The organism is Micromonospora sp. NPDC006431 (assembly GCF_042870725.1).
In the GTDB taxonomy this organism is placed as follows: Bacteria; Actinomycetota; Actinomycetes; order Mycobacteriales; family Micromonosporaceae; genus Micromonospora.
Map to the genome: position 1 here is coordinate 1 of NZ_JBIAHQ010000019.1, position 57,500 is coordinate 57,500.

General features: G+C 70.2%; 47 protein-coding genes and 1 pseudogene (1 of these 48 running past the window's edge). 24 read left to right on the forward strand and 24 right to left on the reverse strand.

The window, feature by feature from the left end; translation table 11 throughout:
• Positions 1-91: 91 nt before the first annotated feature.
• The 6 genes from ACFYM6_RS26665 to ACFYM6_RS26690 form a co-directional block, all read right to left on the reverse strand.
• Entirely contained in the window at positions 92-1,246 is a 1,155-nt protein-coding gene (locus tag ACFYM6_RS26665; protein ID WP_387279802.1) for a glycoside hydrolase family 26 protein, read from the reverse strand.
• 121 nt (positions 1,247-1,367) lie between these two features.
• Positions 1,368-2,573, reverse strand: coding sequence for a glycoside hydrolase family 26 protein (locus ACFYM6_RS26670; protein ID WP_387279803.1), 1,206 nt, complete (start codon positions 2,571-2,573; stop codon positions 1,368-1,370).
• Positions 2,574-2,686: 113 nt separating this feature from the next.
• Positions 2,687-3,844, reverse strand: coding sequence for a glycoside hydrolase family 26 protein (locus tag ACFYM6_RS26675; protein WP_387279805.1), 1,158 nt, complete (start codon positions 3,842-3,844; stop codon positions 2,687-2,689).
• Positions 3,841-5,736: a glycosyltransferase family 2 protein gene (locus tag ACFYM6_RS26680; RefSeq protein WP_387279808.1), complete on the reverse strand. Its 1,896-nt coding sequence runs from the start codon at positions 5,734-5,736 to the stop codon at positions 3,841-3,843. The genes ACFYM6_RS26675 and ACFYM6_RS26680 overlap by 4 nt, the downstream gene beginning before the upstream one ends.
• A 133-nt stretch (positions 5,737-5,869) precedes the next feature.
• Positions 5,870-7,393 (reverse strand): hypothetical protein, encoded by a 1,524-nt coding sequence (locus ACFYM6_RS26685; protein ID WP_387279810.1) that lies wholly within the window; start codon positions 7,391-7,393, stop codon positions 5,870-5,872.
• A gap of 364 nt (positions 7,394-7,757) precedes the next feature.
• Positions 7,758-8,654, reverse strand: a complete 897-nt coding sequence (locus ACFYM6_RS26690; RefSeq protein ID WP_387279812.1) for a sigma-70 family RNA polymerase sigma factor — start codon at positions 8,652-8,654, stop codon at positions 7,758-7,760.
• An 81-nt stretch (positions 8,655-8,735) separates the two neighbouring features.
• Here ACFYM6_RS26690 and ACFYM6_RS26695 point away from each other — a divergent pair, with 81 nt between their 5' ends.
• The gene (locus tag ACFYM6_RS26695; RefSeq protein ID WP_387279814.1) at positions 8,736-9,305 is read left to right on the forward strand and encodes a dihydrofolate reductase family protein; all 570 of its coding nucleotides are present in this window, start codon (positions 8,736-8,738) and stop codon (positions 9,303-9,305) included.
• A 47-nt stretch (positions 9,306-9,352) separates the two neighbouring features.
• Here ACFYM6_RS26695 and rfbB read toward each other — a convergent pair whose 3' ends face one another.
• Positions 9,353-10,342 carry a dTDP-glucose 4,6-dehydratase gene (rfbB, locus tag ACFYM6_RS26700; protein WP_387279816.1) on the reverse strand — a complete coding sequence of 330 codons (990 nt, stop codon included), beginning with the start codon at positions 10,340-10,342 and terminating at the stop codon, positions 9,353-9,355.
• A gap of 308 nt (positions 10,343-10,650) precedes the next feature.
• Positions 10,651-11,454 carry a helix-turn-helix domain-containing protein gene (locus ACFYM6_RS26705; RefSeq protein ID WP_387279818.1) on the reverse strand — a complete coding sequence of 268 codons (804 nt, stop codon included), beginning with the start codon at positions 11,452-11,454 and terminating at the stop codon, positions 10,651-10,653.
• Between the two features lie 881 nt (positions 11,455-12,335).
• Here ACFYM6_RS26705 and ACFYM6_RS26710 point away from each other — a divergent pair.
• The 3 genes and pseudogenes from ACFYM6_RS26710 to ACFYM6_RS26720 form a co-directional block, all read left to right on the forward strand.
• Positions 12,336-12,416, forward strand: a pseudogene (locus tag ACFYM6_RS26710) (short-chain dehydrogenase); the annotation flags it as partial.
• A 34-nt stretch (positions 12,417-12,450) separates the two neighbouring features.
• Positions 12,451-12,714 carry an SDR family NAD(P)-dependent oxidoreductase gene (locus ACFYM6_RS26715; protein ID WP_387279820.1) on the forward strand — a complete coding sequence of 88 codons (264 nt, stop codon included), beginning with the start codon at positions 12,451-12,453 and terminating at the stop codon, positions 12,712-12,714.
• Positions 12,715-12,741: 27 nt separating this feature from the next.
• Entirely contained in the window at positions 12,742-14,118 is a 1,377-nt protein-coding gene (locus ACFYM6_RS26720) for an FAD-dependent oxidoreductase (protein ID WP_387279822.1), read from the forward strand.
• A gap of 65 nt (positions 14,119-14,183) precedes the next feature.
• Here ACFYM6_RS26720 and ACFYM6_RS26725 read toward each other — a convergent pair whose 3' ends face one another.
• Entirely contained in the window at positions 14,184-15,131 is a 948-nt protein-coding gene (locus tag ACFYM6_RS26725) for a MerR family transcriptional regulator (RefSeq protein ID WP_387279824.1), read from the reverse strand.
• A 117-nt stretch (positions 15,132-15,248) separates the two neighbouring features.
• Between ACFYM6_RS26725 and ACFYM6_RS26730 the strand changes: the two genes are divergently transcribed.
• Entirely contained in the window at positions 15,249-15,947 is a 699-nt protein-coding gene (locus tag ACFYM6_RS26730) for a helix-turn-helix domain-containing protein (RefSeq protein WP_387279826.1), read from the forward strand.
• 121 nt (positions 15,948-16,068) lie between these two features.
• Here the strand turns inward: ACFYM6_RS26730 and ACFYM6_RS26735 are convergent, their stop codons facing one another.
• Complete coding sequence (locus tag ACFYM6_RS26735; protein ID WP_387280040.1) at positions 16,069-16,356, reverse strand: hypothetical protein; 288 nt, start codon at positions 16,354-16,356, stop codon at positions 16,069-16,071.
• On the opposite strand from ACFYM6_RS26735, the gene ACFYM6_RS26740 reads away from it, so the two are divergent.
• Positions 16,244-17,200, forward strand: a complete 957-nt coding sequence (locus tag ACFYM6_RS26740; protein WP_387280031.1) for a putative sugar O-methyltransferase — start codon at positions 16,244-16,246, stop codon at positions 17,198-17,200. The genes ACFYM6_RS26735 and ACFYM6_RS26740 overlap by 113 nt on opposite strands.
• A gap of 662 nt (positions 17,201-17,862) precedes the next feature.
• Here the strand turns inward: ACFYM6_RS26740 and ACFYM6_RS26745 are convergent.
• From ACFYM6_RS26745 to ACFYM6_RS26755, 3 genes are all read right to left on the reverse strand, one after another.
• Positions 17,863-19,044 (reverse strand): acyl-CoA dehydrogenase family protein, encoded by a 1,182-nt coding sequence (locus ACFYM6_RS26745; protein WP_387279828.1) that lies wholly within the window; start codon positions 19,042-19,044, stop codon positions 17,863-17,865.
• A 143-nt stretch (positions 19,045-19,187) separates the two neighbouring features.
• Positions 19,188-20,735 carry an AMP-binding protein gene (locus tag ACFYM6_RS26750; protein WP_387279829.1) on the reverse strand — a complete coding sequence of 516 codons (1,548 nt, stop codon included), beginning with the start codon at positions 20,733-20,735 and terminating at the stop codon, positions 19,188-19,190.
• A gap of 152 nt (positions 20,736-20,887) precedes the next feature.
• On the reverse strand, positions 20,888-22,447 hold the full coding sequence (locus tag ACFYM6_RS26755) for a 4-hydroxyphenylacetate 3-hydroxylase family protein (protein ID WP_387279831.1): 1,560 nt from the start codon (positions 22,445-22,447) through the stop codon (positions 20,888-20,890).
• On the opposite strand from ACFYM6_RS26755, the gene ACFYM6_RS26760 reads away from it, so the two are divergent.
• Positions 22,436-22,738, forward strand: coding sequence for a hypothetical protein (locus ACFYM6_RS26760; RefSeq protein ID WP_387279833.1), 303 nt, complete (start codon positions 22,436-22,438; stop codon positions 22,736-22,738). The two genes, ACFYM6_RS26755 and ACFYM6_RS26760, sit on opposite strands and share 12 nt — an antisense overlap.
• A 64-nt stretch (positions 22,739-22,802) precedes the next feature.
• Here ACFYM6_RS26760 and ACFYM6_RS26765 read toward each other — a convergent pair whose 3' ends face one another.
• From ACFYM6_RS26765 to cmdF, 3 genes are all read right to left on the reverse strand, one after another.
• Positions 22,803-24,245, reverse strand: coding sequence for a multicopper oxidase family protein (locus ACFYM6_RS26765; protein WP_387279834.1), 1,443 nt, complete (start codon positions 24,243-24,245; stop codon positions 22,803-22,805).
• A gap of 131 nt (positions 24,246-24,376) precedes the next feature.
• Entirely contained in the window at positions 24,377-26,557 is a 2,181-nt protein-coding gene (locus ACFYM6_RS26770) for a molybdopterin oxidoreductase family protein (protein ID WP_387279836.1), read from the reverse strand.
• A 54-nt stretch (positions 26,558-26,611) separates the two neighbouring features.
• Positions 26,612-28,231 carry a tyrosine 2,3-aminomutase gene (cmdF, locus tag ACFYM6_RS26775; protein ID WP_387279838.1) on the reverse strand — a complete coding sequence of 540 codons (1,620 nt, stop codon included), beginning with the start codon at positions 28,229-28,231 and terminating at the stop codon, positions 26,612-26,614.
• Positions 28,232-28,738: 507 nt separating this feature from the next.
• Here cmdF and ACFYM6_RS26780 point away from each other — a divergent pair.
• The 6 genes from ACFYM6_RS26780 to ACFYM6_RS26805 all read left to right on the forward strand — a co-directional run bounded on the left by ACFYM6_RS26780 (position 28,739) and on the right by ACFYM6_RS26805 (position 36,031).
• Positions 28,739-29,890, forward strand: a complete 1,152-nt coding sequence (locus ACFYM6_RS26780) for a DegT/DnrJ/EryC1/StrS family aminotransferase (RefSeq protein WP_387279840.1) — start codon at positions 28,739-28,741, stop codon at positions 29,888-29,890.
• A 95-nt stretch (positions 29,891-29,985) separates the two neighbouring features.
• A complete protein-coding gene (locus tag ACFYM6_RS26785) occupies positions 29,986-31,281 on the forward strand; it encodes an activator-dependent family glycosyltransferase (RefSeq protein WP_387279842.1) in 1,296 nt (431 codons plus the stop codon).
• A gap of 165 nt (positions 31,282-31,446) precedes the next feature.
• A complete protein-coding gene (locus tag ACFYM6_RS26790; RefSeq protein WP_387279843.1) occupies positions 31,447-32,049 on the forward strand; it encodes a dTDP-4-dehydrorhamnose 3,5-epimerase family protein in 603 nt (200 codons plus the stop codon).
• A gap of 265 nt (positions 32,050-32,314) precedes the next feature.
• The gene (locus tag ACFYM6_RS26795) at positions 32,315-33,571 is read left to right on the forward strand and encodes a class I SAM-dependent methyltransferase (protein ID WP_387279845.1); all 1,257 of its coding nucleotides are present in this window, start codon (positions 32,315-32,317) and stop codon (positions 33,569-33,571) included.
• Between the two features lie 39 nt (positions 33,572-33,610).
• Positions 33,611-34,993, forward strand: a complete 1,383-nt coding sequence (locus tag ACFYM6_RS26800) for an NDP-hexose 2,3-dehydratase family protein (protein WP_387279847.1) — start codon at positions 33,611-33,613, stop codon at positions 34,991-34,993.
• 57 nt (positions 34,994-35,050) lie between these two features.
• Entirely contained in the window at positions 35,051-36,031 is a 981-nt protein-coding gene (locus ACFYM6_RS26805; protein WP_387279849.1) for a Gfo/Idh/MocA family protein, read from the forward strand.
• A 410-nt stretch (positions 36,032-36,441) separates the two neighbouring features.
• On the opposite strand, the gene ACFYM6_RS26810 is transcribed toward ACFYM6_RS26805, so the two are convergent.
• Positions 36,442-37,173 (reverse strand): class I SAM-dependent methyltransferase, encoded by a 732-nt coding sequence (locus ACFYM6_RS26810; protein WP_387279851.1) that lies wholly within the window; start codon positions 37,171-37,173, stop codon positions 36,442-36,444.
• Positions 37,174-37,501: 328 nt separating this feature from the next.
• Between ACFYM6_RS26810 and ACFYM6_RS26815 the strand changes: the two genes are divergently transcribed.
• Entirely contained in the window at positions 37,502-37,918 is a 417-nt protein-coding gene (locus ACFYM6_RS26815; RefSeq protein WP_073836146.1) for an SgcJ/EcaC family oxidoreductase, read from the forward strand.
• A gap of 314 nt (positions 37,919-38,232) precedes the next feature.
• Complete coding sequence (locus ACFYM6_RS26820; RefSeq protein WP_387279853.1) at positions 38,233-39,297, forward strand: glucose-1-phosphate thymidylyltransferase; 1,065 nt, start codon at positions 38,233-38,235, stop codon at positions 39,295-39,297.
• A 227-nt stretch (positions 39,298-39,524) separates the two neighbouring features.
• On the opposite strand, the gene ACFYM6_RS26825 is transcribed toward ACFYM6_RS26820, so the two are convergent.
• On the reverse strand, positions 39,525-41,129 hold the full coding sequence (locus ACFYM6_RS26825; protein ID WP_387279855.1) for an MFS transporter: 1,605 nt from the start codon (positions 41,127-41,129) through the stop codon (positions 39,525-39,527).
• A 197-nt stretch (positions 41,130-41,326) separates the two neighbouring features.
• On the opposite strand from ACFYM6_RS26825, the gene ACFYM6_RS26830 reads away from it, so the two are divergent.
• The 5 genes from ACFYM6_RS26830 to ACFYM6_RS26850 are packed head-to-tail and all read left to right on the forward strand — an operon-like array spanning position 41,327 to position 45,877.
• Entirely contained in the window at positions 41,327-41,584 is a 258-nt protein-coding gene (locus ACFYM6_RS26830; protein WP_387279857.1) for a hypothetical protein, read from the forward strand.
• Between the two features lie 53 nt (positions 41,585-41,637).
• Complete coding sequence (locus tag ACFYM6_RS26835; RefSeq protein ID WP_387279859.1) at positions 41,638-42,357, forward strand: GntR family transcriptional regulator; 720 nt, start codon at positions 41,638-41,640, stop codon at positions 42,355-42,357.
• The gene (locus ACFYM6_RS26840) at positions 42,354-43,379 is read left to right on the forward strand and encodes an ADP-ribosylglycohydrolase family protein (RefSeq protein WP_387279861.1); all 1,026 of its coding nucleotides are present in this window, start codon (positions 42,354-42,356) and stop codon (positions 43,377-43,379) included. The genes ACFYM6_RS26835 and ACFYM6_RS26840 overlap by 4 nt, the downstream gene beginning before the upstream one ends.
• 30 nt (positions 43,380-43,409) lie before the next feature.
• On the forward strand, positions 43,410-44,942 hold the full coding sequence (locus tag ACFYM6_RS26845; RefSeq protein WP_387279862.1) for a purine-cytosine permease family protein: 1,533 nt from the start codon (positions 43,410-43,412) through the stop codon (positions 44,940-44,942).
• Positions 44,939-45,877, forward strand: a complete 939-nt coding sequence (locus tag ACFYM6_RS26850) for a PfkB family carbohydrate kinase (RefSeq protein ID WP_387279864.1) — start codon at positions 44,939-44,941, stop codon at positions 45,875-45,877. Before ACFYM6_RS26845 ends, ACFYM6_RS26850 begins: the two co-directional genes overlap by 4 nt.
• Positions 45,878-45,924: 47 nt before the next feature.
• Here ACFYM6_RS26850 and ACFYM6_RS26855 read toward each other — a convergent pair whose 3' ends face one another.
• The 5 genes from ACFYM6_RS26855 to ACFYM6_RS26875 form a co-directional block, all read right to left on the reverse strand.
• Positions 45,925-46,701 (reverse strand): alpha/beta fold hydrolase, encoded by a 777-nt coding sequence (locus tag ACFYM6_RS26855; RefSeq protein ID WP_387279866.1) that lies wholly within the window; start codon positions 46,699-46,701, stop codon positions 45,925-45,927.
• Between the two features lie 166 nt (positions 46,702-46,867).
• On the reverse strand, positions 46,868-47,329 hold the full coding sequence (locus tag ACFYM6_RS26860) for a GNAT family N-acetyltransferase (RefSeq protein ID WP_387279868.1): 462 nt from the start codon (positions 47,327-47,329) through the stop codon (positions 46,868-46,870).
• Positions 47,330-47,435: 106 nt separating this feature from the next.
• Complete coding sequence (locus ACFYM6_RS26865) at positions 47,436-48,632, reverse strand: NAD(P)/FAD-dependent oxidoreductase (RefSeq protein WP_387279870.1); 1,197 nt, start codon at positions 48,630-48,632, stop codon at positions 47,436-47,438.
• A gap of 93 nt (positions 48,633-48,725) precedes the next feature.
• Positions 48,726-49,670, reverse strand: a complete 945-nt coding sequence (locus tag ACFYM6_RS26870) for an RNA polymerase sigma-70 factor (protein WP_387279872.1) — start codon at positions 49,668-49,670, stop codon at positions 48,726-48,728.
• A gap of 137 nt (positions 49,671-49,807) precedes the next feature.
• Positions 49,808-50,464, reverse strand: coding sequence for an MFS transporter (locus tag ACFYM6_RS26875; RefSeq protein ID WP_387279874.1), 657 nt, complete (start codon positions 50,462-50,464; stop codon positions 49,808-49,810).
• A gap of 116 nt (positions 50,465-50,580) precedes the next feature.
• Here ACFYM6_RS26875 and ACFYM6_RS26880 point away from each other — a divergent pair, with 116 nt between their 5' ends.
• From ACFYM6_RS26880 to ACFYM6_RS26890, 3 genes are all read left to right on the forward strand, one after another.
• Entirely contained in the window at positions 50,581-51,591 is a 1,011-nt protein-coding gene (locus tag ACFYM6_RS26880) for a serine hydrolase domain-containing protein (protein ID WP_387279876.1), read from the forward strand.
• A gap of 40 nt (positions 51,592-51,631) precedes the next feature.
• On the forward strand, positions 51,632-52,384 hold the full coding sequence (locus ACFYM6_RS26885) for a class I SAM-dependent DNA methyltransferase (protein ID WP_387279878.1): 753 nt from the start codon (positions 51,632-51,634) through the stop codon (positions 52,382-52,384).
• A gap of 180 nt (positions 52,385-52,564) precedes the next feature.
• Complete coding sequence (locus ACFYM6_RS26890; RefSeq protein ID WP_387279880.1) at positions 52,565-53,536, forward strand: hypothetical protein; 972 nt, start codon at positions 52,565-52,567, stop codon at positions 53,534-53,536.
• A gap of 209 nt (positions 53,537-53,745) precedes the next feature.
• On the opposite strand, the gene ACFYM6_RS26895 is transcribed toward ACFYM6_RS26890, so the two are convergent.
• Complete coding sequence (locus tag ACFYM6_RS26895; protein ID WP_387279882.1) at positions 53,746-56,751, reverse strand: family 16 glycoside hydrolase; 3,006 nt, start codon at positions 56,749-56,751, stop codon at positions 53,746-53,748.
• A gap of 307 nt (positions 56,752-57,058) precedes the next feature.
• Here ACFYM6_RS26895 and ACFYM6_RS26900 point away from each other — a divergent pair, with 307 nt between their 5' ends.
• Positions 57,059-57,500, forward strand: partial view of a D-glucuronyl C5-epimerase family protein gene (locus tag ACFYM6_RS26900; protein ID WP_387279884.1) — the start only. 1,223 nt of this gene lie beyond the right edge of the window; only the first 442 of its 1,665 coding nucleotides appear in the window; it begins with the start codon at positions 57,059-57,061; the stop codon falls past the right edge of the window.

The following is a 57,500-nucleotide window of genomic DNA, read 5'->3' on the forward strand; positions in this document are numbered from 1 at the left end:
ACAAACCTTGATACCGGAACCCCGCTTCTCACTCCCCGATCAACACGCCCCTTGACCAGCCACGCCCACGCCTAACTGAACGGCGTTGGGACTAGTCGTCCAGCGCGGTACGCGAGGCCATGTCGGGCGACCAGGTGAACTGGTAGCGCGGGCCGGCGACCGACTGGGCGAACGCCTTCGCCGCGGCCGAGGAGCTCACGATGCGCCAGTCCAGCTCCTTGTTCACCTCGAACCAGATGAGGCCGATGATGTCCTTGTGTCCGGGCAGCGCCCGGAACGCCTCCTTGATCCATTCGGCTTTGCGCTTGTGGCCGTCGGAGGCACCGGTCTCGGTGATGACCATCGGTTTGCTGCTGAACGTGCGGATCTCCTTGATGGTGGGGTTGAAGATCGAGTCGAAGGACCGGTACCTGGAGAACGCCCCCGTGCCGTAGTAGCCGGTGGCGCCCACCCAGTCGACGTAGTCGTCGCCCGGATAGAGGGCGGAGAGCTTCGGCGTCGACCTGCTCCATCGGGCGTTCGGGCTCCAGACCCAGCTGACGTTGGTGGCCCCGGCCGTTTGGAACAGATCATGTACGTGGCGCCACGCCTTGACGTAGTCACCCTTTCGGTTGCCGTTGACCGACTCGCACCACGGGTACCAGAAGCCGTTCATCTCGTGTGCGAACCGGATCGCCACCGGGTAGCCGAGCGACTTGATCCCTTCGGCCCAGGACCGCAGGTAGCTGTCGAAGTCCCCCCGCGCGATCCGGGACAACCGGTAGGCAGGCTGGTTGGAGCGGAGCTTGTCGATCTCACGGGCGGGCAACCGCTTCTTGCGGGCCGCTTCGTCCAGCCGGTAGTCCCAGGGTTCCCAGCCCAGCATCGGCAGCATGCCCCGGTCCTTGATCCGGTCGAAGGGCGTCCGGTCGAACTGGTCGGCCGCCCACCCGGCGCTGAACAGCATCACCTGCGGCTGGTGCTTGGCGGCCGCCGTGAACGTGTCCAGCGCGGTGAAGTCGTACGGGCCCTTCTGGGTGAAGGCCCCGATGAACGTCTTCCCCGCGGGCGGGAAGAGTTGCCGCTCGGGTGGTGGTGACAGGATCGGGTCGGGCGGCGCGAGCCCGTTGGCTTCGGCCGTCACCACCGAGTCCTGTTGCTCGGCCGGCGCAGGCCGGTGGGACGCGGGTTCCTCCCGGAGCCGGGACGTGGTGACCGGCGCGACGGCGAAGGCGTACGCCAGCAGCAGCACGCCGACCGACACCATCGCGACCCGTGGAACAGTAAGCCTTACCAAGACACTCCCCCGTTTCGCCGCCGCCCGCGACAGCTGCGGGCGGCGTTCCTTCCTGCCGGCCCGGACCGGCCGGCTCGTCTCCTCGTGCTGCTCACGCCGGGCCACGGGACGCCTGGTTGTCGGGCGCGGTGCGCGGAAGTGAGCCCGGCGACCAGGTGAACTGGTAGCGAGGGTCGGCGACCCCCTCGGCGAACGCCTTCGCCACTGCCGGGGAGCTGGCGACCCGCCAGTCCAGCTCCTTGTTCACCTCGAACCAGATGAGGCCGATGATGTCCTGGTATCGGGGCAGCACCTGGAACGCGTCTTTGATCCACTCCGCCTTGCGCCCGGTGGCGTCCGAGGCACCGGTCTCGGTGATGACCATCGGCTTCCTGCTGAACGTGCGGATCTCGGTGATGGTGGGGCCGAAGATCGCCTCGAAGGAGCGGTAGTCCGTGAAGACCCCCGTGCCGTAGTAGCCCGTGGCGCCCACCCAGTCGACGTAGTCGTCGCCGGGGTAGAACTCGGACATGTTCCCGGTGGACTTGTCCCAGCGGGCATTCGGGCTCCACACCCAGATGACGTTCGTGGCCCCGGCCGCCCGGAACAGATCATGTACGTGGCGCCACGCCTTGACGTACTCGCCCGGCCGGTTGCCGTTGGTCGCCTCGGACCACGGATACCAGTCACCGTTCATCTCGTGCGCGAACCGGATGGCCACCGGATAGCCGAGCGACCTGATCCCGTCGGCCCAGGAGCGCAGGTAGGGATCGAAGTCCCCACCCGTGATGCGGGACAACTGGTAGGCGGGCTGGTTGGAGCGGAGCTTGTCGATCTCCCGGGCCTGCAGATTCTTCTCGCGGGCCGCCTGGTCCACCAGGTAGTCCCAGGGTTCCCAGCCCAGCATCGGCAGCATGCCCCGGTCCTTGATCCGGTCGAACAGCGTCCGGTCGAACCGGTCGGCCGCCCAGCCCGAGCTGAACAGCATCACCTGCGGCTCGTGCTTGGCGGCCGCCGCGAACATGTTCGTCGCGGTGAAGTCGTGCGGGCCCTTCTCGGTCATCAGGCCGATGAACGCCTTGCCGGCCGGCGGGAAGAGTTCCGCAGCCGGTCGGGGTGGCGCGGCCGGTGCGGCCGGTGCGGCCGTCGCCAGCGCCTCGCCCGTCCTCACCGCGCCCGGCTCGGCCCGCGCAACCCGGCCGGACGGGCCGACCTCCCGGCCCCCGGACATGGTGATCGGCGCGATGGCGAACGCGTAGGTCAGCAGCAGCGCGCCGACCAGCACGACCAGGACCCGCGGAACGCTCAACCTCAACATTGCAGAATCCCTTCGGCCGCCACCCGCGACGTCGGCGGGCGGTCCTCGCTGTCGGCGCGAGCGACCAGCTCGGCCGTGTCGCCATCCGCGGGCAGGTATTGGGGCTCGGGCATCTAATCGGCCAGCTTCGTGCGCGGGAGCATGTCCGGCGACCAGGTGAACTGGTAGCGAGGATCGGCGACCGCCTTGGCGAAGGCCTTTGCCACGGCCGGTGAGCTGACGATGCGCCAGTCCAGTTCCTTCTGCTTGTCCACCTCGAACCAGATGACGCCGATGATGTCCCGGTAGCGCGGCAGCATCCGGAATGCCTCGGTGATCCACTCGGCCTTGCGCCCGTTGGCGTCGGAGGCACCGGTCTCGGTGATGACCAGCGGTTTGCTGGTGAAGGCCCGGATCTCCTGGATGGATTGGCTGAAGATCGTGTCGAAGGACCGGTAGTCCGAGGTGAACACCGTGCTGTAGTAGCCCGAGATGCCCACCCAGTCGACGTAGTCATCCCCGGGATAGAACGTGGCAAGTTTCGGCGTCGAGTCGTCCCACCTGTTGTTCGGGCTCCACACCCAGGTGACGTTGGTGGCTCCGGCGGCCCGGAACAGGTCATGGATGTGCCGCCACGCCTTGACGTAGTCACCCGGTTGGTTGCCGTTGACCGACTCGCACCACGGGTACCAGTAGCCGTTCATCTCGTGCCCGAACCGGATGGCCACCGGATAGCCGAGCGACTTGATGCCGTCGGCCCAGGACCGCAGGTAGCTGTCGAAGTCCCCACGCGCGATGTGGGACAACCGGTACTGGGGTTGCTCGTTCCGTGCCTTGTCGATCTCCGGGGTCGGGAGCCCCTTCCTGACGGCTGTTTCACCCAACCGGTAGTCCCACGGCTCCCAGCCCAGCATCGGCAGCATGCCCCGGTCCTTGATCCGGTCGAACAGCGTCCGGTCGAAGGCGTCGACCGCCCACCCGGAGCTGAAGAGCATGACCTGCGGCTGGTGTTCCGCCGCCGCGGTGAACATGTTCATCGCGGTGAAGTCGTGCGGGCCCGTCTCGGTCATCACCCCGATGAACGTCTTTCCCGCCGGCGGGAAGAGTTGCTGAGCCGGTCGGAGCGCGGCGCCGGGCTGGGCGAGCGCCTCCGCGTCGGCCTTCGCCACCCGGCCGGACCGGGAATCCCCCGGGCCCCGGGAGGCGGTGACGGCCGGCAGGGCGAAGGCGTAGACCACCAGCAGCGCGCCGATCAGCAGCATCACGACCCGCGGCACGGTGAGCCTCGTCATCGCGCGACCCCTTCAGCCGGCACCCGTGACTTCGGCGGGTGCCGTTCCGCGCTGTCGGCGCCGGCGGCGGGCTCGGCCGCGTCGTCGTGCTGCTCACGGCGGGCCCGGATGTTCGAGACGAGCGCGATCAGCGGCGGAACGAGCCCGGTCAGGAGGGTCAGGACCGGCCACACCCGCAGCATGGTGAAGCCGTGGTCCAGCACGAAACTCGCCCCGAGCAGGCCGGCGGCGAAGGCGGCCCAGCAGAAGTGCAGCCGGAAGGTGCCGAGCGACTCGATGGTGCGCAACTTCCCCTTGGCTGTCACCACGAACCCGAGCTTCCGCCGCAGCAGCGCACCGACCGCGGCGGCCACGTAGACCGGCCCGGCGAACAACGCGAGTGCCATGCCGACCAGCCCGATCTCTTCCCGTTCGTGCGGCGCGATGTTGAAGCGGCGCAGCCAGAGCCACAGCAGGAACCAGGTGCCCATGCTCGAGCCCCACAGCACCGACCACACGGTGAGGTCGAGCTGCGCCGAGCTCACCCCGGTGAGCAGGTACAGGGCCGTGGCGAAGTTCCCCAGCAACAGGCTGACCGCCACGCTCGGGTAGTAGAACTGGAGCAGGCGGTACTGCCAGCGCCGTCGCGCGGGCAGCTCGCGCGGCGCGCGCAGCTCGGGGCGTACCAGGATCTCGCAGATGCCGGCCGCCCAGCGCTTCTGCTGGTTGAAGTAGTCCGCCCACGACGTCGGGCCCTCCCCGAGGGCGACCACGTCCGGGGTGTAGACGCCCTTCCACTGGTTGCCCGTCTCGGGGTTGACGGCGGCGTGGATCCGGATGCTGGTCAGGTGGTCCTCGATGATCGAGTCCTGGTAGCCGCCGATGGTCCGCCACGCCGACGGCCGGTAGAGATGGCCGGTGCCGGTGAGCAGCGGCGCGTCCAGGCCGTTCCCGCCGCGGGCGATCAGACCGTTGTAGAGGTACTGCTGGACCGAGGCGCCGTGGGCTACGAAGTTCTGGTGCATGTTGCCGTAGACCTGCGGCGTGACCACGAAGGCGACGTCCGGGTCGCGGAAGTAGCCGAGGGTCCGTTCCAGGAAGTTCGGCAGCGGCACGTGGTCCGGATCGACGTTGGCGACCACGTCGTACCGGTCCTCGTGTTCGGCCCGCCAGGCGTTGTGGTTGCCCGACTTCGTCCGGGCGCGGAACTCACCGCTCGGCTGGTTGTACTCGGGGCGGCCCTTGCGGCTGAAGTGGTGCACGCCGATCCGGGCCGCCATCTCCCGCACCGCCGGATCGTCCCCCTCGTCGAGGATCCAGACGTCCACCTGGCCGCAGTAGACGATCTGCCGCAGCCGCCGCAGGGTCCGCTCGGCGACGTCGATCGGCTCCTTGCTGGGCACGATCGTGGTGAGCAGCGCCACCCGCAGGCCGACCGGAGGATCGACCGGCACCGGGTCCTTGGCGTGGTACGCGAACACCCAGACGACCACGTTCTGCGCGAGGCGGATCAGCTCGACCCCGACGACCACGCAGAAGCCGAGCCGGGCCGCCGCCGTCTGCCAGCCGCCGAGCCCGAGCACGCCCGAGCCGGGCACGTGCGCGGGCAGCAGCAGCCACCCGACGAGCAACAACCCGGCCGCGCTGTTGACGAGGACGAGCAGGGTCAGCATCAGCCGGGCCGCGGGCGAGGCGACATGGCGGAACTCGACCGGCGCCTGCGGGTCCCGCGGCGCGACCAGCGGTCCGGCGATCGCACCGCACTTCGCGTACGCGAGGCGGGCCTTGATGTTCAGTTGCCGACGGTCGGGGCGCCGGCCGGATGGCGGCTGCGCCGAGGTGACCGTCGGACGCCTGCCGGGGGTTCCCTCCCCCGCGGATTCAGACCGGCGCGTATCGACGGCGACGCCCACGTTTCCCCCAAGGGTTCGACTTGCTCGCCACGAACTCGGCGCGGGCCGATCGTGAGCGGCTGATACGGATGGACACTGCGGATTGCGCGATGACGATCGACGGGCCCGGCGCTCGCCGCCGGCGCGCCACCGGTCAGAGATCGCTCCGCTCGTTCACCAGCAGGGCCAGCGTCAGCCCCGTGAGTCTCCAGACCTGCGCCACCTGATACCTCGTGCGGAGCAGCCGCTCCTTCGCCCCGCCGATGCCCTGCACCGGGTCGGCGCGCTCCCCGAGCCGGATCACCCACAGTCTGCGGGTGTCCCGCAGGCACCCGGCCACGTCGGCGCACTCGGCGACCGGCCCCCGGCCGTCGGCGCGCTGCGGGCCGGTGGCGAGGACGTCTCGCGGCCGGCGGTCGGCGGGCAGGTAGTGCGCCACCAGGTCCCGGCCGACCCGTCCGTCGCCCGCGTCCGACGAGCCGTAGACGGCGCCGTCGTTGGGTTGCAGGCGGCGTTCGACGACCTCCGCGAGCCGGCGGCTGGCCTGCTGGTGTCCGTCCGGTTCCCGCAGGTCGGCCTGGGCCGGGGCACCGATCACCGCGATCGCCGCCAGCACACCCGCGGCCCAGCCGAGCCGGGCGCGGGACAGCGCGGCCGCGCCGAGCATCGCCCACGCCGGAAGGGTGAAGAGCAGGTACTGCGGCAGCCAGACAGGCGTCACCTGGGCGACCAGCAACAGCGCGAGCGGCGGCACCACCGCCCAGGCGGTGCACACGGCGGCGGAGTACCGCAGCGGGAGGCTGAACAACGCCAGCGCGAGCAGCACGGCGCCCAGTGCGGCGACGCCGAACAGCTCCCGGGGGGTCGCGGCCAGCGCCGACAGGCTCGGGTGCGCGTTCCGCGCGAGCGATACGCCGTGCGGCGCGGCGAGCCAGAGCAACGCGGCCGCGGGCAGCGCGCCCGCCAGCGCTGCGGCCAGCCACCGGAGCGCCTTGTCGCGCCGGAAGGCGAACACCGCCCAGCCGTGCCCGACCAGCAGCAGGAGCGCGACGACGTTGCCTAGGCCCAGCAGCGCCACGGCACCGGCGTAGCGGGCGAAGCGCCAGAACCACGGCCGGTCGATCGCCGGCACCAGGAGCGACGTGGCGAACACCGCGGCGAGCAGGGTCAACGCGTACGGCTGGGCCTCCTGCGCGTACCGCGTCGAGGTCGGCAGCAACGCGAAGAGCAACCCGGCCAGGACCCCGGTGGCCGGCGCGAACATCCGGGCCGCCAGTACGCCGACCAGCGCTGCCGCCGCGGTCATGGCCAGCATGGAGGGCGCGCGCAGGGCGAGGTCAGAGCTGCCGAAGACCTCCGCCCACGCGCGCATCAGCAGGTGATAGGGCGCTTCGGTGGCGTCGCTCGAGTGGAGGAGGGACCAGTTGTCCCGCCAGGACGAGTTGGCCCTGGCCCAGGTCGCGAGTTCCTCCGTGCGGAGTCCGGGTGCGCCGGCCCCGACGACGCTCAGCGCGCCCATCAGCAGCGCCGGGACCAGCCAGGCGGCGGTACGCCACCGCGGGGCGTCGGTCGCCGGGCGACCGGGGGCGGGGACGCCGTGCCCTTCTCCCCAGGGGTCCTCGACGCTGGCCTCGGCCGACCCGAGCCGGGGCAGGACCATGGTGTCCGAGTCCTTCATCGTGTCTCACGCATCTCCGTGGGATTCCGGCGGTCGTGGCCCAGGCCGCCCCGAGGGACGTCAGGCAGGGTGTCCGCGTGGTGCGCGGATGGCGCAGCACGACCCGCGCCGGAGGGGCCTGGGCCGGTGCCGCAACTCGCTTCGGAGCTTATTGAGCAAACCTCAGCAGAGGACGCCGAACGCCCGCAAAAGCGGCGAAAGTGGCAGCTCAGGACAGATACGGCAAAAGATGCAATGATCGCAGCATCAGGACGGCGCAGCCCACCGTCGGACGGCGGAGCTGCCAAGATCTCCCGGTACGACCGTACGGCTGAACCAAGATCGACATCGCCGCGTACGGCGCGCCGAACTCAGCCTCGGGGCACTATCGGTCCAGGCTCGCCGGGAGGCCGAACGTGGCGAACAGGCCGGGTGCCTTGACCACGTCCATCGCGCGGAGGAGGCCCGCCTCCACGCGTAGCACGATCAGCGCGAACGGGCGGAACGTGGCGTCGCCGGCACCGCGGACGTAGGCGGCCACGGCCGGCTGACGGTCGGCGGCCATGGCCAGCATCCGCCACTGGCCGGGGGTGTTCATGTCCCGGCGCAGCGCGTCGGCGACGGCAAGCTTGCCGGACCACTCGCCGACGTCCGGCTCGATGGTCAACCGGACGTCCTCGCGGAGCAGGTCCACCAGGGCCTCGGGGTCGGCCCGTTCGTGCGCGGCGATGTACCGCCGCAGCAGCTCACGCTGCGCCGGATCCGGTGCACCGGTGGGCGACCACTCCAGTCGACCACCCGGCCACCGGTCGCGGAGCGTCGCCCGAGCGCGCTGCAGGGCACTGTTGACCGCCGGCACGGTCGTGTCGAGCAGGGCGGCCACCTCACTCGCCGACCAGGACAGCACGTCCCGCAGCACGAGCACGGCCCGCTGGCGGGGCGGCAACAGCTGGATCGCGGCGAGGAACGCCAGACCGAACGTCTCGCGGCCGATGGCCACCGCGTCGGGACCCGGGTGCTCGTCGAGCAGTTCATCCGGGTACGGCTGCAGCTGCGGGCGGGTGCGCCGTAGCGTGTCCAAGCAGGCGTTGGTGGCGATGCGGTACAGCCAGGTTCGAACGCTGGAACGCTCCTCGAACGCGTCCCTGGACCGCCACGCCCGCAGGAAGACCTCCTGCACGTGGTCCTCCGCCGCATCGAATGAGCCGAGCATCCGGTAGCAGTGGACCTGCAGTTCGCGGTGGTACCGGCGGGTCAGCTCCGCGAAACTCGTGGCGTCCACAGCACCGTTCATACCCGTACCGACGAGAAAAAGTTGGCCGGCTCATCGGACACTTCACGGCCCCGCTGCGTCTACCCGGGCATGGCAGTTGTTGAAGCGGACATCTCGATGTCGCTGGACGGGTTCGTCACCGGGCCCGATCTGGAGCGGTGGCCCGGGTTCGGCAAGGGTGGCGAACGCTTGCACGCGTGGCTCGACCACGAGGAGGGGCGGCGGCTGAGCAGGGCGACGTTCGCCGCGTCCGGCGCCGTCGTGACGAGCCGGCGGGTATACGACGACACCGATGGCTGGGCGGCCGAAGGCGGCTTCTTCCGCATGCCGGTCTTCGTGGTGACCCACCGGCCACACGGCGTCGTACGCAAGGGCGACACCACGTTCACGTTCGTGACCGGCGGAGTGGCCGCCGCGATCGAAGCGGCCAGGGCCACCGCCGGCGACCAACGGGTCCACATCATGGGCGGCGCGTCGGTCATCCAGCAGGCGCTGCGGACCGGACTTGTCGATCACCTGCGGCTGCACGTCGTACCGCTCCTGCTGGGGTCCGGCACCGCGCTGTTCGACGGCGCCGGTCCGGAACTGGACCACCTGGAGACTGTCGACACCCCGGAGGCCACCCACGTGACGTACCGGGTGGGGCGAGTCGGGACCTGACCCGCGACGGCCGCGGCTCCGTGGCGACTCGCACGGAATGGCAACTGCTAACGCAGCACCTCGGCACGGTCCCGTAGCGGCTCCCACCAGTCCCGGCGCGACCGGTACCACTGCACGGTGGCAGCCAGGCCCTGGTCGAACGGGATGCGGGGCGTGAAGCCGAGCTGGGTCCGGATCTTCCTGGTGTCCACGGAGTACCTGCGGTCGTGGCCCTTGCGGTCATCGACGTAGCAGATCCGTTCCGGGCCGGCACCGCATGCGGTCAGCAGCCGTTCGGCCAGTTGCCGGTTCGTCAGTTCCATGCCGCCGCCGATGTTGTAGACCTCGCCCGGCCGCCCTCCGCTGAGGACCGCCGCGACCGCGCGGCAGTGGTCGTCGACGTGCAGCCAGTCCCGGACGTGCTGGCCGTCGCCGTAGAGCGGCACGCTGCCGCCCTCCATCAGCCGGGTGATGAACAGCGGGATGATCTTCTCGGGGAACTGGTAGGGCCCGTAGTTGTTGGAGCACCGGGTGACCAGCGTCGGCACGTTGTGCGTGCGGTGGTAGGAGCGGACCAGGAGCTCCGCAGCGGCCTTGGTGGCGGCGTACGGCGAATTGGGCTCCAGCGGGCAGTTCTCGTCCCAGGAGCCGTGGGCTATCGACCCGTAGACCTCGTCGGTCGACACGTGCACGAACCTGCGCGGCCGGTGCCGTACGGCCGCGTCCAGCAGCACCTGGGTGCCCTGCACGTTGGTGCGCACGAACGCCGCGGCCTGATTGATGGACCGGTCCACGTGCGTTTCGGCGGCGAAGTGCACCACGGCATCGTGCCCGCTCATCAACTCGTCGACCAGATCCTCGTCGCAGATGTCGCCGAGGATGAAGCGCAGCCGCGGGTCGTCGCCGACGGGGTCGAGATTGGCCATCACGCCGGAATAGGTGAGTTTGTCGAGCACCGTGACGCGGACGCCGTCCAGCGCCGGATAGGCGCCGCCGAGGATCCGGCGCACGAAATTCGAGCCGATGAAGCCGGCACCACCGGTCACCAGAAGCCTCATCACGCCGGTCCCTTCAGCCGAGCACCGTGGGCGGCGTGACCCTCCGTGCCGAGTAGGTCGATGGCGACCGGGCTGCAAAGCTCCACGAAAACCTCCGAGAAGAGGAGCCGATGCGATGATTCGGAGCGTACGCCGCGCTCCCGTGCACTCTTTCTCTGGAATTGCTGGAACAGCGGGACAAGTGACGGTAATTCCGCGCCCGCGATTTCGGTGGCGAGCTGGGCGGGGCTGTTCGCCAGTGCGGAGATCCGCGGGCGCCGCGCGAGTCGGGCGACAATTGCGCCGACGCGCCCGCGCGGGGTGGCCGCTCAGGCGGCGTCCGCCAGCTCCGCCTCGGGCATGGTCCGCGCATCGACCAGCCGGCTGAGGGCGTGCGTGCGGGCGTCGAGCAACGCGAGCAGGACCGGCGGGTCGAGGGCCCGGGCAGGCCGCAGGACCAGCTCGGTGGAGACGAGCGTGTCGGGCCGGATGGTGATCGGCCCGGCGGTCGCGACCGCCACTGGTCGGTCGGCGCGGTCGTGGGCCAGGCGGGCCGGACCTCGATCGACCGAGACCGACTGGGCGAGCAGGTACCAACTGCCCGGCGGGGGGTTGTCGAACAAGATCCGGTTGGCGTGCCGCAACACGCCGCAGCGGACCGGACTACCTTCGGGAAGTCGGTCGGCGAACAGGCCGACGAAGATCAGCGCGTTCTCGTCCGGGCAGGCCAACCGCACGTCGCAGGAGAGGGCCGCGTTACCGAAGCCGGAGCCGTCGGCGCCGGCCCGGATCTCCGTGGCGTATCCGGCGCGGCGCCGGTAGATGGTGGGCGACATCCCGACGCTGCGGCTGAATCGGGAACTGAACGTGCCGACGCTGTTGTATCCGACGCTGACGCTGATGTCGGCCACCTTCATCCGTGTCGAGACCAGCAGCTCCTTGGCCCGCTGCAGGCGCAGGGCGGAGAGGAACCGACCGGGCGACACACCCGTGACCCGCTGGAACATGCGGGTGAAATGGAATTTGCTGAACATCGCCGCACGGGCCATGTCATCCACCGTGAGTTGCTCACCCAGGCGTTCCTGCATCGCATTGATGGCTCGTAGAACCGCCGTTTCGGAAGTGTGCTCCATCACGTCTCCCCCTAGCAAGACCTCTCGAAAGGAATACCGCGGACACCCATTATTCGAAGGGCGGTCCCATGAATTGAAAGGCTCGACCGAATCAGATACAGGCCAGCATCATCAATTCCGCGATTTCCTTCGCCAGGCTAACTGGCCTCCCTCGTCCCGGGCAACCCTCGGCTGGGATCGGCGCCGCCAACCGCAATCGCGAAGTAAAAATGGATACCGGCGATATTCGATATCGTGCGCACCGGGCGAGAGCTTCCCGCACTCCATTGAAACGGCTGCACTCCACCGGCGAAAACGAGAAACAACCCGAAGGACACGGGCCTGCGCACCGGAGATGACCGAGCGCCGAACGCCGGCGGCGGCCGGGGCGGCTCAGGGACGTCCGTCAACGTCGGTCGTCGATACCGGCGGCCCGGAACTCGGCGGGGTCGGCCCGAGCGGCCCCGGCGGTCCACGGCGCCGGCCTGGCGGCCAACCGGTCAGTGCTCACCCAGATGGCGGGCCAGCCAGTCGCCGCTGGCGACAGATGGTGGCCACGGCCTCGGGGGCCGCGCCCGGGGGCACCGGGGCGCCCGGCGGACGGGCGGCAACAATGACGGCACGGCACAGTCCCTTCGCACGACGCTCACCGGTCGACACCATCGTCCGGGCGGCGCCGCCCGACCACATCTTCCGCATTGCGCAGCGCCGCGAATCGGTACCGGTCCCGGTGGGGCCGCACGCCTCGCCGTTTGCAGTGGACGGTCGCCGGCAGCTGTGGACAGCGGCGACAGGTCGGCGGCATCGACATTCATCGCTGGCCGTCCGGGTGTCGTGCGGCGGTCTCAGAACGGCAAGCCGGGAGATGTCCACTCACCCGGGTGACTGCCACGCTCATCCTCATGACCGAATTCGAGGGCAGGAAGGTACCTGTCACCGGCGGCGGCATCGGCATCGGACTGGCTACCGCGCAGCGCCTGGCCGAGGCCGGCGCACACGTCGTCATCGCGGGTCGCGATGCGGCGCGGGGGCATCCGGGTCAACTCGATCACCCCGGGGCACATCGGCACCGACATGTTCGCCGGTCTCACCGGCGGCTCGGAGCAGGTGGCCGAGACGTTCCGGAGCCAGGTGGCACTGGGCCGGATCGGCGATCCCGCCGAGGTGTCCGAGGCGGTGCTGTTCCTGCTGTCCCGCCGGTCGTCGTACGTGACCGGGCAGGAGCTCGTGGTGGACGGCGGGCTGCTCGGTTCCGTCCCGCTCGCCCCCATGCCCAGTTGAGCATTGCGCGAGGAAGGTCGACCTACGATGGGTGAGAAAGCACGCCGGGCGCTGGTCCTCGGCGGCAGCTACGGCGGATTGTTCGCCGCTCGGGTGTTGTCCGAGCAGTACGACGAGGTCGTGATCGTGGATCGGGACCGGCTGGTGGGCACGACCGGGCCGCGGCGCGGCCGGCCCCAGGGCCGGCACATCAACGCCATGCACGTACGCGGGTTGCAGGTGGCCGAGGAGCTCTTCCCCGGATTCATCCAGGAGCTCGTCGCGGACGGCTGCCCCACCGGCGACTACGCGGGCTCGGTCCGCTGGTTCTTCAACGGCAAGCCGCTACGGCGTGAGGACATCGGCTACACCGCGGTGCCGGCGACCGCTCCGCTGATGGAACGGCACGTCCGGGAGCGGGTCGAGCAGTTGCCGGCCGTCCGGTTCGTCGAGCGGTGCGACATCGTCGACCTCGTGGCGAGCGCCGATCGCAGCCGGATCACCGGCGCCCGGGTACGCCACCTGGAAGGCGACGGCGGCGAGGAGGTCATCGAGGCCGATCTGGTGGTCGACGCCACCGGGCGGGGTTCCCGGACCCCCGCGATGCTGACCAAGTTCGGCTATCCCCGGGTGCCCGAGGACCGCATCAAGATCGACCTCGGCTACGTCACCCAGCACTACGAGCTGGACGACGATCCCTGGGCGGGCGACCTCGCCATCATCCCGGTGGCCTACCCGGATTCCCCGCGCGGCGCGATCTTCACGCAGACGGACCACGGCAAGGTGGAGCTGACCGTCTACGGGCTGCTCGGCGACCACCCGCCGACCGATCAGGAGGGCTTCTACGCGTTCGTCAAGTCGTTGTGCGTGCCGGACATCCACGAGGCACTGCGCAGCGCCCGGCCGATCGACGAGCCCGTCCCCTTCCACTACCCGGTCACCCTGCGCCGCCGGTACGAGCGGATGTCCCGCTTCCCGGCGGGTCTCGTGATCACCGGCGACGCGGTCACCAGCTTCAACCCGGTGTACGCCCAGGGCATGACCGTCGCCGCGCTGTCGGCCCTGACGTTGCGCAGGCACCTCCGGCGGGACAGCGCGCCGGATCCGGCGGCGTACTTCCAGGACCTCGCCAGCAGCGTCATCGACGCGGCCTGGGAGATGACGACCACCGTCGACCTCGGCTTCCCCGGCGTGCCGGGCGACCGCTCGATGAAGGTCCGCTTCCTCCAGCGCTTCCTCTCGCTGGTGCAGGCGGCGGCGACCCGGGACCCGAAGGTGACCACCGCGTACATGCGCGCGGCCGGGATGGTCGACCCCCCGCAGGCACTGATGCGGCCGGCGACACTGCTGCGGGTGCTCGTCGGCGCGCTCAAGCGCTCCACCGGCAGCCAGGCGCGGCAACCCGCGCTCACCCGCCCGGGCTGATCAGCCGGCCCACCGACGCGGGCCCGTCGCCGGTCTCCAGCGGACCGCGCGACGGGCCCGGCGTCTCAGTCGTCCCGCCCCGCCGCGTGATCGGTGTCTGCGGCGTGCCGCAGCAGAGCGTGGTGCTGGTGGGCCATGCGGTGCAGGACCGTGAACGCGACATTGAGGAGAACGGTCTGCGCCACCGCCGCGCCCCGGTCGATGACGGCGTCCTTGTGGGCCAGCAGGTCCAGCTCGGCGACGGCCAGTTGCTCCGCGAGGGCCGCCAGGCCGTCGAAGGCGGTCAGTTCGGCGTCGCAGCCGAGTTCGCGGAGCGCGACGATCACCTCGGCGAGCACCTGGGAGCCGGAACGCCCTCGCTGGTGGTCCCAGTAGAGCCCGTCCACATAGCGCGCCGCCTCGTCGGCGTGCTCGCCGGGGGGCGGGGCCGTCCCCCGGCCCGCCCCCGGGCAGAGCGCCCGGTTGACGGCGCCGACGACCTCGGTCAGCGGAACGCGCGTGTCGTCCACCGCGGCGAGCAGCTCGCGCACCGACGAAAGCTCCAGCCCGCCGATCCCGGCAAGCGCGCGAATCAGTCGTACGCGGCGAAGATGCTTTTCACCGTAGACGGCCTGATTTCGTGCGGTGGGAGTGCCCGGCATGAGCAACCGTTCTCGGAGATAAAACTTGATGGTCGGGACCGGCGCACCGCTGCGCCGGCTCAGATCCGATATGCGCATCGCTCCCCCAGGACATGATGGCCATCTATATCTTACCTCGCGGGACGCCCTGGTAAACATGGCGATCGGGGCCGGCCGCCGGGGAGAACCTCGGCTGCCGGCCACGGATCCGGCCAGGTGCCGCCACCGTGCCCGGCTTACCCGGTCGGATAGTCGCTCCACGGCTAGTGTTGGCCATCGAGACAGCGGTCTGTCCCTACATTTCCTGTAGGCAATTTCGGCTGACCGCACGCCGCGCCCCGACCGACGCACGGCGCGTTGACCATCGGCCACCGCGTGGTTACCCTTCATCATGCCTATGGCGCCGGGACCGTCCAACGCCGACCCGGCCGCCCCGGCGCTCGACCAACTCCGGGGGGAGAATCGTTGCACTCGGGCGTGCAGAGAGCCGTGGAAAGAGTCATCGACCGAATGCTCATGAATCCGTCCGAGGAATTGACCGTCGGAGAAATGGCGCGTATTGCGCGATTCAGCAAATTTCACTTCACCCGGGTGTTCCAGCGGGTCACCGGAATATCGCCCGGGCGATTCCTCTCGGCCATCCGGCTCCAGGAGGCGAAACAGCTGCTGACCACCACGGATCTCACGGTCGCCGACATCAGCATCCGCGTCGGCTACAACAGCGTGGGCACCTTCAGCACCCGATTCACCAAGAGTGTCGGGCTCTCCCCGACGACCTACCGCCGGCTCGGCGGCTTCGCCCCGGCGGTCTGCACCCGCCCCCGCCCGGCGCGGGCCAACACCATCACCGGCACGCTCAGCGGGATACACCGCGGACTGATCTACATGGGTGTCTTCCCTAACCGGATCCCCGAAGGCGCCCCGATGAACTGCGCCGTCCTCGACGAGCCCGGCACCTTCCACTTCAGCGGCATCCCCGACGGCACCTGGTACGTCCTGTGCCAGTCCGTGTCCGGCTCCCCGCTTGACCTGACGCCCGACGACGTGACGGTGGCCACCGCCGGCCCGATCACGGTGTCCGGCAACCGCGATTTCCATCTCGACGCGCAGCTGCTGCCGGTGTCCAAGCTCGACCCGCCGGTCCTGCTCGCGCTGCTCGACAGCCGCAAGGAGTCGCTCCGCCGCCGCGAGGCGGCCCTGGCGCACTGATCCGAGCCCCGCGCCCCGGCCAGGCCCCCAACTCCGCGCGGCCCGGCCCGACGTCGCCCCACACCGCCGGCCGGCGGGCCCGCCGCATCCGGGACGGGTACCCGCCCGGCGCAGCCCGCGGTCACCCCGGCTGGAGCACCCGTTCACGCCGCCGCAGCCCGCCGGCCGACCGCTCGATTGCCCCGGCGTCGGCCCGCCGTTCGGGCGCATGCACAGAGATGATTTCGGCCACAAACTGCGCGCAATATGTGTTCAGCCGGGCGAGGTCCTCGCCCTCTGAATCGATAGGAAAGCAGATGCGCGAAAAGTACGGTCCAAGCCTGCTGCGGGCGCGCCACGACAAGTTCCACGTCACCGAGGAGGCAGCGACGGAAATCGCATCGTTCAAATCCAAGCCGATCAACTTCAAGATCGGCTATTGGGATCCGAGAGTGAACGGAGTTCGGTATCTGAAATCATTGATGCACATTCTCGCCGCCGGGCTGAGCGACGAGAACTGGAAGCGGCTGCGGAGCATCCGCAACCGCACCGTGGGGGAGCCGATCACCATCACCTTCGACGGTGAGCCGGTGTGCATGGACTACCTGCAGTCGGTGCTCGAACTGGACTTCATCGCCGACAATGTCGAGCTCGAAGACACTCGGGTCCTGGAGATCGGCGCCGGGTACGGGCGTACCTGCCACACCATCCTGTCCAACCACGACGTACGCGAGTACCACATCATCGACCTGCCGAACTCCCTGACCCTGTCCACCCGATACCTGCGCTCCGTGCTCGACGACGAGCAGTTCGCCAAAGTCCGGTTCACCTCGATCGGTGATGTGGACGAGCAGTACACCGCCACCGACTTCGACCTCACGATCAACATCAGTTCGTTCTCCGAGATGACCGTGGAAACCGTCGACGACTATCTGGCGATGATCGATGCGCGAAGCCGCTACTTCTACATCCGGGACGCGGTCGGAAAGTATCTCGACAGCAGCCTCAACGACAATTCTGACGGGTATGAGGTCGTCAAGCTGGCACTGAGCACCGGCAAGCTACGCGACGTGATCGACATCCATGACAACCGCGCCGTCGAGGCGCACGTCGGGGCCTTCGTCGAGGCGTACCGCCCCGGACCGCGGTGGACCTGCATGGCCAACGCGTGGGCCCGGCCATGGGGCCACTACTGGCAGGCCGTCTACGGCAAGGACCAGATCCAGCGCCCGGTCGACAAGCACTTCGGGCTGGGCAGCCAGATCTGGCCCTGATCCCGCGGTCGCCCGTAGCGACGTCGGGCCGGGGCAGGCACCGGTACGCAGCCGGGCGCGCCGACACCACCCGGCGTAGCCCCGCCGGCACGGCCCCGTGGCGGATGACGGCCACGGCGGCCAGGTCGAGACCCGCACGTCACCGGTTCCGGGACGGCGCCGTTCACCTCGGACGGCGCCGTCTCGGCCGTGGCCCAGCCGGCAGACGCCACCCGGCCGGACGTCACCCGGTGGGACGTCACCCGGCCCGGGACGCCACTGTGCTGGACGTATCCGGATCGGGCTGCCTGCGGCTGGGCGTCGCGGCACGCCGACCGCTACCCGGCCCCATCGGCGGCTCGACCGACACACCCGGCGCCGGGCTGCCGGACCTACGCCGACCGACCGCCCGGGCACCGACCGTCGCCGCGCCGACCACCATGGGGAAGTGCCCTCCGTGATGGGCCGGACAAGACCGTGGACGGGTCTCGTCCTCCCAGCTCGGAGGGCATCTTCCAACTCCTGGGTCCCTCGGGCAGGGCCAGCACGGTCTCCCGGGGCACGGCGAGGCACTGGTTCTCCTCCTGCCGCAGGTTGCCCAGGTCAAGCGAGACGGCGCCGGGTGATCCCCGCCGTGCTGGGAGCCGGCTGCTGCTGGGTGCTCAGTTCTCCTCCAGGCGAGGTCAGATGTACTGGGTGTTCGGCGGCAGGCCACAGGCCAGCCGTCCGTAGAGCTCGAAGTTGGTGTCGGGGTGCATGATCGCGTGCAGGTTGAGCGCCTTGATGTCGCGTTCGATGCGCTGGATCGGCACGTCGGTGTGCAGCGAGGAGCCGCCGCTGGCGTCGGCCAGCACGTCGGCGGTCTCCTTGGCCCGCAGGCAGACGGCGCCGAGGTCCAGCCGGGCCCGGGCACGCTCCTCGAGCGTCCACGCATCGCCGGCGGCCGCCTTCGCGTCGATCATGTCGGCCGCACGGAAGATGTGGAATCCGGCCTCGTCCACCCGTACGGTCGCGCCGGCCACCTGCAGGTGGGTCAACGGCGCCGCGCTCTGCTCCGCGTAGTCGGTGTAGGTGATCTTGCGGCCCGGCAGCCGCTCCAGGAACGCATCCCTGGCGGCGACCGCCAGACCGTACGCGACCGCTCCGACGGTGGTGCAGGCGATCGGCATGAACGGTGCCCGCCACATCAGCGCGGACGGGTCCTGCTGCAGCGGGTGCGCACCGACGATGACCGGGCCCATCGACACCACTCGTTCGGCGGGCACGAAGACGTTCTCGGCCACCGTCGTGACACTGCCGGAGCCGCGCATCCCGACGGTGTGCCAGTCGTCGATCACCTGCAGGTCACTCATCGGGATCAGCACCATGATCGGCTCGTACTGCCCGTCCGGGGTGGGCCGGACCGCGGCGTTCACGTTCCAGTCGCTGTGCTGGGCGCCGGTGTTGAACGACCACTTGCCGTTGACCTGGTAGCCACCGTCGACCGGCACGGCCACGGCGCTCGGGCTGAGGATCCCGGCGATCCGCACGTCCGGATCGGCGAACACCTCCTCGCGCACGGCGTCCGGGAACAGGCCGGTCATCCAGCTGCTGATCAGCCAGACCGCGGCGGTCCAGCCGGTGGAACCGTCGCCGCGCGCTAGCTCGGCCACCACCTCGGCGACGGTACGCATGTCCGACTCGTAGCCCCCGTAGCGCTGGGGCACCCGCATGCGCAGCAGGCCCGAGCCGGAGAGCGCGGCGAGCGTCTCGTCGGTGAGCCGCCGCTGCTGCTCCGCCGCCAGCGCGTTGGCCCGCAGCAGCTTGCCGAGCTCGGCCGCGCGGCCCACCAGCTCGGTGCGCGACGGTGTGGTGACTGTCTCCATCGATCCTCCTCGAAACAAAGCAGCAGAGAACCCGCAACCCGGCCGGGCCACCGCTCTGGTGCAGGGGATGCTGGCCGATCACACCGGCCTGCCCTCGACTCTGGCAGCCGGCCCGGCGGCGACGCATCTTCCGGCATGCCCTCTCAGCCGCGGCCCCGGTGCGCCACCGGTTGGCCCAGCTCAGCCAGCCGGCGGCTGTCCACCTTGCCGGTCTCGTTGCGGGGCAGCGCATCCGGGACGACCCGGAAGGTCATCGGCAGCAGCACCTCGCCGAACCGCTGCCGCACGTGCGCGCGCCACTGCGCCGGAGCGGGCTCCGCACGGGGCACGACGTACGCGACCAGCCCGGTGACGATGCCGTCGGCACCGGACACCGGCAGCACGGCGCACTCGGCGACCGAGGCGTGCCCGAGCAGTACGGCCTCCACCTCGGCCAACTCGATCCGGTGCCCCTGGATCTTCACCTGCTGGTCACGGCGGCCACGAAACTCCAGCAGCCCGTCCGGACGGCGCAGGCCGAGGTCCCCGGTGCGGTACCAGGGCCCCGGACCACGGCCCGGCACGCCCCGGAAAGCCGGATGGCCACGATCGCCGTCGCCGGAACGGCCGAGGTAGCCCGGGGTCACGTAGGGGCTGCGGACGACCAACTCGCCGACCGTGCCGGGGGGGCAGTCCCGGTCGAGCTCGTCGAGAACCAGCACCTCTCGGCCCGGAATCGGCCATCCGATGGGGACCGGTCCCTGGCTGGTCCGCGGAATCCGGTGCCAGGTCGCCGCCACCGTCTCGGTCGGTCCGTAGAGATTGACCAGCTCCATCCCCGGGGCCGCCACGTGCAGGCCTTGGACCAGATCGTCCGGGACCGCCTCGCCCATCAGGAGCAACCGCCGCAGCGCCAGCCGGGCCCGTGCCCCGCCGAGGCTCTCCCGCAGCAGCTCACGGGCGAAGCTGGGCACGGTCTGCAGGACGTCGATCCGCTCCGCGGCCAGCCAGTCGAGCAGCCGACCGGGGTGCACGCGGACCGCCTCCGGCACCGGGCACAGCTGCGCCCCGGCCACCAGCGTCGCGAACGTCTCGCACAGCGCCGGGTCGTGCTCCGGGGCCACCCACTGCGCCACCCGCACGCCCGGGCCGAGCCCGAACTCACCGGCGAACCAGGTGCTGAACTGGGCCAGCGCGGCATGCGTCTGCGGCACCCCCTTGGGCTGCCCGGTGGAGCCGGACGTGTGCGCGATGTAGGCCCAGGCCTCCGGGGGGACGTTGTGCTCGGCCGGCTCGGCGTCTGGCAGGGCGGTCACGTCCAGCAGCGGGACGCCGGCGCGTTCGGCGTACCAGGCGGCGAGATCGTCGTCGGTGCCTCCGGTCAGCACCGCCGCCGGGCGTACGCTGTCGAGGATCATGCGGCCGCGGTCGCCGCCCGCGCCGGTGCCGGACCAGACCAGATGAGCGCCGGCGCGCAGCACGCCGAGCAGCGCCGCGTAGCGGTCGGGGCCGGCGGGCACCCGTACGGCGACCGGCCAGCCGGCGAGGCCGGGCAGGGCCGCGGCGATCCGGGCGGCCCGCCGGTCGAGGTCTCGGGCGGTGACCGGGCCGGTGCTCCAGGACACGGCGGTGGCCTCCGGAGCGGCCTGGGCGCGGTGCCGGACGAGCAGATGCACGGCGGCGCCGGGCGGTGCCGGGCTGGCGGCGGTCATGGCGGGGACACCTCCAGTTCGGGGCGGGCTCCGGGAAAAGTCTGGTCACGTGCGCCGGACGAGTCCTCTTCGCGCGTGCCGGCCTGGCGAAGAAAGCCGTTGAGCGTTGTCGGTCAGAAGCCGGTCAGATCACGGCCGCGGTCAGCCCCGGATCAGCGTGGCCAGGCCGCCGCGCGGTCCGGGGACCACAGGTCCGGGACCGTCCAGCCGTCCAGGTCGTACTCGCCGAGACACCGCTCTGCGAAGGCCTTGTAGGCGTCGATCTGCCCGGACGCGGTCTGGGCGTGCAGCAGCTCGACCCGGGTGTTCTCGTGGTTGCCGGCGTAGTTGCGTTCGTAGAGCTCGTGCCGCCCGCCGAACTCGGTACCGGTGGCGTCCCACAGCAGCTTCATCACCTTGACCCGCTGCTCAGCGGTCGAGCCGTCCGAGCCGCGCAGGAACCGGTCGAGGTAGGGCCGGATGTCGGGGTTGTGGAAGTCCTCGGCGCCGGAGTTCACGTAGATCAGCCCGCTGGCCACATCCTGTTGGATGATCTCCTTCACCCGCGGGTAGCCGACCTGCATGAACCACCGGTAGGCCATGCCGTACTGCGGGTTGGGCAGCAACGCGCCGTTCTTCCAGGCCACCGGGTTGCGGGCGGCGGCGTCCGACAGGCCCCAGAAGAGGTTGCGCCAGGCGAGCACCTCGCCCACCCGGCTCTGCACCCCGCGGAAGTCCTTGGTACCGGTCAGCTCGAGGGCCTTGACCAGCAGCCCGGCGATGAATTCGAGCTTGACCGCCAGCCGGGTGCAGCCGTGGAAGGTGAAGCGCTCGGCGAAGCCGGACTGCCCGGCGAACATCTGCACCTTGCCGAGATCGCCGTAGACGAACACGTTCTCCCACGGCACCAGCACCTTGTCGAGGATCAGGATGGTGTCGTTCTCGTCCAGCCGCGACGACAGCGGATAGTCGAACGGGCTGCCCATCGCTGCGGCGGTCGCGCCGTAGGACGGCCGGCAGACCAGCTTCACCCCGCTGGCGCCCATCGGCACGGTCGCGATCAGCGCGAATTCCTTCTTGCGGATCGGCAGTCCGAAGTGGGCGATGAAGTTGTAGTGGCTCAGCGCCGACCCGGTGGCCACCACCTTGGCCCCGCTGACGATCAGCCCGGCGTCGGTCTCGCGTTCCACCCGGATGTAGACGTCGGCGACCTGGTCCGGCGCCCGGTTACGGTCGACCGGCGGGTGCACGATGGCGTGGTTCCAGAAGAGCACCTTCTCCTGTGACTCGCGGTACCAGCGCTCGGCGTTGTCGCTGTACGGCGCGTAGAAGCCGGCGTTGGCCCCGAGCGTACCCAGGAACGACGCCTTGTAGTCGGGGCTGCGGCCCATCCAGCCGTAGCTCATCCGGGCCCAGGCCGCGATCGCCCGCTGGTCGGCGACCATGTCGTCGACGGTGTGCGGGGTCCGGTAGAACGGATGCGTGAACCCGCCTGAGCCGGTGTCGGTGGGCGCGGTCAGCACGTCGCGGTTCGCCGGGTCGTGCAGCGCGTCGTAGAGCCGGGCGGTCATCCGGACGGGATTGCGGAAGGCCGGGTGCGTGGTGACGTCCTTGACCCGCTCGCCGTAGAGGAAGATCTCCCGGTCGTCGCGCAGGCTCTCGACGTACTCGTCGCCGGTCAGCGGGCGGGTCACCTGATCTCGTCGCCGAGCCGCACCTGGGTGAACAGTCATGGCGTCAGCCTCACACCGCCGCCGACGGCGCCGCATCTCTGTCGATGCGCTCCGCGGCGGTACGACGCCGACCTGTGCGCGTGGGCGGCCGCCTCCGGCTACCGCCGTACCGATGAGGCCGTCCGCCTGGCGGATCCGCGGCGGCTGCTGGCGGCCCAGCTGGCCGAGTGCGCCGCGCCCACGTTCATCAGGGTGGCGCTGACCGAGCCGGACGGCGAGGTGCCGGGCCGGGTCGACCCTGACCTGGAGGCGCACGCCCAGCGCTTCCAGCAACACGTGCTGCTCACCTGACGCCGACGGCGACGGGTCCGGCTTACGATCCGCTTCCCGGGCCCGTCGCCGTGCCGCCGGCGCCTCAGGGGACGATCTCCATCTGCGCCATCATGCCGATGCTGGAGTGCTCCAGGAAGTGGCAGTGGTAGGCGTAGCGGCCCAGATAGCCGTCGAAGGTGGCCTGCACCCGCACCGAGGTCCCGGCCGGGACGACCACCGTGTCCTTGTCGCCGGCGTCGTCCGGGCTCATCGGCGCGCCGGTGCGGCTCAGCACCCGGAACTGGGCCAGATGCATGTGGAAGGTGTGCAGTAAGCCGAACTCGGTGTCGTCGTTGTAGATGGTCCAGATCTCGGTGCTGCCCCGCTTGATAGTGAAGTCGACGCGGTTCGGGTCGTACGCCTTGTCGTTGATCAGGCCGACCGGGTCCCCGGTGAAGTCGAACCTCATCCGCACGTCACGCTCGACGGTCGCCTGCGGCAGTATCGGCAGCGCACGCAACCGGGCCGGCACCCGGCTGGTGTCGGGAGCCGTCCACCCCACGTCGAAACGCAGCACCGGGCCCTTGTCCGCGTCGCGCAGGATCACCGACGAGCCCGACGGCAGGCCGGTGAAGTCGATCACCACGTCCACCCGCTCCGCGGAGCCGAAGGTCACCGCGGGTCGCGCCACCGGCGCGGGCAGCAGGCCGCCGTCGGTGCCGATCTGCCAGAGCTTGCCCTTGTCGATGCTCAGCGTGTAGACGCCCTCGTTGCTCGCGTTGAGCAGCCGGAAGCGGTACTTGCGCGCGCTGACCGGGAAGAACGGCGTCGGCTTGCCGTTGGCGAGCACCGTGGTGCGCTCGGCGGGGTTGTCGTAGACCAGCGCCCCGGTGTCGTCGAGCTTCACGTCCTTGAGCATGATCGGCACGTCGTAGTTGCCGGTCGGCAGCCGCAGTTGCTGCTCGGCCGGGTCATCGATCAGATAGAAGCCGTGCAGGCCGTAGTAGACGTGCTCGGCTTCCAGCCCGTGGGCGTGGTCGTGGTACCACAGCGTCGTGCCACGCTGGCCGTTCGGGTAGTGGTAGACGCGTGCGGCGCCCGGCTGGATCAGGTCCATCGGGTGCCCGTCGTCGGCCGCCGCCACGTGTCCACCGTGGAGGTGCACGTTGGTGGGCACGTCGAGCGAGTTGCGGAAGGTCACCTTGACCGGGCGCCCGGTGCGGCCGCGGATCGTCGGACCCACGAGACCGCCGCCATAGGTGAGCACGTCGGTGGTCAGCCCGGGCACCACCTCGACCTGGGCCCGCCGGACCTCTACCTCGTACTCGTCGCCGATCGTGCTCTGGCGCACCGGCGCGGCGATCGGCGGGATCGGCATCCGCACCTGGAACGGCGCGACGGTCAACGGCGCGACGCCGGCGCGGGCCGGCACCGGCCCGGCGTGCTGGTGCGCGAACCGGCCGGCGGCGGTGGGGGCGGTGGCGGACGTTTCGTTCGCCACGGCGCGCTGGGCGACGAACAACCCGCCGGCCACCGTTCCCCCCATGACCAGTAAGCCTCGTCGATTCACAGCACGGCTCCCATCAGCTGATGTCACCGGTACGCGCACGGCTCCGGCGGGGGACGGGCCGAGGTTATCGATGAGTGCCGCGCCGATCTTCTTCCAGGTTGCTCACCTCAATCCGCGACCGGCGTGACACTGACAGGTACGCCGTTGAAGACCGCGTTGCCCGACGGCACGTCCAGGGCTCCGCCACCGGTCAACTCGTTGACGTTGACCCCGGCGTGCGCGGCGGCCACCTTCTGCGCCGTGCCCCCGTGGCCCCAGCCGTGCGGCAGGCTCACCACGCCAGGCATAATCGTGTCGGTCGGCTCCAGCTCGACCTCCAGCTCACCGGAGGCGGAGCTGACGCGGGCCCGGTCACCGAGACCCAGTCGGGCCACGTCGTCGGGGTGGATCTGCAGGGTGCACCGGTTGCTGCCACCGACCAGCCGCGGCACGTTGTGCATCCAACTGTTGTTGGAGCGCAGGTGGCGACGCCCGATCAGCACCATCGGCGCCCGCGGGCGGCGCAACGCGTCGCGTAGCCGGGCGGTGTCCTCCACCAGCGGCTCCGGGGCCAGTTCGACCAGCCCGGACGGGGTACGCAGGATGTCGGCCAGCCGCGGCTCGAGCGGACCCAGGTCGATGCCGTGCGGCCGGTCCAGCAGGGCGTCCCGGTCGAGCCCGTACGGGCCCAGCTTCAACATCGCGTCGAGCAACAGGTCCGGACCGTCGTCGCCCTTCAGGGCGGCCCGCAGGGCGGCCGGGTCGGCGCCGGTCAGCGGCGTACCGGGGATGGTGACCGCCGCGCCGAGGATCGCGCTGAGCATCTGCTCGGGCAGACCGGCCGGGTCGGCGTCGGCCCCCAGGCCCAGGGCGATCATCGTGAGCCGTTCCAGGATCTCGGCCTCGGAACGCTGCCCGGGCGCCAGCGGCAGCACCGCCGGGGAGTAGCGGGCGTAGTTGCGCACCTGGATGGTCGAGATGAGGAAGTCGTAGTGGGGCATCTGTAGGATCCGCGGTGGCGGCAGGATCACGTCGGCGTGCCGGGTGGTCTCGTTGCAGTAGGGATCCACGGCGACCATGAAGTCGAGCCCGGCCAGCGCCCGGTCGAGGCGGGCGCCGTCCGGAGTGGACAGCACCGGGTTGCCCGCGACGACGACCAGGCCCTTGATCTGGCCGGCGCCCGGTTGCTCGATCTCGTCCACCATGGTGGCGGCCGGGAACTCGCCCAGCGTCTCGGGCAGCCCGCGCACCCGGCTGTGCCAGCGCCCGGAGACGTACGGCTCGGGGCTCTTGTGCACCTCGGCCGTGGCGGGCCGGGCGAACATCACCCCACCCGCCCGGTCGAAGTTGCCGGTCAGCACGTTCAGCACGTCGACCAGCCACTGCGCGAGCGTGCCGAACTCCGCGGTGCACGTGCCGATCCGGGCGTAGACGGCCGCCGCCGGGGCGGCGGCCAACTGCCGGGCGAGCCGGCGGATCACCGCCGCGTCGACCCCGCAGAACGGGGCCACCGCCTCGGGGGTGAACGAGGCCGCCAGCTCCCGCAGCCGGTCCAGGCCGGCGACCGGCACGTCGATCGCGGTGAGCTGCTCCTGCAGCAGGGTGTGCACCATCGCGAACAACAGCGCCGGGTCGGTGCCGGGCCGGACGAAGACGTGCTCGTCGGCGAGTTCCGCCGTACGGGTGCGGCGCGGGTCGATGACGACGACCCGGCCGCCGCGACGGCGCAGCTTCGTGAGCCGGCCGGCGAAGTCGGGTGCCACGCACAGCGACCCGTTGGACACGGCCGGGTTGGCGCCGATGATCAGCAGGTGCTCGGTCCGGTCGAGGTCGGGCACCGCCACCGCCCACGGGTCGCCCAGCATCAGACCGCCCGAGACGTGCTTGGGCATCTGGTCGACCGTGCTCGCGGAGAAGATGTTGCGGGTGCCCAGCGCGGCGCCCAGCGGTCCCCGGTAGAGGATTCCGGCCATCGTGTGGAAGGTCGGGTTGCCGAAGTAGAGCGCGAGCGCCTCGCGCCCGTGCTCGGCGACGACCCCGTCGATCCCCCGGGCCACGGCGGCGAAGGCCTCGTCCCAGTCGACCGGACGCCAGGACGATCCCTCGCGGATCATCGGGCCGGTGAGCCGGTCCGGATCCTCGTCCAGGCGGCCCAGACTGGCGCCCTTGGGGCACAGATAGCCCCGCGAGAACGGGTCGTCGGCGTCGCCGGTGACCGAGGTGACCCGGTCGTCGTCGTCGAGGGTCAGGCGCAGCGCGCACGAGGTCTCGCACAGCGGGCAGGTGCGGTACGCGGTGCGCTCGCCCATCACGGCTTCCCGATCGGCTGAACTGCCGAGAAGACGATCATGGCGAGTCCCTCCCTAGTTGAGGCTGATGCCGGCGTCGCGCAGAGCGTCGAGCAGCGTGCCGCGTTCCAGCGCGGCGGCCATCAGCTCCAGGTCGTCGGCCATGTAGCGGTCGTCGTCGAGGCTGGGCACCAGCGAACGCACGGTGTCGTAGACGACGCGGGCACCCGGGCTGAGCCCGTCGAGACGCCCGGAGACGTCCACCGCCTGCGCGGCGGCGAGGAACTCCAGCGCGAGGATGATGTTGTTGTTGCGCAGCACTCGCCGCGCGTTGCGGGTGGCGATCAGACCCATGCTGACGACATCCTGGTTGTCGCCGTTGGAGGGCACGCTCTGGGTGCTGGCCGGGGCGATCGTCCGGTGCTCGGCGACCAGTGCGGTGGCCGGATACTGCGCGCCGGCGAAGCCGCTGTGCAAGCCCGGCTCACCCTTGATCAGGAACTCCGGCAGGCCGTAGCTCAGGTGCCGGTTCAGCAGCCGGTTGCTGCGCCGCTCGGAGAGCACCCCGAGCTGGGTGAGCGCGATCGTCAGGAAGTCCATCACGAAGGCGACCGGCTGGCCGTGGAAGTTCGCGCCGTGGAAGATCTCCCGGCCGGTGAAGAACAACGGGTTGTCGTTGGCGGAGTTGAGCTCGATCTCGAGCTTGAGCTGGGCGTGGCTGAGGGTGTCGCGGACCGCGCCGATCACCTGCGGGATCGCCCGCAGCGAGTAGGCCTTCTGGAGGTAGACGTCGGAGCGGTGCACCCCGGAGCCGTTGCCGTTGGCCTTCTCCTTGCTGGCGGCCACCTGCCGGCGCAGGTCGGCATGCTCGACGGTCAGCCGGCTGCCGTGCATCAGCGCGCGCATGTTGGCGGCGCTGGCGATCTGCCCGGCGTGCGGACGGGCGATGTCGTGGCCCTCCGGCTGGAACGGGCTCATCGAGCCCTGCAGCGCCTCGATGACCAGCGCCGCGGCGATCTCGGCGTGCCGGGCCTGGGCGAGGGCGTGCGAGGCCACCAGGGCGCCGACGCCGGTCATCGCCGAGGTGCCGTTGATCAGTGCCAGGCCCTCCTTGAAGCGCAGCCGCAGCGGCTCGATGCCCAGCGCGCGCAGCACCGGCCCGGTCGGCACCTTCTGGCCGTCGCGCAGCAGGTAGCCCTCGCCGATCAGCGAGCTGGCGATGTGGGCCAGCGGGGCAAGGTCACCGCTGGCTCCCAGCGAGCCGATCTCGGGCACGGCCGGGGTGAGACCCTCGTTGAGGTAGAGGGCGAGCCGTTCCAGGACCAGCGGGCGAACGGCCGAGTGGCCCTTGGCCAGTGCGTTCAGCCGGGCGGCGACCACCGCCCGGGCTTCCGACTCGGAGAACAGGGGGCCGACGCCGGCGCTGTGGCTGCGTACCAGGTTGGTCTGCAGCTCGGTCTCCTTGGCCGTGTCGACGAGCATGTAGATCATTTCGCCGTAGCCGGTGGTCACCCCGTAGACCGGAATGTTCTGCCGTACGGTCTCCTCGAACTGCGCCCGGCTCGACGCGGCGCGTTCCAGCACCTGCGGGCCGAGCGCGACCCGCGCGTTGTCCTCGGCGATGCGGCGCACATCCGGCACGCCGAGCGTCTCGCCATCGACATCGACGCGGACACCGGTTCCGACCATGGTCATTTCCGCTCCCAGGTGGGTGTGACGAACAAAGGCCGCTGCCGTGCGGCTGGTTGCGAATCGATTCTCATCACCGCCGGACCGGCCGCTGCACCTTCGTGATTGCCCATCGCCGGAGGGCGCGGACGATCGCGCACGGCCAGAGATGACCAGCTGGGCGGGGCCATCGACATTGGACGCACGAGCGCGGATCCGGCCGGTGCCCCGACCGAGCCGGGGCCGGCTTTCCTGGGCGGGACGTCGATCGGGTCGCCGGCGGCCGGTTCCGCGAGCCGACACCGACATGCACATGGTCTTCGCGACCCGGCAGGACCGACCCGGCACCGTTCCGGCCTCAGGTCGGCACTCGTGGAGATGCGACCGCCGACGGGGCCACCCGAGCATGAATTCCGACGTAGCGCCCAGTGCCGACCGGAAATGGCGAGGCTGATGCGGGGAGCACCCGAAAGCTCACGATCACCCATCGGCGCGGCCCGACAGCACCCCAGACCGCCTGTTGAGAGGACGCACATGATCCACATGTTTCAGCCGAGCGTCGGCGCCGAGGAGCTCGAGGCCGTCGGCAAGGTGTTCGACAGCAACTGGCTGGGATACGGGCAACAGACCAAGGCGTTCGAGAAGGACTTCGCCGACCACCTCGGCGTACCGCCCGAGACGCTGCTCTTCGTCAATTCCGCCACCTCCGGTCTGGGCCTCGCGATGGAACTGCTGAATCTCGGCCCCGGTGACGACGTCGTCCTGCCCGCGGTGAGCTTCGTGTCCAACGCCAGCACCGTCGCCGCCACCGGTGCCCGTCCCGTCTTCTGCGACGTCGACTCCCACACCCTGAACCCTTCGGTCGCCGACATCGCTGCTGTCCTGACACCGCAGACCAAGGCGGTGACGGTGTTGCACTACGGCGGCCTGCCGGGCGACGTCATCGCCATCGCCGCACTGTGCCGGGAGCGCGGGATCACGTTGATCGAGGATGCCGCCTGCTCGGTGGCCTCGACCGTGAACGGCAGGGCCTGTGGGACCTTCGGTGACATCGGCATCTGGAGCTTCGACTCCCGCAAGATCATCACCACTGGGGACGGCGGCATGATCTACGTACGGGACGCCGAGCTGGCCCGTAGGGCACACCGGCTCGCCTACCACGGCATGGAGGACCGCGGCGCCTTCGCCGCCGCGGCGAAAGAGCCACGCCGCTGGTGGGACCAGCAGATCCACGAGATCGGCCGGCGGCTGATCGGCAACGACGTCACCGCCGCCATGGGCCGCGTCCAGCTTCGCCGGCTGCCCGACTTCGTCAAGCGGCGCGGAGCCGTCATGGCCGAGTATGACTGGTTGCTGGCTGACGCCACGGACATCCAGCGCCCCCCGCGGCCGCCCGCCGGCCACGTCTCCACCAACTACTTCTACTGGGTGCAGCTGGACCCGGAGATCCGCGACGAGGTGGCGGAAGACCTGCTGCGGCGGGGCATCTACACCACGTTCCGCTATCCGCCGCTGCACCGCGTTCCGCTCTACGGATCGGAGGCCGACCTGCCGGGTACCGACGCGGCCGCGGCCAGCACCCTGCTGCTCCCCCTGCACCAGGCGCTCACCGACGCTGAGGTGCAGCGAGTGGCCCGCGAACTCCTCGCCGCCGTCGACGCGCGCACGCGCCGGCGGGCCGCCTGAGCACGCCGTCCTGCCACAGCCCGCTCGTGAACCGGGACGGTCACGCCCGCGACGCGGAGGCTTCGGACGCGGCACCCGCTACCTAGGAGGCTCCCATGCGAATCCTCTTCCTGACCTGTGCGAGCAGGACCCATCTGTACGCGATGGCGCCGTTGGCCTGGGCGCTGCAGACGGCCGGACATCACGTACGGGTCGCCAGTCAACCCGACCCGTCGGGACTGACCGTCGAGGACGTCGCCCACACCGGCCTCACCGCCGTCTCCATCGGCGACGAGATCGACGTGAGTGCGATGATGGCCGACGCGGTGGCCGCGACGACCCCGCAGGCGGCGATCGACAGCCCGTACGAGCAGCAGCGCAAATCGGTGCAGGACGACTACGTCGCAGCGGATCCGCACCACGAACTCGACCTGCTGGCCCGCTACCATTTCACCGGCTTCAACCCGGACTCGGTGATCGACGGCGCGGTGCGCTTCGCGCGCACCTGGAAGCCGGATCTGGTGATCTGGGACGGAATGACCATGGCCTTCTCCGGTCCGGTGGCCGCACAGGCCAGCGGCGCCGCGCACGCCCGTCTCCTGATCAGTACGGATGCGCTGGTGCAACTGCGTACGGCGGCCCGGGAGAAGAACCCCGACCGCGATCCGATCCGGGATTCCCTGCAGCCGATACTCGACCGGTTCAGCCTCGACTTCGACGAGGAGATGGTGCTGGGCCAGTGGACCATCAACGCCATGCCGCCGTGGACCTGGCAACCGCCCGGCATGGACTACCTCATGATGCGCCCGATTCCGTTCAACGGCCCCTCGGTGGTGCCGGAGTGGCTGCAGGAGGAGCCTGAGCGTAGGCGAGTCTGCCTGACCCTCGGCCTGTCGTTCCGGGAGCTGAGCGCCGGTGCGTCGATCACTGAACTGATCGAGGCGGTCGCCGGGCTGGACGTCGAGGTGGTGCTCACCCTCAGCAAGGAGCAGCTGGCGTCGCTGCCGAGCGTGCCGGAGAATGTTCGTCCGGTCCACTTCGTTCCGATGACCGCGCTGCTCCCCACCTGTTCGGCCATCGTCCATCACGGCGGCCTCGGCACGTTCACCACGGCGCTCGAACACGGGGTGCCGCAGCTCCTGGTGCCCGGGAAGTTCGGGAATGACAAGTTCTGGGGCCCGGTCGCAGTCGCCAACGGGCTGGAGGAGCAGGGCGCGGGCGCGTATGTGAGCGATCCGGGCCGGCTGACCGCGGCGGGACTGCGCGGCCACCTCCTGCGGGTGCTCAACGATCCGGCGTTCGCCAGGAACGCCGCCCGGCTGAGCGCGGAGGCCGCCGAGCTGCCCACACCGAATGACATCGTCCCCGACCTCGAAAAGCTGACCCTCGAACGTCGCGGGCACCGCCCTTGACGGGCCGGGTCATCGGCTCGACCACCGCCTGATCGCGTCACCGTCGCCGGCCTGCCGTCTCGACCGGGCGGCAGGCCGACCCGACCACGATCATGCGGGCACGTCGCGCCCGGTCCGGCCACCGCCGGAAACCCAGCTTCGTGAGCTGACCTGTATGGAGATGCGGTGCGGATACGCAAGCTTTCCGTCGAAGGTGCCGTCGAATTCACGCCCACGGCTCTGCACGACGACCGGGGCCTCTTCGTCTCCCCCTTTCAGGAGACGCCGTTCCGAAAGGCGACCGGCCGGCCGCTCTTCAACGTGGCGCAGACCAATCACAGCAGGTCCCGCCGGGGCGTGGTACGCGGTGTGCATTTCACGGCGACCCCACCCGGCTGCGCCAAGTACGTGTACTGCGCCCAGGGCGCGGCGCTGGACATCGTCGTGGACATTCGGGTCGGCTCACCGACATTCGGCAACTGGGACGCCGTCCGGGTCGATCCCCAGAGCTTTCGTTCTGTCTATTTCCCGGTCGGCGTCGGACACGCGTTCATTGCGCTGGAGAACGACACGGTGATGTGCTACATGATCTCCGGGGAGTATGTTCCGGAGAACGAGCATGCGCTCCACCCACTGGACCCGGACCTCGACCTGCCGCTGCCGAAGGACATCCCGCTGATCATCTCCGAGCGGGACCAGGTGGCGCTGACTCTGGCCGAGGCCGAGAAGCAGGGACTGCTTCCGCGGTACGAGAGGTGCCGGGAAGCGGAGGCGACGTTGTGGCGCTGACGTCACCATTCGCCGGGGTCGTGAGGCGCCGCTCCGCCAACCGCCGGCCCGGCATTTCTTCGCGATTGCCAGGCACGCAATCCAGGAGATGACCACGCCCGCACTCGTGGCCAGAATTAGACCAGATCATCGGCTCGAATTGCCCCGCACGACGTCGTACCGGCGCTGAGGATCGCCCGCCCGGACACCACGCGGCGGGGCGTCGCCGCTCGACTCCGCCGGCAGCTCGGAATTGAACTCGAATGGCAACCAAGTGGGAGGCATCGTGACCATCACCGGCGACCTGGCCATCACCGAGTGCACCGAGTGCAGAATTTGCGGAAACCGCGCGCTGGTGCCGATTCTCGATCTGGGAAACCAGGCGCTGACCGGGATCTTTCCTCGACCCGGCGAGGTCGTGCCGACCGCTCCGCTGGAACTCGTCAAGTGCGGCCCGGGTGGCTGTGGCCTCGTGCAACTGCGGCACACCGCCGATCTCTCGCTCATGTTCGGCGTCCACTACGGATACCGTTCGAGCATCCGCCCCTTCATGATCAATCACCTGCACCGGAAGGTCGCGCAGCTCACCGGCATGGTCGGCCTGGACCGCACCGACCTGGTCCTCGACATCGGCAGCAACGACGCCACCCTGCTGCGGGGCTACCCGGCCGACGGCCTCACCCGGGTGGGCATCGATCCCACGGGTGAGAAGTGGCGGGAGTACTACCCCGACGATATCGACCTGATCCCGGACTTCTTCTCGAAGACGGCGTTCGCGGAACGGTACGGTGACCGCAAGGCCAAGATCGTCACGTCGATCGCGATGTTCTACGACCTGCCCGACCCGGTCGGGTTCATGGCCGACGTTCGCGACATCCTCACCGACGACGGGGTGTGGATGATCGAGATGAGCTATGCGGTCCCCCTGCTCGAGATCCCCGCCTACGACGCGATATGCCACGAGCACCTCGAGTACTACAGCCTGCGCCAGATCGAGTGGATGGCCGAACGCGTCGGGTTCACCGTGTCGACGGCCGAAATCACCGACGTCAACGGCGGCAGCCTCTGCGTCACCCTGGTCAAGGACCCGACCAAGCACAAGATCGACACCGCCCAGGTTAACCGGATCCGCCGGCGGGAGGCCGAACTCGGACTCGACAGCATGGCGCCGTACGAGACCTTCGCCCGCCGCGTCCGCGACCACCGCGACAAGCTGCGCGCATTCCTCGACGAGTCGCGGGCGGCGGGCAAGCTGACCCTGGGGTACGGGGCGTCGACCAAGGGCAACGTGATCCTCCAGTACTGCGGGATCGGCGCCGAAGACCTGCCGTGCGTCGGCGAGGTCAGCTCGGAGAAGCACGGGTGCCTCACTCCCGGGTCCGGTATCCCCATCGTCTCCGAGGAGGACGCCAAGGCGCGCCGGCCCGACCAGTTGCTGGTGCTCCCCTGGGTCCACCGCGGGGGGTTCATCGAGCGGGAGCAGGAGTTCCTGGCACGCGGCGGCAGGTTGGTCTTCCCGCTGCCGGCCATCTCCGCGGTCTGACCCGGCTCGCTCGCCCTGCCCGCCCGGAGGAGAGAACCCATGCCACCCTCGGTGAGCCGCGCTGACGACTTCCTGCTGTCGGCCCTGACGGAGAGCAGCCCGGAGACGCCTGATCCCGACACCTTTCTCAAGGAACGGTTCGCGGCCTCTTCCTACAAGGTGCAGGAAGTGCCGTTGGAGACCCTCCCCGAGTGGCGGATCGACGACCGTCTCATCCACTCCTCGGGCCGCTTCTTCACGATCGAAGGCCTGTCCGTACGGACGAACTTCGGTCCGACATCCCAATGGAGTCAGCCGATCATCGTGCAGCCCGAGATCGGAATCCTGGGGATCCTGGTCAAACGGATCAACGGCGTATACCACTTCCTGATGCAGGTGAAGATGGAGCCGGGCAACACCAGGCTGGTCCAGTACGCGGCGACGGTGCAGGCTACGCCGAGCAACTATCAGCGCGTCCACGGCGGGCGGTCCACTCCGTACCTGGAATACTTCCTCCGGCCCACCCGCGGGCGCATCCTGGTGGACCGGCTGCTCTCCGAGCATGCGTCCTGGTACCTCTACAAGCGAAATCGCAACATGATCGTGGAGATACCGCCGGATGAGGAAGTCCTGATGAGGGAGGACTTCGCCTGGCTCACCCTGGGCCAACTGCGGCGCCAGCTCGCGCGCGGAAACGTGAACATGAACGCCCGTACGGTGCTGGGCTGCATCTCCTACGGGGCGGCCGGCGGCGGGCTGGTCGACGACCGCACCGCCGACGAGTTTCAGGCTCGGGTCATCGCGTCGCACAGCCTGGCCCGATCGGACGCCGACCTGTCCGCCGCGATGACCTGGCTCATCGACCAGAAGGAACTCTTCACGCTGGACGTGCGGCGGGTCGGCCTGTCGGAGCTGGACGGCTGGATTGCCGACGGAGACAGCATCAGGCACCACGACGCCGCCTACTTCCGGATAATCGGACTCTCCGTGGAGGCGACGAGCCGGGAGGTCGGCAGGTGGTGGCAGCCGATGCTCGAACCCGTTCCCGGCAACCTGGTGGCCTTCGTCTGCCAACGCCGTTCGGGAGTGCTCCAGTTTCTGGTCCAGGCGATGGTGCAGCCGGGCCTCACGGACCGGCTCGAACTCGCCGCCACGATTCAACTCGCACCGGGCTATTGCCGCGGGCCGCAGGATCTTCCACCGCTCGTGGAATACCTCACCGCACCCGCGTCGCAGGTGCGGATGGAGTCGCTGCAATCAGAGGATGGCGGCCGATTCCACCGGGCGGACACGAAGCACCTGGTGATCGAACTTCCCGAGGATCATCCCGTTGACGCGCCGGAGAACTATCGGTGGATGACGCTCGGTCTGCTCAACCGGCTGGTGCACGACGGCTACTACGTCAACGTCGAGGCACGAAGCCTGATGGCCTGCCTCCTCTGACCACCCGTCCCGCCACGACCACACCGCCAGTTCTGGCGCGGCGATCCGGAGCGACCCATGGAACTTCTTCTGATCGGCATGTCGAGATTCGCCCGGCGCCGCGTGCTACCGGCCGCGTCCGCCATGAACGAGATCGAGGCGATCAACATCGCCAGCTCGCACGCCGACCCCGCGACCGTCGGCCCGCTACCGAAGCTGGGACAGATCTACGCCGACTGGCGTGCCGCGCTGCAGGCGAATGCGCCCGGTCTCGTCTACGTCTCGCTGGTGAACAGCGAGCATGCGCAGGCCGTTCGGTATGCGATAGAGCAGGGTCACCACGTGGTCGTGGACAAGCCGGCGTTCCTGACCCTCGACACGGCCGAGGAGATGGTGTCGCTGGCTCGATCGTCCTCCCGCGTGCTCGCGGAGGCGACGTGCTATTCGTTCCATCCGATGTTCGCCGAGGTCAGGTCGATCGTCGACGGCCTCGACACGGATGTCACCAAGGTCGTCGCCGTGTTCACCCCGCCCGTGCCGGCAGACGACTTCCGGCACGACCGTGGCAGAGGTGGCGGCGCCCTGCTCGACACCGGCCCCTACCTGGCGTCCCTGGGGAGAGTTCTGTGGGGCGCGGAACCGGAGCAGGTGCAGGCCATTGTGGGCGATCGCACCGCGGACGGCCTGGAAACGTCCTACAGCGTCCTGGCGGGTTATCCGGGCGGCAAGACGATCGTCGGGCAGTTCGGGTTCACCACCACCTATCGAAACTCCCTGCTGTTGCTGGGACGACAGCTGTCCGTCGACCTCGAACGCCCCTTCTCGGCTCTGCCGGACATGACCGTCGGCATCCAGATCGAATCTCATGGCCAAAGGCACGTACGACACGTGGGCCCGGCCGACAGCATGCGGATCTTCCTCTCCAGCGTCGTCGACGCGGTGCACGACAACTCGAGGGCGTTCGATGCTCCGTTGCTGAGCGATGCCCGTACCCTCGACCGTCTCGTCCGAGCCGCATCAAACGGCCAGGAGGATGGTCCGGTGGTGGTGCTGGGCTGACCTAGCGTGCACGCGACGGCGCTGGTATCGGACCCCCACCTTCAGGCCCGGTTTTGCGGAGTCCGCCCAGCCGATCCTGGCGGACCTGGTCCGCGCCGGCGCCGCGCTGGGCTGGGTCGAACCACCGTCACGCGCCAACGTGGCGGAGCTTCTCGGCCACGTCGTCCGGGCGGTACGGGCCGGGGACGGGTCGCTGCGTGCCGCGTACCTCGACCATCGGCTCGTCGGGCTGGGCTACTGGCTGCGCTGTGCCCGACCGACTCACCGACCGCACGCCGACCTGGAGAGGATCGCGGTGGATGGCGCCGCCCAGGGGCGTGGCGTCGGTCCGGCAACGGCTGACGCCGCGGACGCCCGAACGGTGCTGAGCGTCAGAGCCGGGACGCGACGTGGGGGCTCCGCGCCGGATCTCACTTACGCACTCCGACGAATATTCCCGGGCTGGTGGGCCGCCCGTCCCCCAGTCTCAACGGGGGCGTCAGTTCCACCGTGCAGCCGGCGTCCCGGAACGCCGCCTCGTACTGTTCGCGACTGAACAGACCTACGGAGAGAACGTCGGTAAATCCCTTGATGCCGGTGCGGTCCGCGACAACGCAATGAATCTCGATGCGGCTTCTGTTCCCCTGCTTCGTCGAGTGGCTTATCCGCGACACCACGCGCCCGCTCTCCTCGGCCAGGTGGCTGCCGATGTAACCGTCGATGAAATTCTCCGGAAACCACCACGGTTCGATCACCAGGACTCCGCCCGTGACAAGGTGCTCCGCCATGCGGCCGATCGTGGTCACCAGCTCATCGGCGGACTTCACCTCGGCCACGGCGTTACCGATACAGGTCACGGCGTCGAAGGTGCGGCCGAGATCGAAATCAAGCATGTTGCCCGGGTGTACGGTGGCCTGCGGCAGTCTCCTTCTCGCCACCTCCCGCATCGCCGACGTGAGTTCGAGTCCCTCCACGTGGTCGAAGAGGCTCGCGAAGGCCGCCAGATGGGCACCAGTGCCGCAGGCCACGTCCAGCAGGGTCTTCGCCTCGGGAAACCGGGCCCGAATCAGGCGGGCATGCTGCTCCGCCTCGGCCCCGAAGTCCTTACCCCGGCTACGGAAAACGAGGTCGTAGAGTTCAGCGTGATCCGGTCCGTATTCCATCAGTCTCTCCTTGCCACGCCGGGACGACCGGCTCATCAGTTCTGGATTCGAGCAGGCAAGCAGCCGTCAACATTCGCGGTCACGCTCTGCGGCGTCCGCCGAGTTCGGCGCGCCGGCAGGCGACTGCCGTTTCCGTCAGGGGATCGATCCGGTTCTGCCGTCAGGTTCGGCCATGATGCCAGCGTCCCGTCGCCTGGCCGACGGCGCATCTCCTGAGTTGCGGCGCGCATTCCGCAGCTCGGTTGACCGCAATCAACGAGATGCGCCCGAGGAGTCCGTAGCGAAACGATACAGCCACAGCCGCCGACCCCACGGAAGGACAATTACGATGCTGGATATCGACGCGGCGCTCGACAACGAGACGGCCGCCGCCATCCAGGCGGTACCCGGGCGCATCGTGCAGGCCTGGGCCGACAACGACGGGGCGGCGTTCGCAGCCGCGTTCGCCGAGGACGGCACGCTGATCCTGCCCGGCGTCTTCCTCACCGGTCGCAAGGAGATCCAGGGCTTCATGAGCCAGGCGTACGCCGGGCCGTACAAGGGCACCAACGTGACCGGAACCCCGCTGGCGGTGAAGCAGTTGGGCGAGGGTGCCGCGCTGGTCATCACCCAGGGCGGCGTGCTCCAACCGGGCGAGACCGAGGTCGCTCCCGAACGGGCCATCCGGGCCACCTGGACGCTGGTCAAGCAGGGACCGGACTGGCTCATCACCGCCTACCAGAACACGCCCCTCCGGGCGTCGTGACGCTGACGTCGGTGCGGTGAGCGATCCCCAGCCGTACCGACGCCGGGGAGAGCGGAGCTCAGCACCCGCCGGCGTACCGCCGGCGGCGGTCGCGATCCGCTGGTGACCCGCGGCCCGAGCCTCGCCATCGCGAGGCGGGCCGCGCGTCGCTGTCCGCCCGCGCACGACGTCCCAGCGCTCCGGTACGAGCGCAACCACACGCCCCGGAGCCGTTCACCAACGCCGCCGGGCAGTCCGGCTCCGCCCAGACGGGTATGCGGACCACCGTGTCTTCATCGCCACGAAGCAGCACTCGACAGAGGAGACCGACATCCATGAAGGCCCTGGTGCTCTCGGGGGGTGCGGGCACCCGCCTGCGACCGTTCAGCTATTCGATGCCCAAGCAGCTCATCCCGGTGGCCGGCAAGCCCGTGCTCGAACATGTGCTGGGCAACATCCGGCAGGTGGGCGTCGACGACGTCGGCATCGTGGTGGGCGACGGCGGCCCCGCGATCGCCGAGGCGATCGGGGACGGCGACCGCTTCGGCCTGCGGGTGACCTACCTGCCGCAGGACCAGCCGTTGGGTCTGGCCCACTGCGTACGACTGGCCCGCGACTTCCTCGGCGACGAGGAGTTCGTCATGTACCTCGGCGACAACATGCTCCCCGACGGCATCCGGGACGTCGCTGCCGACTTCCGCCGACGCCGCCCAGCGGCGCACGTCGTCCTCCAGAAGGTCACCGACCCCCGGGCGTTCGGCGTCGCCGAGTTGGACACCACCGGGCGGGTGCGGCGCGTGGTGGAGAAACCGCAGCAACCACGCAGCGACCTGGCGTTGATCGGGGTCTACTTCTTCACCGCCGCGATCCACCAGGCGGTCGCCGCCGTACGCCCCTCGGCCCGCGGCGAGCTGGAGATCACCGACGCGATCCAGTGGTTGGTCAGCCATGACTTCGAGGTCCGGGCGAGCGAGTACGCCGGCTACTGGAAGGACGCCGGCCAGCTCGAGGACGTCCTGGACTGCAACCGCCGGCTGCTCGGCGATCTGCGGCGCGAGGTGGCCGGCGAGGTCGACGCGGACAGCCGGCTGACCGGCCAGGTGGTGATCTGCCCTGGCGCCCGGGTGGTCCGGTCGCGGATCGACGGACCGGCGATCATCGGCGACGGCACGCTGGTGGAGGACAGCCGGATCGGGCCGGGCACCGCCATCGGCAGCCACTGCGTGCTGCGAAGCACCCGGCTGGCGGACTCCATCGTGCTGGATGGCGCCACCATCGCCGGGACCCCGGGCCTGCACGGCTCGTTGGTGGGGCGGTCGGCGGTCGTGGCCCCCGGCGGCGACCGGTCGTATCACCGCCTGGTCGTCGGGGACCACACCCGCGTCGAGATCGCCGACTGAGCGAGGCGGCGCCAGGTCCGGCGGATCGCCGCGCGGGGCCGCCGGGTCGGCGGGGCCGTGCCGGCGTCCCGCCGGACCCGGCGCTCAGCCGCCGCCGGCACTACGGCGTCAGCTTCTCCAGCGCCGGGACCATGCGTTCGGGTTCTCCAGCGGCTCCGTCCGCGGTCGGGTGGCGTCGGCCCGGGCCGGCGTCCCACGCCGGCCCGGGCCTCGGGCAGTCCGGGTGATCAGTTGGCGGTGCCGCTGGCCGGCATCGGCGCGGCGGCCGGCGCCGGAGCGGTGTCCTCCGCGCCGTCGGGTGCCGGCACGGCGCCGGTCGGCGGCGCATGGCGCAGCGCGAGGACGGCCACCACGGCCAGGCCGACGGCGATGGCCGCGGAGACCATTGCCACGCCGTGCAGGGCCGTGGTGAACGCGGCCCGGGCGGCGTCGAACAGGGCCGTCCCGACCACCTCCGGCAGCTCCGCGGTCGCTGCGGCGGCGCCGGTGATGTTCTCCCGAGCTGAGGTCGCCGCGCCGGCCGGCACGTCCGCGGGCAGCTCAAGCAGGTTGCGGTAGATGGCGGTGCCGACGCTGCCGATCACGGCAATGCCGAACGCCACGCCGAACTCGCCGCCGGTCTCGGACACCGCCGACGCCGATCCGACCTTCTCCGGCGGCACCGATCCGACCACCAGGCCGGTGCCGAGGGAGGCGAACGCGCCGGCGCCCAGCGAGACGATGGCGATGCCGATGATCGGCAGAGCCAGCGAGGCCGACTCCTCGACCCGGCTGACCACCAGGAAGCCGATCGCCGCGATGCCGAGGCCGGCGGCGAGCACCGTGCCGGGGCGCACCTTCTGCGCCACCCCGGGGGCCATCATCGCGCCGATCACCATGCCAACGGCCGAGATCACCATCAACAGCCCGGTCGACAGCGGCGACAGTCCCTTGACCAACTGGAGGAACAGGGTGAAGAACAGCGACAGGCCGGACATCATCGCGGTGCCGAACAGCATGATGGCCAGGGCGGCGCTGAACGAGCGGTGACGGAACAGGCGCAGGTCCAGCAGCGGCTCGCGCTGCGTCCGCTGCCTGCGCACGAAGACGACGGCGAACACCAGGCCGACGACCAGGCTGAGCACCGGAACCAGCTCCCAGCCGGCCCGCGCCAGCTCCTTGATGCCGTAGATCAGGGACAGGATCGCAGCGAGGGACAGGACGACGCTGACCAGGTCGAGCCGCCCGCCCTCCGGGTTCCGGTACTCGGGTAGCAGCGCCGGCCCGGCCACCAGGAGCAGGAGCATGACCGGTACGGCCAGCAGGAAGACGGACCCCCACCAGAAGTTGGTCAGCATGGCGCCGCCGACCACCGGGCCGATGGCGCCGCCGGCCATGAAGCAGCTCATGAACACGGCGATGGCCATGCCCTGCTGCTTCGGGTTGGGGAACATGTTGCTGATCAGGGCCAGCGCTGACGGCATCACGGTGGCTCCGGCGATGCCGAGCAGCGCCCGGGCACCGATGAGCATCTCGGCGCTGGTCGAGTACGCCGCGAGCACCGAGACGAGCCCGAAGCAGGCGGCACCGATGAGCAGCAGGCGGCGACGGCCGATCCGGTCACCCAGGCTGCCCATCGTGACGAGGAACCCGGCGGTCATGAAGCCGTACACGTCGATGATCCACAGCTGTTGGGTGCTGGTGGCCGCGAGGTCTGCGTCAAGCCGGGGCAGCGCCAGGAACAGCACGCTGATGTCCACTGACAGCAGCAGCGTGGGAAGGGCCAGCACGGCCAGGCCCAGCCACTCGCGCCGCCCCGCCAGCGGGGCTGGCGTGTTGTCGTTAACGTGCATCGGGGTCCCTCCTGGTCCACACAGCGGGCACAGGTGGACCTACGCACAGTTCTCGCTAAAGGGACAGATTGTCATGTTCGTCGTCCCGCGGCTTCTTTCAAAGTGCGCAATCCGGCGGGTCGGTCCTACGATCCGCTGCCCGCACCGCCGCCGTACGATCATCCGGGCCAAGCGCGAGGTCGTCGTCACCCTGCGGGATGCTGGGCCTCCTGGCCGGGGCGGCCACCGCCGACGGACGGATCCCCGCCAGGGTCACCGTCACCGCCGACGACACGGTCTTCGACGTGACGGTGCGCCTGGACACCGCGCGGGAGGCCACCTGCTACCGGCACGGTGCCCTCATGCCCTACGTCCTGCGCACGATCTGCCGGCAGGACTCCGTCATCGCCGCACGGAACCACTGCAGGCCATCGGCACCCGCCTCGACGGCTGACCACCGCGCTGGGCACCCTTAGCGCCAGAGTGCGGGTTGTTGCCGAAGACCCAGCTCAGAGCTAGCCTTCTGAACATGTTTGGACAGGTGCTCAAGCTCAAGCACGAGCGGGTCGTCGAACAGCTCGCCCGGGAGATCCGAGGTGGCCGGCTCGCCCGCGGCACCCAACTGCCCGGCGAGCACGCGCTCGCGATCCGGTTCGATGTAAGCCGGAACACCGTCCGTCAGGCCCTCACCGAACTCAGCCGGCGCGGGCTGATCGAGACCCGCTCCGGCAAGGGGTCGTTCGTGACCTTCGACGGCCGGACGATCGACGACCGGCTGGGCTGGTCCCGCGCCCTGGCGGAGCAGGGCGTCCCGACAACGGTACGCGTCCTGCGTCTCGAGCTGGTCCACGAGCCCGAGCTGGCGGAGCGGTTCGATCTGCCGTCCGCCGAATGCGTCGCCGTCGACCGGCTCCGGTCGCTCGACGGAGGCTCGGCCATCTCGATCGAGCGGAGCCGGATCCCGGCCGTCGGCCCGTTGCGCGACCTGCCCGAACGCGGCCTCACCGGGTCCCTGTACACAGCGCTGCGCGCGGCCGGCCTCATTCCGACGCAGGGCGAGGAGTGGGTGGAACTGGCCGAGGTCGCACCGCCCGACGCCCAACTGCTCGACTGCGCCGCCGGCAAGCTCTTCCTGCGCACCCGGCGGCTGAGCCGGGACGCGCGCGGTGAATTCGTCGAGCACGTGGAGAGCCTGCTGGACCCGGCACGGTTCCGGCTGCACCTGCGCTTCGGGGAGGCGTCGGAATGAGTACGTCGACACCGGCTCGGGCCGCGACGCGCGAATCGCGGGCCGTCGCCGCCCTGACCGGGCTCGCCGTCGGTGACGCGCTCGGCATGCCGACCCAGTCCATGCCGCGAGAGCAGATCGTCGCCCGCTACGGCCGGTTGACCGGTTTCGAGCCGGGGCCGGCGGACCAGCCGATCGCGCCCGGCATGCCCGCCGGGACGGTGACGGACGACACCGAGCAGGCACTGCTGCTCGGGCGGCTCCTTCTCGACGGCCGGGGCCGCATCGACGGGCATCGTCTCGCCCGGGAGCTGCTCGCGTGGGAGGACGACATGCGCCGACGCGGCTCGCTGGACCTGCTCGGCCCGTCGACCCGGGCCGCGGTTGCCGCCGTGGCCGCCGGCCGCCCGCTCGAGGAAGCCGGCCGGTTCGGGACGACCAACGGGGCGGCGATGCGGATCGCCCCGGTAGGCGTCGCCGTACCCGCAACCGACCTGGACCGGCTCGTCGACCGGGTCGTCGAGGCGAGCTGGGTCACCCACAACACCGGCGTCGCCCTGGCCGGCGCCGCCGCCGTCGCCGCCGCAGTCAGCGCCGGCCTGGACGGCGCGGACACCGCGACCGCGACCGCGACCGCCGTACGGGCGGCGCAGCTCGCCGCGGGGCGGGGCCACTGGGTGGCGGCGGCGGACATCTCGGCCCGGATCGCGTGGGCCGCCGACCTGGTCGTGGGACGGACGCCGGAGGCGGCGGCCGACCTGATCTACCGCCTGGTCGGGACGAGTGTGGCGACCCAGGAGTCCGTTCCGGCGGCCTTCGCGGTGCTCGCCGTGCACCCCGACGACCCGTGGCAGGCCTGCCTGCTGGCCGCGGGTCTCGGCGGCGACACCGACACGATCGCCGCCATGGTCGGCGCCATCGCCGGCGCCGGCCACGGTGTCGCGTCCTTCCCGGACACCGCGCTGGAAACGATCGAGAAAACCAACCACCTGCCATTGGCAGACCTGGCGACCCGCCTGCTCGCCCTCCGTCAGCCCAGCTGACGCCGGTACGCAGGGAAAGGCAGGATGACGATGTCCACGACGGAACCGGCCGGCACGATCCCGGCCGACACCAACCGGGTCGGCGCCATCGAGACCAGAGGCATCGAACCGGTGCCCCCCACCGAGCGCACGGGCCGGCCGGGCCAGCTCTTCTGGGTCTGGTTCGCGGCCAACATCTCCATCCTGGGGCTGCCGCTCGGTGCCACCCTGGTCGCGCTGCGCGGCATGAACATCTGGCAGGCGCTGCTGGTGGCCGCGATCGGATCCTTCGGCTCCTTCGCCCTCGTCGGCCTGATCAGCGTGGCCGGGAAGTGGGGCGGCGCGCCCAGCATGACGCTGTCCCGCGCGGTCTTCGGCCCCCGCGGCAACCACGGGCCGACGGTGGTCTCGTGGCTGTCCCGGGTCGGCTGGGAGACGGTCAACACGACCACCGCCGCGTACGCGCTGCTGGCGTTGCTGAACATCGCGTTCGGGCTCACGGCGAACCCCGTGCTGACGGTGATCTGCCTGCTCGCCTTCGTGGCGCTCACCCTGGTCGTCTCGGGCCTCGGACACGCCACACTGGTCTGGATCCAGCAGTGGGCGACGTACGTCCTCGGCGCGCTGAACGTCGTGGTCGCCGCGTTCCTGATCACGCGGGTGAACTGGCAGGCCGTACTTGACGCCCCGGCCGCCCCGCTGAGCGTCGTCATCGCCGGGATCGGCGTGATCGCCGCCGGCACCGGCATCGGCTGGGCGAACGCCGGTGCCGACATGGCCCGCTACCAGCACCGGAACGTCTCAGGCGGCCGGATCGTCGCGGCCGCCTCGGCCGGCGCCGGGATCCCGCTGTTCCTGCTCATCGGGTTGGGTGGCCTGCTCTCGGCCGGCGACGGCCACCTGGCCTCCGCCAGCGACCCCGTCTCGGCGATCCAGGTGATGCTTCCGTCCTGGATGGCGGTGCCGTACCTGCTCGCTGCGTTCGGCGGTCTGCTGCTCTCCAACAACCTCTCGGTCTACTCCGCCGGCCTGACCATGATCACCCTCGGCATCCGGACCCGCCGGGTGATGGCCGTGGGCCTGGACATCGTGCTCACGCTGGCCGGTGGGATCTACTTCATGCTGATCGCCGGCAACTTCTACGGGCCGTTCATCACCTTCATCTCGCTGCTCGCCGTGCCGATCACCGCGTGGGTCGCGGTGTTCCTGGCCGACATGCTCCGCCGGCGGGAGTACGACCCGCGTGGGCTGATGGACACCACCCGCACCAGCGCCTACTGGTACCGGGGCGGGGTCCGCTGGGCGGCCCTCCTGCCGTGGCTGGCCGGCACCGTCTTCGGTCTGCTCTTCACCACGGCCTCGACCTCGGCGGACGACGTCTGGTTCAGCGGCCCGCTCGCGGACTCCTGGCTGGGCACGAACGGCCTCGGTTGGGTCGCGGCCTTCGTCGTCGCCGGTGCCCTGTACCTGCTGCTCGCCGTGCCGGGCGGCCGGCGCGGCGGCGAGGCGGGGCGGACCCGACCCACCCCGCCGGAGGGGAACGCGCCCGCCGGCGACCGGACCGTCGCGGAGGCCCGGCGGTGACCGGGCGGCCGGCCCGGCTGGTGCACACCGGGAACGTCGTCATCGACGTGGTGATGTACCTGCCGCGGCTGCCGGAGGTCGGCGGGGACGTGCTCGCCTCCGGCAGCCGGATCACCGCCGGGGGCGGGCTCAACGTCATGGCGAGCGCCGCCCGCCAGGGACTGCCCGTGGCGTACGCCGGGATGCACGGCATTGGGCCGTTCGGCGATCTGGCCCGCGCGCAGTTGGCCCAGGCCGGCGTCGAGCTCGTGCAGCCGGCGCTACCGGAGCTCGACACCGGGTTCAGCGTCGCGCTGATCGACCCGGCCGGCGAGCGCACGTTCGCCACCAGCGTCGGCGCGGAGGCGCGGCTCGGGTCGGCGGACCTGGCCCGAATCGCCCTGAGCCCCGGCGACGTCGTGTACGTCTCCGGATACAGCCTGGCCTACCCGTCCAACGGTCCGGCGCTGGCAGCCTGGCTGCCGACGGTCGCCCCGGAGGTCACCGTCATCGTCGACCCCGGTCCGCTGGTCGCCGAGATACCCGGGTCCGTCCTGGCGTCCGTCTACGAACGTGCCGACTGGTGGAGTTGCAACGAACGGGAGGCGCGGATCCTCACCGAGCACGCCGATCCGGAGGCGGCCGCCGCGTCGCTGGCGGCGCGCACCGGGCGCGCCGGCGTGGTGGTCCGTACCGGGCCGCAGGGCGCCGTCCTCGCCACCGACGACCGGTCCGTGCGCGTGCCGGCCTTCCCGGTGACCGTGGTGGACACCAACGGCGCCGGGGACGCCCACGTGGGTGCCTTCGTCGCCGCCCTCGTGAGCGGTCTCGACCCGGTCCAGGCCGTACGTCGTGCCAACGCCGCCGCGGCGCTGGCCGTCACGCGGCACGGGCCCGCGACCGCCCCCACCGCCGTGGAGGTCGACGAGTTGCTGGCGGGGCGCTCGAGCGGGTGACCGCCGTGCCGGGCACCGCCGCGACCGGTGCCCGGCACCCCGGCCGGTCAGGCCCCGAGGAAGCTGTCGGTCACCCGCTCGAACTCTTCGGTGTGCGTCCAGATGAGCGCGTGGCCGGCAGCGCCGATGACCACCAGCTCCGCACCGGCGATGCCCGCGTGGAGCATCCTCGCGTGGTGGATCGGCACCGCTTGATCATCCGAGGCGGCGATCACGAGCGTCGGACAAGCGATCTCCCCCAGCCGCCGCCTGCTGTCGAACGCCATCGTCTCCTTCCAGGCGGACGCCATCAACCTGCGGTCCTGGTCCGCGATGAGCCCCGCGAGCCAGTCGGCACGTTCCCTACCGAGCTGCAGCGCCGCCGGTGAAACGATCAACCTCGCCGACAGCCGCATGCCGAGGAGCTGGAGCACCAGCGGCAGCAGGCGGCCCTCGACCTGTTCCCGCAAGGTCGCCATGTTGAACGCGAAGGTGCAGGCGAGTACGAGGCGGTCGCACCGGTTGGGAAAGTCGAGGACCAGCTGTTGAGCGATCGCACCGCCCTGCGAGTAGCCGAGCACGGCGGTGGACTCGATGCCCAGCTGGTCGAGCACCTGCGACAGGTCAGCTGCCAGCTGCGTGGCCGCGTACGGCGGCGGAAGTCCCCGACTCCGCCCGTGGCCGCGCAGGTCGGGAACGATCACGCGATGACGGGCGGCGAAATGCTCTATCACCGGCTCGAACATCTGGCCGGTGACCATCAAGCCGTGCACGAGCAGGAGCGGCGACCCCGATCCGTACTCGGTGAAGTACAGCCGCTCTGACGATGATCGGGCAGAGCTCATGGCAGTCTCACGGCCCTTCCCCGCATGTGCCCGCCCGTCCCGCTCGTAAATGATGTCGACTCAGAACTTGACGACGCCGATCACGTTTTCCACCGGCACCGGTCCATTCTGCGAGGAGTCGTTGGCCGCCTCGCGGTAGTCGCCGAAAATTGGCGCGGGGACCTTTCTAGAGGGGCTTCGTCATGAAGACGCTGTTGGGATCCTCCCGGTAAGAACCGAATGGGGAGCAGAAGACGAACCCTGCCTTGGCATACAGCGCTCTCGCCGGGGCGAAGAAATCCATGCTGCCGGTCTCCAGGGAGATCCGGCGAATGTGGCGCCCACGGGCATCCCGCAGCAGATGATCGAGGAGCCGAGTCGCGATTCCCTGGCCTCGTCGCGTCGGATCCGTCCGCATGCTCTTGAGTTCCTCATGACCCGGCTCCAGTGCCGCGAGAGCGCCAGTCCCGACAATCTCGTCGCCAACGGACGCCACCCAGAGGCGGACGTCTGGTGCCTGCAGCCGACGGAGGTCCAGTGCGTGCCGACTCTCCACCGGGGCTGTGGGCGCGAGGTCGTCAAGATGCGCCCGAAGGAACGCACCCAGGTTGGGGTCAGCGAAGTCGGCACGCTCGATGCTCAGGTGCATGGTGGCATGTTGTCGAGACCCTGTTGCAATTACGTTTCGTGCGAGTGACGACCACCGACAGCGAAGCGGGCGCCTCGCGACGAGGGCGTCCGCTTCGCTTCGTGCGCTACGCCAGCACACTGGCGGCCGGGCCCGCCGCGGCCCGCTCCGCGGTGACCCGGCGGCGCCGGGTCGGCAGCCCGAGCATCGGGTTGGCGACGCCCCAGGCGGCACCCTTGCAGACCAGCTCCTTGTAGACGGCGGCGAGCCGTCCGGTCAGGACCGCCGGCACGGCGCGGTCGTCGGCGGTGACGTACTGGATCAAGCCATCCCTGCGGCCCAGTGAGATGCACTGGTTGAAGTAGCGGATCGGCACGTTGGGGAGCTTCCCGCCGGTCAGGCGCGCGGCGATCGCGTCGGCGGCCTGCCATGCGGCTGGGGTACCCGAAGCGCACGACATCCGCAGCGGCTTGTTGCCCGGTCCCAGCGCACAGGCCGCGTCCCCGACGGCGTACACGTCGGGGTGCGAAACCGAACGCATGGTCCCGTCGACCACGATCTGGCCGGTACCGGTGACCTCCAGGGCGGTCGCCTTCGCGATCGGGTGGACCGCGAAGCCGGTGGTCCACACGGTGACCGCGGCCGGGATGGCCCTGCCGTCGGCGATGTCGACGCGGTCGGCGTCGACGCCGGTGACGGCGGCGCGCTCGTACACGGTGATCCCGAGCTTGCCGAAGACCTTCCGGAGGTGCTCGCGGCCCTTGGCCGAGAGCCAGTCGCCGAGGCCGCCGTGGGCGGCGACGGCGACCTTGAGGTCCGGGCGGGCCTCGGCGATCTCGGTGGCGGCCTCCAGGCCGGTGAGGCCGCCGCCGACGACGACCACGGTCTGCCCGGCGTCGAGGCGGGCCAGGCGCTCGCGCAGCCGGAGTGCTCCGGGGCGGCTGGCGATCTCATAGGCGTGCTCGGCGGTCCCGGGGACGCCTTGGGTGTTCCAGCCGCTGCCGAGGGCGTAGACGAGCGTGTCGTAGGCGAGTTCTGCGGCGCCGTTCGTGTCAGTGACGGCGACGGTCCTGCGGTCGACGTCGACGCCGGTGACCTTGGCGAGCCTCAGTTCGACGCCGGTGCCTGCGAACATTTTGCTGAATGGCCGGGGTTTGAGGTCCTGGCCGGCCGCCAGCTGGTGCATGCGGACGCGTTCGACGAAGTCGGGCTCTGCGTTGACGAGGGTGATGGCGACGTCCTCGCGGCGGAGCCGCTTGGCGAGGCGGCCGGCGGCGATGGCTCCGGTGTAGCCGGCTCCGAGGACGATGATGCGGTGCTGCATTTTCTTGCTCCTGTCTTGCGCGGGCTTGCCCCTTGAACCGGGCGGCCCGCCGTTTCCTGACAGGAAGGCGATGTGAAGCACCTCACTTGGCGGTCAGAAGGCATTGAACAGGGGTTCCCCGTGGTCGGCGGCCGCCCAGTGCACGGTCGCGCGTTCCAGCTTGTCGGGGTTGACCTGGTTGCGGAATGCGGCGATGCCCTCGGCGGTGACCTCCAGGCACATGACGCCGACGACCCGGCCGTCCAGGACGGCCACGACGGCGGGGTCGCCGTTGGCGGTCCAGGCGTAGACCTCGGGCGCGCCGCCGACGATGGCGCGCTTGGCCTCGCCGGGTTTGAACAGCCCCCGCAGGAACTTCGCGACCGCGGCGGCCCCCTCGAACGCCTTGGCGCGGGCCGGGACCTTCCCGCCGCCGTCGCCGATCGAGATGGCGTCTTCGGTGAGCAGGCGCACGAGCGGCTCGGTCTGGCCGCTGGTGGCGGCCGTCAGGAACTCCTCGACGATCCGCCGAGCGGCGGCCTCGTCGATCTCGGTGCGGGCCTTGCCGTCCGCGACGTGCTTCTTGGCGCGGTGGAAGATCTGCTGGCTGGCGGCCTCGGTGATGTCGAGGATCTCGGCGATCTCCCGGTGCGGGTAGTCGAAGGCCTCCCGGAGCACGTACACCGCCCGCTCGTTGGGAGCGAGGCGCTCCATGAGGGTGAGGACCGCGTACGAGACCGATTCGCGCTGTTCGGCGGTGTCGGCCGGGCCGAGCATCGGGTCCCCGGCGAGCAGCGGCTCGGGAAGCCATTGACCCACGTAGGTCTCGCGGCGCGCCCGGGCGGAGGTGAGCTGGTTGAGGCACAGGTTGGTGAGGACCTTCGTCAGCCAGGCCTCGGGGACCTCGATGCGGTCGACGTCGGCGGCCTGCCAGCGTAGGAATGTCTCCTGCACAGCGTCCTCGGCCTCCGTGGCGGAGCCGAGGAGACGGTAGGCGATGGCTTCCATGCGCGGCCTGGCGGCCTCGAACCGGTCGACGTCGTCCGGGGTCAAGGGCATGGCCCGATCCTAGGTCGCGCGGCGCGAATCGTCCGCCGCCACGATGGGGCCCTCGCCGTTCGCCGCGCGGTTCGACCTCGCGGACGTAGTAGGGCTCGCCGCCGGTGCGGCTGGGCTGCCCTGCGCCGCCCGTTTCGTCAGGCCAACGGTGCGGCCGGAGGCTGAGCCGGCTGGGACGCGCGCCGCATCAGCACGATGATCCCGCTCACCGCGGTGACCAGCAACGCCACCACCTCGAACGGCACGGCCGCCAGGAAAGGCCACCGCCAACCGAGCGACCGCCCCAGAAACGCCCCAGCCACGGGTCCGAGACCCAAGGCCAGCACCACCGCGCCGGCGACGAGTGGCACCATCAACCCGCGCCGTGCCCCCACCTGCGTGATCAGCACGGCCGTGACGCCCCAGGCCAGACCGGCCCCGACCCCGGTCACCGCGCGGCCGAGCAGCAGCGTTCCGCTCCCCGGGGCCAGCGCGGTCAGCAGCGATCCGGGCACCAGCAGCACGATCGCAGGCAGCGCGACCGCAGTCGGCCACCGCCGGCCGAGCAGAGCGCCGACCGGAACCGCCAGTAGCGCCGCCAGCAGGTAGGCGACGAAGACCCAGGGGATCACCGAGGCCGGCAGATGCATCTCCCGTTGGATCGCGGCCTTTTCCGGCCCGACGGTGACGGCGAGCAGGAAGGCACCCAGCGACGCGGCGAGTGTCGGCCCGATCAGCAGCCAGGCCGGGCGGACGCTGGGGCGTGGGCGGTACGGGGGAATCTGGGTGGTGGTGCCGGGGAAGGGCAGGTTCACCCCAGTGAATATACGGGCGCGGCCTCTGCGGCAGGTAACCGTACTGGGGGTTGACCGAACGATGATGAGCACCGTGGTATCCCGTAAGGACGGTGTCACCCCGCCGAGGAGGGTCCATGACGACCGAGTTGTGCGAGCGCCTGCACGAAACGCGCCGGGCCGGGAAGGTTGAGGGCCTCCACGCGGTCGTGGCGGTCCGTGGTGGCGAGACCCTGCTGGCGTACTACGGCGCAGGCGAGGACTTCAACTGGGGCACATCGCTGGGCGTCGTCGAGTTCGGACCCGAGACCCTGCACGACGTCCGGTCGGTCACCAAGAGCGTGACCGCGCTGCTGTACGGCATCGCGCTCGGCCAGGGCAGCGTCCCCCACCCCGCAGAGCCGCTCCTGCGCCAGTTCCAGGAGTACGCCGATCTGGCGGCCGACCCCGAACGGGCCCGGCTCACCGTCGAGCACGCGCTGACCATGTCCCTCGGCCTGGAATGGCGCGAAGACCTCCCGTACGACAACCCGGCCAACGCCGAAATCGCGATGGAACTGGCGCCGGACCGGTACCGGTACGTGCTGGAGCGGCCGATCCTCGAGCCACCCGGCGCGCGCTGGTCCTACTGCGGCGGCGCCGCGGCGCTGCTTGGCCGGCTGATCACCGCCGGGACCGGACAGCCGCTGCCGCAGTACGGGCGAGAGGCGCTGTTCGCGCCACTCGGCATCCACAGCTTCGAGTGGATGACCGGCGCGGACGGGGTGGCCTCGGCCGCGTCCGGGCTGCGGCTCGCACCGCGCGACCTGGCCAGAATCGGCGAACTGGTGCTCGCCGAGGGAGCGTGGGCCGGTCAGCAGATCGTCCCCGCCGGGTGGATCCACACGATGCTGCAGCCCCGCCTGCAGACCGACTGGGGCGGCCAGTACGGCTACCAGTGGTACGTCGAGACCATGGCAGGCCACCGGCTGGTGGCCGGGATGGGCAACGGCGGCCAACGCCTGATCGTCCTGCCCGACCTGGATCTCGCCGTGGCCATCACCGCCGGCAACTACGACGACCCCGACCAGTGGCGGACTCCGGTGACGCTGCTGGAGCGGGTCATCCTGCCGGCGCTGGGTGACGGGCGCACGCCGCCCTTGCGGTAAACAGGTGGCGTGCGCGCAGGGAGGCGAGCAGGCTCGGCCCGTGACGAGCAGCGACCTGTGGGACGAGGACACCGCGGAGCGGTACGACGACCTCTCGGCCGAGATGTTTGCACCTGAGGTGCTCGACCCCGCCGTGGACTTCCTCGCCCGGCTGGCGGGTTCCGGCCCCGCGCTTGAGTTCGCGATCGGCACGGGTCGGGTGGCCATCCCGCTCGCCGCCCGCGGCATCTCCGTGACCGGCATCGAACTGTCGGAGCCGATGGTCAACCGACTGCGGCGCAAGGTGCCCGCGGAGCAGTTGCCGGTCGTCATCGGCGACATGGCCACGGCGACCGTCCCCGGCCAGTTCTCACTCGTGTACGTCGTGTGGAACAGCATCGGCAACCTGTGCACGCAGGACGAGCAGGTGCAGTGCTTCCGCAATGCTGCCCGGCACCTGTCGCCGGGCGGTCGCTTCGTCGTCGAACTGTGGGTGCCGGGCATCCGGCGGTTCCCCCCGGGGCAGTCGGCGGTGCCGTTCGAGGTGACCGACCGGCACGCCGGCTTCGACACCTACGACATGGTCACGCAGCGGGGAACGTCTCACCACTACCGGCGGCTGAACGATGGGACCATGCGCTACGGCTACAGCAACTTCCGCTACATCTGGCCCGCCGAGTGCGACCTCATGGCACGGCTGGCCGGCTTGACGCTGGAGCAGCGGGTGGCGGGCTGGGACGGGGCGCCCTTCACGTCTGACAGCGAGAGCCACGTGTCGGTCTGGCGCAAGCCCGGCACCGGGGCCGTGGGCTGAGCGCCCGGGCTGCGGAGCCGCCCACGAAGGTCATCGCCTCAGCGGTAGTGGGCGCGTCGATGATGCTGTGGTGGCGGCGGCGGTGCGGTCGTGGGTCGAGCCGGGTGACCGCCGACACCACCAATCGATGGGGGTTAGCATCCACCTGACTGGTCCATTCAGGACCACGGGGAGGATGTTTTGCGTAGAAGAGCGATCTTCAAGGCCGCAGCCGCAGCCGCGGCCGCCGCTCCGGCCGCCGCGCTGCTCGGCGAGGCGCCCGCGCAGGCGTACGCCACCTACGACGTGGCCGTCTGCGAGCAGTATCACAACCAGATCCAGATCTATCCGTCCGGCTCGGCCTGGAGCAGTTCGACGCTGAAGTGGAGCTTCAGCCCAGGCACCGCGAACGGCTGGTCGAACCTCTCCGACGTCAAGTTCCGCAACACGTCGGCGTTCGGCGTGGTCGCCCTGGTCACGGCGTCCGGCGGCAAGGTCGGCATCGTGAACAAGACCACCGAGGCGGCGCAGGAGCTCAACGACCTCCTCTGGTACGCCACGCCGGGCAACAACCCGCACGCGATCGAGCGCATCCCGAACATCGGGGCGATCGTGGTGGCGTCCTCCGGCGGATACCTCTATCTCTACGGCCCCACCGCGGTGAGCGACCCGAGCACGCTGGCGCTGGTCCAGACGATCTCCTTCCCCGGCGCCCACGGCGTCTGGTGGGACGACGTCTCCGGCAAGCTGTGGGCGATCGGCCAGGACTACGCCCGGATCTACACCGTGTCCGGCACCTACCGCAGCACACGGCTGTCGCTGTCCCGGTCGATCTCGATCGGTGCCCATCTGGGGCACAGCCTGGACGCCAGCTACGCCGACAGCAACCTGATGCTGGCCACGGACGGCAGCAAGGTGATGACCATCGACAAGACCACGTACGCCGTGACCCAGAGCTATCCGGACAACTCGGTGAAGTCGTACTCGCAGCACAGCTCGGGCGAGCGGTGCTGGGTGCAGGCCACCGGGGCGACGTACCACGGGGACAACCGGAACTGGGTCAGCCCGACCGTGCAGTTCTTCGACTCCGCGGGGGCCAGGTCGTTCACCCGCTCCCTGTCGTACGGGGCGGAGTTCTACAAGGCACGCCTGTACAACGTCGCCTTCCACTGACCCTCCGGGCCACCACTGCTCGGGAGCGCCGGCGGGTGGCCCGCAGTGCTGGTCCTCGCCCCGCCGCGGGCATCGTCGACACCGCTCCCCGAGCCGGAAGGGCCGTCCTGACCCGGGCCCGGGTCACGAGCTGCAGTCTGCTTCGTCAGCCGCCACGCGGGCGGCCGGGTCGGCGAACCCGGCCGCCCGCGTGCTGACCGCTGGCGGACCTACCGGTCAAGCGGCTCGATCCAGATGTTCCGGTACTGGACCGGGTTGCCATGGTCCTGCAGCCGGATGGCGCCGGCCGCCGGGCCCTCGGGCCGGCTGCTGCCGGTCGGACCGAGGATCTCGACGTCGTTGTGCACCGTGACGCCGTTCCACACCACGGTGACGCGGGCATTCTCGACCTTCTTGCCGGCCGCGTCGTAGCGGGCCTGCCGGTAGAGGATGTCGTACGTCTGCCAGGTCTGGGGCGGCAGCGCCGCGTTGACGTCGGGGGCCTTCTGGTTGTAGATGGCCGCAGCGTCGTTGGTCCGCGGCGGGTCGATGCCGAACGAGTCCAGCACCTGGATCTCGTAGCGGTCCTGCAGGAACACGCCGCTGTTGGCGCGTGCCTGACCGGTCACGTCCGGCGGGTACAGCGGCAGGTTGAACTCGACGTGCAGGCGGAAGTCACCGAAAGCCTGTACCGTGCGGAGGTCTCCGTTCCGGACGGTCATGGCGCCGCCGGCGACCGGCCATTGGGGTTCCCGCCCGTCGGTGTGCTGCCACTCGGTGAGGTCGCCACCGTTGAACAGCGTGATGCGCTCGCCGTGCGGCCGGACGGCGAGCACGTCGAGGTTCACGTGCCCGGAGTCCGCGGCCTCCTTGCGGTACTCGACCACATTGCGGCCCTTGTTCAGGGGGACGGTGGTGGTGACTGTTCCCCACTCCTCCCAGGTCACCGTCGAGGGGAAGACCCTCTGCTCCACCCGTTTGCCGTTGACATACAGGCTCAGCTGTTTCTCACCCGAGTAGGGGTTCGGGCCGTTGCTGTAGCGCATCGCCAGGTCGTACGTCCCGCTCGCCCGGACATCGACCGAAATGCTGGTCGACGAGCCGTTCTGAGCAAAGCCCGCGGCGAAGCCTGCGCCGGAGTAGGCGGCGTGGTCGGTGGCCATGCCGACCCCGACCGTGCGGCCTTCCTCGGCCTCGAAGAACGTCTGCGGCTGCACCACGCGGCCCGGGATCTCGTTGAGCGTGTACCAGGCTTCGGTGTTCCACAGCTCCTCGCCGTCGGCGGAGGAGAACGGGCGCGGGGAGCGCACGTGCACCACGCGGTTTTCCTTCCGACCGGGGATGTGCAGCTTGACCGTGCGGCGGTCGGCCGACAGCTCGGCCTTGGTCACCTTGAGCGTCTCCAACTCGAGCTTGGGCCCGCCGTACTGGCTCGTGGCACCGTAGCGCCACTGCGTCACCTGGTACGCGTCGGCGAGGTCCGCGGCGGTCTCGGCGGACAGTGGCTTGGTGTATTCCAGCTCGAACCCGACGTGCGAGGCGCGCATCTCCTTGACCTCGAAGGTCGAGGTGCCGTTGGGCGTGAGCTTCTGCAGGCCGTAGGTGAGCTTGCCCTCCTGGCCCCAGTTACCGCCGGCGCCCAGGCCACCCACGTAGAGCGCGCCGTCGGGGCCGAGGGCCACCTCGTTGATGCCGGATTCCAGGCCCTGCGTGTGCCGGAACACCGCGCCCTGGTACTGCCCCTCGATCTCCTCGAGGAACACGCGCTGCAGGCCGCCGTAGGTCACATCGCCGACGACCAGCTGCCCCGCGTACGGGCCCTGCTTCAGCAGCACGGGGGTGGACGGTGAGTTACCGATCTCGTTCTGCGGGAGCCAGACGATGGGGCGCGTCACCGGCTTGTCGTCGTACGGCCCGGCCGGCGTCGTGTAGTGGTTGTAGAAGGCGCCGTCCTGGATTTTGACCAGCTTGGACGCGGGCAGCCAGCCACCCTGGTTGTCGGTGACGAAGACCTCGCCCTTCGGGCCCCACCCGATCCCGTTGGGGGTGCGCAGCCCGCCGGCGACGTACGTGATCTCGCCGGTCGCGGCGTTCACCTTGATCGAGGTGCCGCGGTTCGGCGCGGGCTGGGGCACCGTGGTGGCGCCACCCAGGTTGATGGCGACCGACAGGTTGAGATAGAAGTACCCGTCCCGGTAGAGCAGGCCGAACGCGAACTCGTGGAAGTTGCGGCCCCACGGCCAGGTCGCAACGGTCCGGTAGTCATCCGCGACGCCATCGTTGTCGGTGTCGCGCAGGGCCGTCAGCTCGTGCTTCTGGCTGACGTAGACGGTGCCGTCGACCACCGCCACGCCCTGGGGCTCCCGCAGCCCCGCCGCGAACTTGCGGTAGGTCACCTGCTCGGGGCCGGTCTTTCCGGTGACGCCCCCGACCACGTAGACCTCGCCGGTCGCGTTGTCCGTGCCGCCCCAGGTCGAGATCACCAGGTCGCCATCGGGCAGGAAGGCCATGCCGGTGACCTGCGGCCGGAAGCCCTCGGGACGCAGGTCGGTGAGGCTGTAGCTAGGGTGCACCCGGTCGAGGGGCAGGCCGTCGCCGGCCGAGTCGGTTGCGCCCTCGCAGTACTTCCAGCCTGGGGCGGTGACGCGCACGACGCCGGCGTCGGTGCTCAGTGCGGAGGTCGGCACGAGCTGGAAGCCGCTTGCGCCAGGAGGCCGCCACTCGAGCCGCAACACCTGGCCGCCGCCGTTCTCGAAGAACTCGACGAACAGCGGGTGCAGGCCGGCGCTCAAGCTGACCGACCCTTCCTTGGAGGTCTCGCCGTGCAGGCCGTCGTGGTCGACGACGAGCTGGTCGTCGATCGTCAGGCGCGACCCGTCGTCGCTGGTGAGCCGGAAGGCGTAGTCCCCGTCGGTGGGCACGGTGAGGTTGGCGATGACGTGGCTGATGAATCGGTCGGACAGGCCGAACTCGCCCGTGGTGGTCCAGTTGATCTGCGGCATGAGCTTGTCGACGTTCGGCGTCTGTGCGGGCTTGAGGGTGCACAGCGCCGACAGCGGGGTGCCCATGTCGTACGAGCGCAGGGTGACGCCCGGCTCCTGCGGCGGGACATCGGCGGTGACGGGTGCGGCCGTGGCCGAGGTGACGGGGACTGCGGCGAGCAGGGTCGCCAGAGCGGCACCAGCGGCCGCGAGCGCGGCTCGGCGGCGCCGGCGCCAGCGGTTCGGTGCGGTCATGGTTCCTCCTGGTGGGTGGCGGCGGAGCCCGGCCGGGAAGGATCCGTGCGACTTTCCTCCCCTGGACCGGCCAGTACGAGCGCGCAACACAAAAGATCGATGGCGACACTCTAATCTTTAGATCTAAATAGCTCAACTTTCAAATGGATGAATGAAAGCCGCCGCTCAGTGGTCAGGATCCCGCACCGGGCGACGCGGCGGGCAACGGCGACCGACACCACGGACGCCGGCGAGCGGCCGGACATCCGGACCCTGACGTGCTACAAAACCGGTAGCCCGAACCACCGAGTTGAGCGGGGTGCCCATGGTGAGTCAGGAACCGGCAGCGGAGGCGCTGCGCGCGCACCGTTGGTCGCGAAGGGCCGTCCTCGGTGCCGGGCTCGCCACCGGCGGGCTGTGGCTCCTCGACGAGCCGGCCGCAGCCCGGCCGCCCGGCGATCCCGGGGCGGAACCGCTCCTGCCCGGCCGCGCGTTCCTGGGTTCCGCCGGTCCCATCATCGATCCGGCGTTCGAGATCTCCCCGACGCCGGACCCGACGGCCCTGTACGACGTACCCGCGCTGTCCGCCGCCGACGCGCGGCGGCTCGCACCGCGTAGGGCATCCGTGCCGGGCGTCACGGCGCGGTCCCAGTCGAGGGCGGTGAGCGGCGTACCGTTCGACTTCTCGTACCACCCGTTCGAGATCCGCGACCTGCCGGACACGATCCGCCCCTACTACCTGCGCAACCCGATGCCGCTCGTCGACACCG

Bases quoted from the DNA above. Each gene is read 5' to 3' on its own strand.
- ACFYM6_RS26860 (WP_387279868.1), bottom strand. From the start codon at position 47,329: ATGCACCTGAGCATCGAGCGTGCCGACTTCGCTGACCCCAACCTGGGT.
- ACFYM6_RS26810 (WP_387279851.1), bottom strand. From the start codon at position 37,173: ATGGAATACGGACCGGATCACGCTGAACTCTACGACCTCGTTTTCCGT.
- ACFYM6_RS26785 (WP_387279842.1), top strand. From the start codon at position 29,986: ATGCGAATCCTCTTCCTGACCTGTGCGAGCAGGACCCATCTGTACGCG.
- ACFYM6_RS26865 (WP_387279870.1), bottom strand. From the start codon at position 48,632: ATGCAGCACCGCATCATCGTCCTCGGAGCCGGCTACACCGGAGCCATC.
- ACFYM6_RS26730 (WP_387279826.1), top strand. From the start codon at position 15,249: ATGCTCATGAATCCGTCCGAGGAATTGACCGTCGGAGAAATGGCGCGT.
- ACFYM6_RS26765 (WP_387279834.1), bottom strand. From the start codon at position 24,245: ATGGGGGGAACGGTGGCCGGCGGGTTGTTCGTCGCCCAGCGCGCCGTG.
- ACFYM6_RS26880 (WP_387279876.1), top strand. From the start codon at position 50,581: ATGACGACCGAGTTGTGCGAGCGCCTGCACGAAACGCGCCGGGCCGGG.
- ACFYM6_RS26725 (WP_387279824.1), bottom strand. From the start codon at position 15,131: ATGATGAAGGGTAACCACGCGGTGGCCGATGGTCAACGCGCCGTGCGT.
- ACFYM6_RS26855 (WP_387279866.1), bottom strand. From the start codon at position 46,701: ATGAGCTCTGCCCGATCATCGTCAGAGCGGCTGTACTTCACCGAGTAC.
- ACFYM6_RS26835 (WP_387279859.1), top strand. From the start codon at position 41,638: ATGTTTGGACAGGTGCTCAAGCTCAAGCACGAGCGGGTCGTCGAACAG.
- ACFYM6_RS26695 (WP_387279814.1), top strand. From the start codon at position 8,736: ATGGCAGTTGTTGAAGCGGACATCTCGATGTCGCTGGACGGGTTCGTC.
- ACFYM6_RS26740 (WP_387280031.1), top strand. From the start codon at position 16,244: ATGCGCGAAAAGTACGGTCCAAGCCTGCTGCGGGCGCGCCACGACAAG.
- ACFYM6_RS26830 (WP_387279857.1), top strand. From the start codon at position 41,327: ATGCTGGGCCTCCTGGCCGGGGCGGCCACCGCCGACGGACGGATCCCC.
- ACFYM6_RS26755 (WP_387279831.1), bottom strand. From the start codon at position 22,447: ATGACTGTTCACCCAGGTGCGGCTCGGCGACGAGATCAGGTGACCCGC.
- ACFYM6_RS26815 (WP_073836146.1), top strand. From the start codon at position 37,502: ATGCTGGATATCGACGCGGCGCTCGACAACGAGACGGCCGCCGCCATC.
- ACFYM6_RS26665 (WP_387279802.1), bottom strand. From the start codon at position 1,246: ATGGTGTCGGTCGGCGTGCTGCTGCTGGCGTACGCCTTCGCCGTCGCG.
- ACFYM6_RS26685 (WP_387279810.1), bottom strand. From the start codon at position 7,393: ATGAAGGACTCGGACACCATGGTCCTGCCCCGGCTCGGGTCGGCCGAG.
- ACFYM6_RS26870 (WP_387279872.1), bottom strand. From the start codon at position 49,670: ATGCCCTTGACCCCGGACGACGTCGACCGGTTCGAGGCCGCCAGGCCG.
- ACFYM6_RS26820 (WP_387279853.1), top strand. From the start codon at position 38,233: ATGAAGGCCCTGGTGCTCTCGGGGGGTGCGGGCACCCGCCTGCGACCG.
- ACFYM6_RS26745 (WP_387279828.1), bottom strand. From the start codon at position 19,044: ATGGAGACAGTCACCACACCGTCGCGCACCGAGCTGGTGGGCCGCGCG.
- ACFYM6_RS26670 (WP_387279803.1), bottom strand. From the start codon at position 2,573: ATGTTGAGGTTGAGCGTTCCGCGGGTCCTGGTCGTGCTGGTCGGCGCG.
- ACFYM6_RS26800 (WP_387279847.1), top strand. From the start codon at position 33,611: ATGCCACCCTCGGTGAGCCGCGCTGACGACTTCCTGCTGTCGGCCCTG.
- ACFYM6_RS26675 (WP_387279805.1), bottom strand. From the start codon at position 3,844: ATGACGAGGCTCACCGTGCCGCGGGTCGTGATGCTGCTGATCGGCGCG.
- ACFYM6_RS26780 (WP_387279840.1), top strand. From the start codon at position 28,739: ATGATCCACATGTTTCAGCCGAGCGTCGGCGCCGAGGAGCTCGAGGCC.
- ACFYM6_RS26805 (WP_387279849.1), top strand. From the start codon at position 35,051: ATGGAACTTCTTCTGATCGGCATGTCGAGATTCGCCCGGCGCCGCGTG.
- rfbB (WP_387279816.1), bottom strand. From the start codon at position 10,342: ATGAGGCTTCTGGTGACCGGTGGTGCCGGCTTCATCGGCTCGAATTTC.
- ACFYM6_RS26840 (WP_387279861.1), top strand. From the start codon at position 42,354: ATGAGTACGTCGACACCGGCTCGGGCCGCGACGCGCGAATCGCGGGCC.
- ACFYM6_RS26825 (WP_387279855.1), bottom strand. From the start codon at position 41,129: ATGCACGTTAACGACAACACGCCAGCCCCGCTGGCGGGGCGGCGCGAG.
- ACFYM6_RS26715 (WP_387279820.1), top strand. From the start codon at position 12,451: ATGCGGCGCGGGGGCATCCGGGTCAACTCGATCACCCCGGGGCACATC.
- ACFYM6_RS26705 (WP_387279818.1), bottom strand. From the start codon at position 11,454: ATGGAGCACACTTCCGAAACGGCGGTTCTACGAGCCATCAATGCGATG.
- ACFYM6_RS26750 (WP_387279829.1), bottom strand. From the start codon at position 20,735: ATGACCGCCGCCAGCCCGGCACCGCCCGGCGCCGCCGTGCATCTGCTC.
- ACFYM6_RS26770 (WP_387279836.1), bottom strand. From the start codon at position 26,557: ATGGGCGAGCGCACCGCGTACCGCACCTGCCCGCTGTGCGAGACCTCG.
- ACFYM6_RS26720 (WP_387279822.1), top strand. From the start codon at position 12,742: ATGGGTGAGAAAGCACGCCGGGCGCTGGTCCTCGGCGGCAGCTACGGC.
- ACFYM6_RS26895 (WP_387279882.1), bottom strand. From the start codon at position 56,751: ATGACCGCACCGAACCGCTGGCGCCGGCGCCGCCGAGCCGCGCTCGCG.
- ACFYM6_RS26845 (WP_387279862.1), top strand. From the start codon at position 43,410: ATGTCCACGACGGAACCGGCCGGCACGATCCCGGCCGACACCAACCGG.
- cmdF (WP_387279838.1), bottom strand. From the start codon at position 28,231: ATGACCATGGTCGGAACCGGTGTCCGCGTCGATGTCGATGGCGAGACG.